General features: G+C 51.5%; 54 protein-coding genes and 8 tRNA genes (2 of these 62 cut by a window edge). 39 read left to right on the top strand and 23 right to left on the bottom strand.

What is annotated here, in order from left to right; all coding sequences use genetic code 11:
- Window positions 1–688 carry the 5' portion of an ammonia-dependent NAD(+) synthetase gene (nadE, locus tag RC73_RS07210; protein ID WP_039034002.1) on the bottom strand. Its footprint begins 143 nt before the window's first position, so 688 of the gene's 831 nt are visible here — the first part of the coding sequence; it begins with the start codon at window positions 686–688; its stop codon lies beyond the left edge, outside the window.
- Between the two features lie 124 nt (window positions 689–812).
- Here nadE and RC73_RS07205 point away from each other — a divergent pair, with 124 nt between their 5' ends.
- The 5 genes from RC73_RS07205 (at window position 813) to RC73_RS07185 (ending at window position 5,216) form a co-directional block, all read left to right on the top strand.
- Window positions 813–1,637, top strand: a complete 825-nt coding sequence (locus tag RC73_RS07205) for an AraC family transcriptional regulator (protein ID WP_039034001.1) — start codon at window positions 813–815, stop codon at window positions 1,635–1,637.
- 89 nt (window positions 1,638–1,726) lie between these two features.
- Complete coding sequence (locus RC73_RS07200; RefSeq protein ID WP_039034000.1) at window positions 1,727–2,479, top strand: LysE family translocator; 753 nt, start codon at window positions 1,727–1,729, stop codon at window positions 2,477–2,479.
- A 151-nt stretch (window positions 2,480–2,630) separates the two neighbouring features.
- Window positions 2,631–2,966, top strand: a complete 336-nt coding sequence (locus RC73_RS07195) for a hypothetical protein (RefSeq protein WP_039033999.1) — start codon at window positions 2,631–2,633, stop codon at window positions 2,964–2,966.
- 235 nt (window positions 2,967–3,201) lie between these two features.
- Window positions 3,202–3,876 carry a response regulator gene (locus RC73_RS07190; protein ID WP_025011466.1) on the top strand — a complete coding sequence of 225 codons (675 nt, stop codon included), beginning with the start codon at window positions 3,202–3,204 and terminating at the stop codon, window positions 3,874–3,876.
- Window positions 3,867–5,216 (top strand): ATP-binding protein, encoded by a 1,350-nt coding sequence (locus RC73_RS07185; protein ID WP_039033998.1) that lies wholly within the window; start codon window positions 3,867–3,869, stop codon window positions 5,214–5,216. The genes RC73_RS07190 and RC73_RS07185 overlap by 10 nt, the downstream gene beginning before the upstream one ends.
- Window positions 5,217–5,219: 3 nt before the next feature.
- On the opposite strand, the gene RC73_RS07180 is transcribed toward RC73_RS07185, so the two are convergent.
- Window positions 5,220–5,918 (bottom strand): 2OG-Fe(II) oxygenase, encoded by a 699-nt coding sequence (locus RC73_RS07180; RefSeq protein WP_039034019.1) that lies wholly within the window; start codon window positions 5,916–5,918, stop codon window positions 5,220–5,222.
- A 115-nt stretch (window positions 5,919–6,033) separates the two neighbouring features.
- Between RC73_RS07180 and RC73_RS07175 the strand changes: the two genes are divergently transcribed.
- Window positions 6,034–7,293, top strand: a complete 1,260-nt coding sequence (locus RC73_RS07175; protein WP_039033997.1) for an HD-GYP domain-containing protein — start codon at window positions 6,034–6,036, stop codon at window positions 7,291–7,293.
- Between the two features lie 123 nt (window positions 7,294–7,416).
- Window positions 7,417–7,728: a DUF3135 domain-containing protein gene (locus RC73_RS07170; RefSeq protein ID WP_039033996.1), complete on the top strand. Its 312-nt coding sequence runs from the start codon at window positions 7,417–7,419 to the stop codon at window positions 7,726–7,728.
- A 27-nt stretch (window positions 7,729–7,755) separates the two neighbouring features.
- On the opposite strand, the gene corA is transcribed toward RC73_RS07170, so the two are convergent.
- The 6 genes from corA to RC73_RS07140 form a co-directional block, all read right to left on the bottom strand.
- On the bottom strand, window positions 7,756–8,703 hold the full coding sequence (gene corA, locus RC73_RS07165) for a magnesium/cobalt transporter CorA (RefSeq protein WP_039033995.1): 948 nt from the start codon (window positions 8,701–8,703) through the stop codon (window positions 7,756–7,758).
- A gap of 98 nt (window positions 8,704–8,801) precedes the next feature.
- Window positions 8,802–9,167, bottom strand: coding sequence for a hypothetical protein (locus tag RC73_RS07160; RefSeq protein ID WP_039033994.1), 366 nt, complete (start codon window positions 9,165–9,167; stop codon window positions 8,802–8,804).
- A gap of 517 nt (window positions 9,168–9,684) precedes the next feature.
- Window positions 9,685–10,566 carry a putative ATP-dependent zinc protease gene (locus RC73_RS07155; protein ID WP_039033993.1) on the bottom strand — a complete coding sequence of 294 codons (882 nt, stop codon included), beginning with the start codon at window positions 10,564–10,566 and terminating at the stop codon, window positions 9,685–9,687.
- 83 nt (window positions 10,567–10,649) lie between these two features.
- Window positions 10,650–11,015, bottom strand: a complete 366-nt coding sequence (locus tag RC73_RS07150) for an STAS/SEC14 domain-containing protein (RefSeq protein ID WP_039033992.1) — start codon at window positions 11,013–11,015, stop codon at window positions 10,650–10,652.
- Window positions 11,016–11,039: 24 nt separating this feature from the next.
- On the bottom strand, window positions 11,040–11,390 hold the full coding sequence (locus tag RC73_RS07145; RefSeq protein WP_039033991.1) for a DUF3802 family protein: 351 nt from the start codon (window positions 11,388–11,390) through the stop codon (window positions 11,040–11,042).
- 141 nt (window positions 11,391–11,531) lie between these two features.
- Window positions 11,532–12,107, bottom strand: a complete 576-nt coding sequence (locus RC73_RS07140) for a YceI family protein (protein WP_039033990.1) — start codon at window positions 12,105–12,107, stop codon at window positions 11,532–11,534.
- Window positions 12,108–12,716: 609 nt separating this feature from the next.
- On the opposite strand from RC73_RS07140, the gene RC73_RS07135 reads away from it, so the two are divergent.
- Entirely contained in the window at window positions 12,717–13,196 is a 480-nt protein-coding gene (locus RC73_RS07135) for a YchJ family protein (RefSeq protein WP_039034018.1), read from the top strand.
- A gap of 63 nt (window positions 13,197–13,259) precedes the next feature.
- Here the strand turns inward: RC73_RS07135 and RC73_RS07130 are convergent, their stop codons facing one another.
- The 3 genes from RC73_RS07130 to RC73_RS07120 all read right to left on the bottom strand — a co-directional run bounded on the left by RC73_RS07130 (window position 13,260) and on the right by RC73_RS07120 (window position 16,485).
- The gene (locus RC73_RS07130) at window positions 13,260–15,434 is read right to left on the bottom strand and encodes a putative bifunctional diguanylate cyclase/phosphodiesterase (RefSeq protein WP_039033989.1); all 2,175 of its coding nucleotides are present in this window, start codon (window positions 15,432–15,434) and stop codon (window positions 13,260–13,262) included.
- 202 nt (window positions 15,435–15,636) lie between these two features.
- Window positions 15,637–15,927 carry a DUF406 family protein gene (locus RC73_RS07125; RefSeq protein WP_039033988.1) on the bottom strand — a complete coding sequence of 97 codons (291 nt, stop codon included), beginning with the start codon at window positions 15,925–15,927 and terminating at the stop codon, window positions 15,637–15,639.
- 69 nt (window positions 15,928–15,996) lie between these two features.
- Window positions 15,997–16,485, bottom strand: coding sequence for a VC2046/SO_2500 family protein (locus RC73_RS07120; protein WP_039033987.1), 489 nt, complete (start codon window positions 16,483–16,485; stop codon window positions 15,997–15,999).
- A gap of 125 nt (window positions 16,486–16,610) precedes the next feature.
- Here RC73_RS07120 and RC73_RS07115 point away from each other — a divergent pair.
- The 4 genes from RC73_RS07115 (at window position 16,611) to RC73_RS07100 (ending at window position 18,182) form a co-directional block, all read left to right on the top strand.
- Window positions 16,611–16,695: transfer RNA gene (locus RC73_RS07115), tRNA-Tyr, on the top strand.
- Between the two features lie 38 nt (window positions 16,696–16,733).
- A tRNA-Tyr gene (locus tag RC73_RS07110) sits at window positions 16,734–16,818 on the top strand.
- A 34-nt stretch (window positions 16,819–16,852) separates the two neighbouring features.
- Window positions 16,853–16,937: transfer RNA gene (locus tag RC73_RS07105), tRNA-Tyr, on the top strand.
- 180 nt (window positions 16,938–17,117) lie between these two features.
- Complete coding sequence (locus RC73_RS07100; protein WP_039033986.1) at window positions 17,118–18,182, top strand: PLP-dependent cysteine synthase family protein; 1,065 nt, start codon at window positions 17,118–17,120, stop codon at window positions 18,180–18,182.
- Window positions 18,183–18,244: 62 nt separating this feature from the next.
- Here RC73_RS07100 and queE read toward each other — a convergent pair whose 3' ends face one another.
- Window positions 18,245–18,913, bottom strand: coding sequence for a 7-carboxy-7-deazaguanine synthase QueE (queE, locus tag RC73_RS07095; RefSeq protein WP_039033985.1), 669 nt, complete (start codon window positions 18,911–18,913; stop codon window positions 18,245–18,247).
- Window positions 18,914–19,093: 180 nt separating this feature from the next.
- Here queE and queC point away from each other — a divergent pair, with 180 nt between their 5' ends.
- Together queC and rrtA are read left to right on the top strand one after the other, a co-directional pair.
- Window positions 19,094–19,840 (top strand): 7-cyano-7-deazaguanine synthase QueC, encoded by a 747-nt coding sequence (gene queC / locus RC73_RS07090; protein ID WP_052248045.1) that lies wholly within the window; start codon window positions 19,094–19,096, stop codon window positions 19,838–19,840.
- Window positions 19,841–19,869: 29 nt separating this feature from the next.
- Entirely contained in the window at window positions 19,870–20,412 is a 543-nt protein-coding gene (rrtA, locus tag RC73_RS07085; RefSeq protein ID WP_235369974.1) for a rhombosortase, read from the top strand.
- A 135-nt stretch (window positions 20,413–20,547) separates the two neighbouring features.
- On the opposite strand, the gene uvrB is transcribed toward rrtA, so the two are convergent.
- A complete protein-coding gene (gene uvrB, locus RC73_RS07080; RefSeq protein WP_039033983.1) occupies window positions 20,548–22,560 on the bottom strand; it encodes an excinuclease ABC subunit UvrB in 2,013 nt (670 codons plus the stop codon).
- An 891-nt stretch (window positions 22,561–23,451) separates the two neighbouring features.
- On the opposite strand from uvrB, the gene RC73_RS07075 reads away from it, so the two are divergent.
- The 14 genes from RC73_RS07075 to gloA all read left to right on the top strand — a co-directional run bounded on the left by RC73_RS07075 (window position 23,452) and on the right by gloA (window position 33,828).
- Window positions 23,452–23,527, top strand: a tRNA-Asn gene (locus tag RC73_RS07075).
- Between the two features lie 52 nt (window positions 23,528–23,579).
- Window positions 23,580–23,655 (top strand) — tRNA-Asn (locus tag RC73_RS07070).
- 21 nt (window positions 23,656–23,676) lie between these two features.
- Window positions 23,677–23,752, top strand: a tRNA-Asn gene (locus tag RC73_RS07065).
- Between the two features lie 28 nt (window positions 23,753–23,780).
- Window positions 23,781–23,856, top strand: a tRNA-Asn gene (locus RC73_RS07060).
- A 28-nt stretch (window positions 23,857–23,884) separates the two neighbouring features.
- Window positions 23,885–23,960 (top strand) — tRNA-Asn (locus RC73_RS07055).
- 90 nt (window positions 23,961–24,050) lie between these two features.
- A complete protein-coding gene (locus RC73_RS07050; protein ID WP_039033982.1) occupies window positions 24,051–25,955 on the top strand; it encodes an EAL domain-containing protein in 1,905 nt (634 codons plus the stop codon).
- 115 nt (window positions 25,956–26,070) lie between these two features.
- Window positions 26,071–26,649, top strand: coding sequence for an electron transport complex subunit RsxA (gene rsxA / locus RC73_RS07045; protein ID WP_039033981.1), 579 nt, complete (start codon window positions 26,071–26,073; stop codon window positions 26,647–26,649).
- Window positions 26,650–26,653: 4 nt separating this feature from the next.
- Window positions 26,654–27,223, top strand: coding sequence for an electron transport complex subunit RsxB (gene rsxB, locus RC73_RS07040; RefSeq protein WP_039033980.1), 570 nt, complete (start codon window positions 26,654–26,656; stop codon window positions 27,221–27,223).
- Entirely contained in the window at window positions 27,217–30,003 is a 2,787-nt protein-coding gene (gene rsxC / locus RC73_RS07035; protein ID WP_039033979.1) for an electron transport complex subunit RsxC, read from the top strand. Before rsxB ends, rsxC begins: the two co-directional genes overlap by 7 nt.
- 1 nt (window position 30,004) lies before the next feature.
- The gene (rsxD, locus tag RC73_RS07030) at window positions 30,005–31,057 is read left to right on the top strand and encodes an electron transport complex subunit RsxD (protein ID WP_039033978.1); all 1,053 of its coding nucleotides are present in this window, start codon (window positions 30,005–30,007) and stop codon (window positions 31,055–31,057) included.
- Window positions 31,058–31,075: 18 nt separating this feature from the next.
- Complete coding sequence (rsxG, locus tag RC73_RS07025) at window positions 31,076–31,711, top strand: electron transport complex subunit RsxG (RefSeq protein WP_200887987.1); 636 nt, start codon at window positions 31,076–31,078, stop codon at window positions 31,709–31,711.
- Window positions 31,708–32,403 carry an electron transport complex subunit E gene (locus RC73_RS07020; RefSeq protein ID WP_039033976.1) on the top strand — a complete coding sequence of 232 codons (696 nt, stop codon included), beginning with the start codon at window positions 31,708–31,710 and terminating at the stop codon, window positions 32,401–32,403. The genes rsxG and RC73_RS07020 overlap by 4 nt, the downstream gene beginning before the upstream one ends.
- 9 nt (window positions 32,404–32,412) lie before the next feature.
- On the top strand, window positions 32,413–33,054 hold the full coding sequence (gene nth, locus RC73_RS07015) for an endonuclease III (protein WP_039033975.1): 642 nt from the start codon (window positions 32,413–32,415) through the stop codon (window positions 33,052–33,054).
- A 363-nt stretch (window positions 33,055–33,417) separates the two neighbouring features.
- Window positions 33,418–33,828, top strand: coding sequence for a lactoylglutathione lyase (gene gloA / locus RC73_RS07010; protein WP_039033974.1), 411 nt, complete (start codon window positions 33,418–33,420; stop codon window positions 33,826–33,828).
- A 319-nt stretch (window positions 33,829–34,147) separates the two neighbouring features.
- Here gloA and RC73_RS07005 read toward each other — a convergent pair whose 3' ends face one another.
- Window positions 34,148–34,483, bottom strand: coding sequence for a Grx4 family monothiol glutaredoxin (locus RC73_RS07005; protein WP_039033973.1), 336 nt, complete (start codon window positions 34,481–34,483; stop codon window positions 34,148–34,150).
- 221 nt (window positions 34,484–34,704) lie between these two features.
- Between RC73_RS07005 and sodB the strand changes: the two genes are divergently transcribed.
- The 4 genes from sodB (at window position 34,705) to RC73_RS06985 (ending at window position 40,344) form a co-directional block, all read left to right on the top strand.
- Window positions 34,705–35,289: a superoxide dismutase [Fe] gene (sodB, locus tag RC73_RS07000; RefSeq protein WP_025011619.1), complete on the top strand. Its 585-nt coding sequence runs from the start codon at window positions 34,705–34,707 to the stop codon at window positions 35,287–35,289.
- Between the two features lie 267 nt (window positions 35,290–35,556).
- Entirely contained in the window at window positions 35,557–37,491 is a 1,935-nt protein-coding gene (locus tag RC73_RS06995; protein ID WP_039033972.1) for a PrkA family serine protein kinase, read from the top strand.
- A 51-nt stretch (window positions 37,492–37,542) separates the two neighbouring features.
- A complete protein-coding gene (locus RC73_RS06990; RefSeq protein WP_039033971.1) occupies window positions 37,543–38,811 on the top strand; it encodes a YeaH/YhbH family protein in 1,269 nt (422 codons plus the stop codon).
- A 12-nt stretch (window positions 38,812–38,823) separates the two neighbouring features.
- Window positions 38,824–40,344 (top strand): SpoVR family protein, encoded by a 1,521-nt coding sequence (locus tag RC73_RS06985; protein WP_039033970.1) that lies wholly within the window; start codon window positions 38,824–38,826, stop codon window positions 40,342–40,344.
- Window positions 40,345–40,446: 102 nt separating this feature from the next.
- On the opposite strand, the gene RC73_RS06980 is transcribed toward RC73_RS06985, so the two are convergent.
- From RC73_RS06980 to apbC, 9 genes are read right to left on the bottom strand one after another with little or no spacing between them, the layout of a single operon-like run.
- Entirely contained in the window at window positions 40,447–41,238 is a 792-nt protein-coding gene (locus RC73_RS06980; protein WP_039034016.1) for a TatD family hydrolase, read from the bottom strand.
- A 44-nt stretch (window positions 41,239–41,282) separates the two neighbouring features.
- Window positions 41,283–41,609, bottom strand: coding sequence for a PilZ domain-containing protein (locus RC73_RS06975; RefSeq protein WP_039033969.1), 327 nt, complete (start codon window positions 41,607–41,609; stop codon window positions 41,283–41,285).
- A 10-nt stretch (window positions 41,610–41,619) separates the two neighbouring features.
- A complete protein-coding gene (gene holB, locus RC73_RS06970) occupies window positions 41,620–42,537 on the bottom strand; it encodes a DNA polymerase III subunit delta' (protein WP_039033968.1) in 918 nt (305 codons plus the stop codon).
- Window positions 42,538–42,556: 19 nt separating this feature from the next.
- Window positions 42,557–43,189, bottom strand: a complete 633-nt coding sequence (gene tmk, locus RC73_RS06965) for a dTMP kinase (RefSeq protein WP_025887713.1) — start codon at window positions 43,187–43,189, stop codon at window positions 42,557–42,559.
- Window positions 43,189–44,196 carry an endolytic transglycosylase MltG gene (gene mltG / locus RC73_RS06960; protein WP_039033967.1) on the bottom strand — a complete coding sequence of 336 codons (1,008 nt, stop codon included), beginning with the start codon at window positions 44,194–44,196 and terminating at the stop codon, window positions 43,189–43,191. Before mltG ends, tmk begins: the two co-directional genes overlap by 1 nt.
- Window positions 44,193–45,026, bottom strand: coding sequence for an aminodeoxychorismate lyase (pabC, locus tag RC73_RS06955; RefSeq protein WP_039033966.1), 834 nt, complete (start codon window positions 45,024–45,026; stop codon window positions 44,193–44,195). The genes mltG and pabC overlap by 4 nt, the downstream gene beginning before the upstream one ends.
- A 14-nt stretch (window positions 45,027–45,040) precedes the next feature.
- Window positions 45,041–45,622, bottom strand: a complete 582-nt coding sequence (gene dcd, locus RC73_RS06950) for a dCTP deaminase (protein WP_039033965.1) — start codon at window positions 45,620–45,622, stop codon at window positions 45,041–45,043.
- Window positions 45,623–45,652: 30 nt separating this feature from the next.
- The gene (gene udk / locus RC73_RS06945) at window positions 45,653–46,291 is read right to left on the bottom strand and encodes a uridine kinase (RefSeq protein ID WP_039033964.1); all 639 of its coding nucleotides are present in this window, start codon (window positions 46,289–46,291) and stop codon (window positions 45,653–45,655) included.
- 12 nt (window positions 46,292–46,303) lie between these two features.
- Window positions 46,304–47,419, bottom strand: coding sequence for an iron-sulfur cluster carrier protein ApbC (gene apbC / locus RC73_RS06940; RefSeq protein ID WP_039033963.1), 1,116 nt, complete (start codon window positions 47,417–47,419; stop codon window positions 46,304–46,306).
- A gap of 159 nt (window positions 47,420–47,578) precedes the next feature.
- Between apbC and metG the strand changes: the two genes are divergently transcribed.
- From metG to RC73_RS06905, 7 genes are all read left to right on the top strand, one after another.
- Complete coding sequence (gene metG / locus RC73_RS06935; protein ID WP_039033962.1) at window positions 47,579–49,609, top strand: methionine--tRNA ligase; 2,031 nt, start codon at window positions 47,579–47,581, stop codon at window positions 49,607–49,609.
- A 151-nt stretch (window positions 49,610–49,760) separates the two neighbouring features.
- Window positions 49,761–50,186, top strand: coding sequence for a DUF7079 family protein (locus RC73_RS19835; RefSeq protein WP_052248044.1), 426 nt, complete (start codon window positions 49,761–49,763; stop codon window positions 50,184–50,186).
- 189 nt (window positions 50,187–50,375) lie between these two features.
- On the top strand, window positions 50,376–51,368 hold the full coding sequence (locus tag RC73_RS06925; RefSeq protein WP_160289563.1) for a hypothetical protein: 993 nt from the start codon (window positions 50,376–50,378) through the stop codon (window positions 51,366–51,368).
- Entirely contained in the window at window positions 51,365–51,898 is a 534-nt protein-coding gene (locus tag RC73_RS06920) for a hypothetical protein (protein ID WP_039033960.1), read from the top strand. Before RC73_RS06925 ends, RC73_RS06920 begins: the two co-directional genes overlap by 4 nt.
- Before the next feature lie 88 nt (window positions 51,899–51,986).
- Window positions 51,987–52,421 (top strand): hypothetical protein, encoded by a 435-nt coding sequence (locus tag RC73_RS06915; RefSeq protein WP_039033959.1) that lies wholly within the window; start codon window positions 51,987–51,989, stop codon window positions 52,419–52,421.
- Between the two features lie 16 nt (window positions 52,422–52,437).
- Entirely contained in the window at window positions 52,438–56,037 is a 3,600-nt protein-coding gene (locus tag RC73_RS19830; RefSeq protein WP_052248043.1) for a DEAD/DEAH box helicase, read from the top strand.
- A 442-nt stretch (window positions 56,038–56,479) separates the two neighbouring features.
- On the top strand, window positions 56,480–57,671 hold the 5' portion of the coding sequence (locus tag RC73_RS06905) for a TonB-dependent receptor (RefSeq protein ID WP_039033958.1). 860 nt of this gene lie beyond the right edge of the window; 1,192 of the gene's 2,052 nt are visible here — the first part of the coding sequence; its start codon is at window positions 56,480–56,482; the stop codon falls past the right edge of the window.

The raw sequence follows: 57,671 nt of genomic DNA, 5'->3' as shown, positions 1-57,671 counted from the left end.
CGTCTTCAAGACCCGGGTTGTCACACTCAAGATCCGCCGTTGGCGCTTTGTATACCAAGGTTTCCGAGGCGCCGAGGAAGGCGGCCAATTGCCGTACCTGACGCTTATTCAGGCCAAAAAGCGGCGCCAAATCGCAGGCTCCATCGCCCCACTTGGTATAGAAACCGGTAACATTTTCGGCGCTGTGATCTGTTCCAACCACCAGGCCACCCAGCAGCCCCGCCACTTCGTATTGGGCCGCCATCCGCATTCTGGCCTTGACATTACCCTTCACAAAATCAACCTTTTTGGCATCCGGTAGCGCCAGCTCGGCGCGGTCAAAGCCACTGAGTACATGCTGATGAATGCCGCTCACCCCCTCATGAATATTCACAGTCACCAGTTTGCTGGGGCGGATAAATGCCAGCGCCTGCTGCGCCTCATGTTCATCACGCTGCTCAAGATAAGGTAAACGCATGGCCACAAAACGGTATTCAGCCTCGGCTTTGCCTTGATTGAGCGAATCTACCGCCAACTGACATAAGCGCCCGGCCAGGGAAGAATCGACCCCGCCACTGATCCCCAGTACCAGCGTCTGGCTGCGAGCCTCCTGCAGTTTGGCCTTAAGAAATGCTACCCGTCTTTCCACCTCATATTCAGGTTCAATAGCACTCAGTACTTTCATTTCTCTTAAGATCTGTCCTTTCACTGTGGGCTCCAATCTGTTATCGGTGTTTATAGGTCTGACTTTGATACCGGCCGTGCAATAATTTACTAGGCGGCCTGGATAACCGACCGCTAAGATAACATAAATTCTTACCCAGGATAGCAAGATGCACGAGGAGAAAATCCATTACTGGCGCGCCCCATCCCATCCCGAACTGGAGATCAGTCGGGCCAGTTTTCAACATTTTCACTTCGAGCCCCATGTTCATCTGGACTTTCATATCGGCGTGGTCAGTCACGGCGGCCAGAACTTTCATTATCGTGGCCAAACCTGGCACCTGAGACCCCATTGGCTGTCGACCCTGGATCCCGACAGCAGCCATGATGGCCAGAGCAGCGAACAGCAGGGCTATTGTGCTCTGGTAATGTCCCTGCCCCATGACTGGCTGCAGCAACTGGCGCGGGATCTCGGCCTGGGATATTTCAGTTTTGCCGCGCCTTTGTTGTATCATCCGGCGCTGTATCGGGAATTTTGCCAGCTGCACCATTTGCTGACCCAACCCATAGCCGCCAATGATCTCCTGGTTTCCGAAACCGCGGTTATCGTCTTTTTGGAAAAGCTGCTGCGCCAGCACGGTCGCCAGCTCAATACCGAGAGACAGCCTCACGCCTTGAGTCAGAGTCAACTCGATAGGTTAAGAGAAGCCTTTCATGCCGATCCCGCTGCGCCATTTCGGTTGCCGCAGCTTGCCAAGGAGCTGGATCTCAGCCAATACCAACTGCTTAGGCAGTTTCGACAGAGAACCGGCATGACGCCACATGCCTACCTAAAGCGGATCCGCCTGGAATATGCCAAGAAAGCTCTGCTCAGGGGAGATAGTGTGATTTCGGTGGCGCAGCAAGTCGGCTTCTTCGATCAGAGCCATCTGAACAAGGCCTTCAAACGTGCCTTCCTGCTTTCTCCGCAGGCATTTCAGCGGCGCATGCTGTGAACGCCATACGCCTCTCTGATGGCTGAGCATTTTCCCCCTATACCCAAATACTTTCAGCCTCGGCTGGCACTATCAGGATAACCTTGACTATGACAGATCTGCATCTTTTGCTGACCCTGGGCACCATTCACCTACTGGCATTGGCGAGCCCGGGACCCGACTTTGCATTGATCCTGAAAATCGCCAGCCGCGAGCAGCGCAACACCGCACTGGCGGCCGCTGTCGGCATCTCTCTGGCGATATTGGTGCACACTGTCCTGAGCCTCACGGGGGTCAGCCTGGCCATTCAAAGCTCGCATACCCTGTTTGTGCTGGTGCAACTCTTTGGCGCCCTTTATCTGGGTTGGATGGGACTGGGAGCTTTTGGTGCTCAGGCCTGGCTTAAACGCGCCTTGGCGGCAAGGTCACTCGCTGAAGCGCAAACCAATGAATTACCAACCGGCCGGGAAGCAATCAATGATGCACAAGTCATGCAGTCCGAGGAGTTAAACAACAGGGTAGACAATAACCTTGGCAAAAGCACCCGCGATAACACTATGTCGGCTACTGCCGGGCTGCTGCTTGGGTTATCGACCAACCTGTTCAACCCCAAGGCGTTGGTGTTCTTTCTAACGCTGTTTTCCACCCTTATCACCCCAGAAGTCAGCAATCAGACCAAGCTGTTGGCCGCTATATTACTGCCGCTGCTCTCGGTTATCTGGTTTGCCATGTTGGCCATGCTGCTGTCTCACGCCCGGGTGCAGCAACGCCTGCTACGCTTTGGTCACTATATAGATTACCTTTGCGGCGCTATCTTCCTGGCTGTCTCGGTTGCCATACTGCTGCGGCTATTAACGGCTTAACCCCATAAAATTAAACAATAAGCTGCATATGAAACCCTAAGCCAGACGGGCTATAACCTTTAACTACAGGGATAAACTGTGAAGCAGCAAATAGAATACACCTTAAATTCAGACTAGAATGACCTCAATTCAATTGATTCAAGGTATCTCTATGTGGTGGCGTGTTGTTTTACTCTGTCTTGCTTATTGGCTACTGGGCGCTCATTTCCTCAGATACTCGCACACAATCGCCGCCGCAATCTGCCTGCTGGCACCGGCATTGCTGTTTGTGAAAAGCGCTGTTGGTGTTCGCATTCTGCAAATCGGTCTCTTGATCGGCGCCGTGCTGGTATGGGCCAAGAGTGGCTTTGAATATGTCGCCATGCGCCAGGCCATGGATGCCCCTTGGCTCAGGCTGGCATTTATTATGGGCGGGGTCACCCTGTTTACTCTGCTGAGCGCCTGGAGCGGTAATAAACTGGCCAGAAATCGTAACCGGGGCTCCTAGTCGTCACACCCGCCAACATTTCCATCTTGGGCCAATGACTCGACAATCCACATCAGAGGTCAGCGTAGGTTAAGTAATAGGGCTATACACTCGAGCCAGTGTATAGCCCTATTTTTTAGCGAGTTAGGTCTTAGGTTTAGCTCTTGTATGACTGATACCTTTGCTTTAGCCTCGGCTTGAGCTGCTCCTGGGAACTGCGTACACTGTTCTGATTTCAGTTAAAGGCGTAAAGAATATGAGAATTTTGGTTGTTGAAGACGATCCCTTACTCTCCCACCACCTCAAGGTACAACTGGGAGAATTGGGAAATCAGGTTCAGGTGGCGGGAACCGCCAAAGAGGGATTTTTCCAGGCAACCAACTACCCCATTGACGTCGCCATTGTGGACTTGGGCTTGCCGGATCAAGACGGCATTGCACTTATCCAACGCCTGCGGGATGAAGATGTCAAAGCCCCTATTCTGATCCTGACCGCCCGGGTCAACTGGCAAGACAAAGTTGAAGGACTCAACGCCGGTGCCGACGACTACTTGGTCAAACCCTTTCAAAAAGAGGAACTGGTGGCCCGCCTCGATGCCTTGGTCCGCCGCAGTGCCGGCTTCGTCAAGCCGGTGATCAACAGCGGCGACCTGTCGTTGGATCTCGCCGCCAAGCAGGTCACCATGAATGGTGAGCCGATGGAGATCACCGCCTTCGAATATCAAATTCTCGAATATCTGATGCGCCACAACCATGAAGTGGTCGCCAAGCAACGTTTACTGGACGTTATTTATGGCGACAAAGAAGGCGATCCCAACACCATTGAGGTGATGGTGAGCCGACTGCGCAAGAAGTTGACCCGTGACGGCATCGAAAATCCAATAGTGACTATCAGAGGCCAGGGGTACAAATTCAACCTGCCATGCAATTGAGAATAAAACCCAAGAAACGCCTGCTGACGCGGATGTTTCTCACTTCGTTGTCTATCATAGCCGTGGTCGGTTTTGGCTTGGCCTGGATGGTCAACATATTGCATGCGCAAAACAGCTACAACGAAGAGACGGCGCAGCTAATCGCCGAAATCCCTCAGGTGGCTGCCGAGCTCAGGGAGCATGACCTGATCCCGGATACCAGCTCCTGGCTTGAGGAGAACAACAAACAGGAGCGCTATGTTATCGCCTCCTGTGACGAGAAGTTCAAACAGGTATGGACCTCTTCTCTGGCAGTGGACAGAGGTCTGTTTGATACCTGTGAACGTTTCAATGAAATCCGCAACGAAGCGCCCCCCTACTACCTGAACATGGCCGACAATCGTGCCTATTTTGCCTATCTGCTGTCGGTCGATATCGCCGGTATTCACTACAACCTGTTGGTGCTCAAGGATGCGGCCAAGCTGGAACAGGAATACAGCCAATTTGCCAAACGCACCTATATTCGTCTGGCGCTGGTGTTGGCACTGGCACTGGTACTGCTGATCAGCGCCGCTTATTGGGGCATGCGGCCACTGGTACAGATGCGAAATGAGTTGAGATCCATCATCAACGGCAAGTCCAAGTCACTCTCCGGCGGTTATCCGGTGGAGCTGGAAGGCGTCACCCAGGCGCTCAACCAACTGCTGCAGCAATCCAGTGCTCAGCAACAGCGCTATCAAAATGCCATGAATGACTTGGCCCACAGTCTCAAAACCCGTCTCGCCGCTGTACATGCCATCACGGATGATGCCAGCCTGGATAAACAGGCCAGCAGCGAAAAAATCATGGAACAGGTGAGCCAGATGGATCAGCTGGTGAAATATCAACTCAAGCGAGCCATGCTGGGACGCAAGGGCCTCAAGCAGGAACAGACTCCGATTGCCCCTCTGGTGGATCAATTGGCACAGATGTTGTTCAAGGTATACCGAGACAAACAGGTGAAGTTCAGCGCCAAAATAGAGGACGAACTGCAGTTTCCCGGTAATCAAGGCGACTTGATGGAGCTGTTCGGCAACCTGATGGAAAATGCGTTCCGCCTATGTATTTCAACCGTTCGGGTCAGTGCCGGTTATCAAGGCAACATACTACAGATACAGGTGGAAGATGACGGCCCTGGTGTTGATGAGAGCCTTAAACAGAAGATCATCCAGCGCGGTGTGCGCGCCGATACCCAGTCACCGGGACAGGGAATTGGCCTTGCAGTGTGTAATGAAATCGTCAGCAGTTACGGCGGCACCCTCAGCATTGAGGATTCAGCACTGGAAGGCGCCTGCTTCCGTATTCAGATTCCCATGCAATAAGCCTCAGCGCCGGGTTGGTCCATAAAGCTGCTCGGCGCGATTAAACATGATCCAGGAAGTGGCAATATACTTGTCACCACTCTTTGGACGGTTGCCCCTGTGACTATGGGTAAATCCCGCCGGCGCTATCACCATAGTGCCCTTCTTCGGCGCAATTTTGCGCTGCTGATAGAAGAATTCCGTCTCCCCGCCTTCGGCCACATCATTGAGATAGAACATATAAAGCACCACTCTGTGCAAGGCGTCGTTGTGACCGGCCTGGGGAAACTGCTCAGAATGCCAATGGGGATAACCGCCGACATCGCGCTGATACCTTTGCAAATTGATGGTACCACTACGATAAAGGTATTGTACCAGCGCCTCAGCTCTGGGGGCTCCCAGGCGAGCATAGTTATCCGGTGTCAGGGTTACTGCATTGCCGGACTCATCAGCCACCTGCACGGCCACGGCTCCCATCAGCGCCATGGCATACTTATCAAAGTATCGTCCGGCATGCTTTAGGGTGTGGCCCAGCAGCTCATTACGCAGTGGCTGCAACTCTGGGTACTGATCCAATGTCAGATCGCGGCTGATTTTCTTTTCCTTGTCGACACCATGGCCTGTGCGGCCCTCGGTAACACCGGGATGAGCTTCAAAGGCGGCAATCAGACGATCGCATAACTCATCAGGGATAGCGTTGGGATATACTTCGATAAAGTCCATAAAAATCTCGATTTGCTTATATTTTTTATCCAAACATGCTTACATGTGAGCTAACTAATTGTAAAGCGTACTCTTTGCGATAAAATGATTCGATTGCTTAAAAAAGATGATTTGAATGAACAAGAGCTGTAGAGTCAGTGTCCAACAACTGCAGGTGGGTAACTTCGTCCGTCTTCCTCTGGCATGGAAAGATCATCCTTTTCTTTTCAGTAGCTTCCGTATCAAACAGCAGGCGCAAATCGAGCTAATCCGTAAGCTGGGCATAGACAGTGTGTTTGTGGTACCGGACCGCAGTGATACTCCGCCGCTGCCTGCCAATCAACAAGCTGCCCCAGTGGAAAATCCACAGGAAGTCACCTCTCTGCAACAACAGATGGAAAGCGACAAGCAACAAAGGATCGAAATTCTCAAGAAAATGCGTCGCGAACTGCATAAGACAGAGGAGCATTTCGACCGTTCACTGGCAAGGATGCGCAATCTGGTCAACAAACTGCGCAGCCGCCCTCTGAATGCTGTTACCGAAGCGCAGGACTTGGTGCGGGACATTGCCGAGCAACTTTTATCCTCCGACAACCTGATCCTGCATCTAATGGCCGATTCGGATAAAAACGAAGGCATCTATTTTCACTCACTCAACGTTGCCATTCTCACCATGTTGGTGGCCAAAGAGTTGCAATGGCCCAGAGAAGATATTGAGGCCGTGGGCCTGGGTTCGCTATTCCACGACATAGGTAAACTCAAACTGCCAAGCCAGATACTGCGCAAACAGGCTCCCTTGACTAAACCCGAGCAAAACCTGCTGAACCAGCACCCGCTGATGGGTGCAAAGTTCACCAAGCTGGCAGCCGAATTTCCAGAAAATGCCAGGGACGTTATCACCAATCACCATGAACTGCTCGATGGCAGTGGTTTCCCAAGAGGCTTGAAAGCCGATGAACTGAGTCAAGCTTCCCAGTTGGTGGCCGTGGTGAACCAATATGACTCTCTTTGCCATCCTGGAGTGCAATCCAAGGCCAAGACGCCTTATGCTGCTCTGGGCTATCTGTATAAATACTCCAAGGGAAAACTGAATCAGGAATATGTCGGCAAAATGATTAAGATGCTCGGGGTCTATCCTCCCGGCAGCGTGGTCGAACTTTCTTCCGGCCAATATGGGCTGGTAATGTCGGTCAACCTGGATAAGCTGCTGCTGCCGCGAATTCTGGTATATGACGCTCTGGTGCCCAAAGATCAGGCGCCGATTATCGACTTGGAAGCCGAAGGCCTTGCTATCGTGCGCTGCCTGCCACCGGCGGCCCTGCCGGAGAAAATCTTCAAGTATCTCAATCCCAGAGAGCGGGTCAGCTATTACTTCGGCAGCGAAAGCAAAGGCTGAGCCCTCGGCTTATATAACCAAAGTCATTATCGCCATCATAGTTAGACTGAACTAATCTTGTTGTTGCAACCTGGATTTGGGTAGCCTGAAACCAGGCTCACCCCTCACAGGCGGAGGCCGGCAATGACAGAACTACCGGATTTTGACACCTTGATGTGGCTGGCTCAAAACCAGCCGGAAGAATTGGACAAGCTACAGGAGCGTTTGAGTAATGAGTTGATTAATGGTTCCGACTCCAACCAGGACCAGCTCAGAACCATTAAACACCACCTGCAGCAGAGACTGGCACGCTGCAATAACCCGTATCACAGATGCCTGGTCAGCATCCGTATTATGCGCCACAAGTTCGCCGCGTTGGCGAGCGTGTTGGAAGCTCCGGACCAATACAGAGATCACAAGGCTCAGGTTATACCATTAAGGCGCAAGCCCCTGTAACCAAGGTACTAAAGTCCTTAACCAGATTTACAACCAACCTTTGCGGCGGAAAAACAGGTAAGTGCCTGCCGCACTGGCCAACATCATCACCACCGCCATAGGGTAACCAAAGTACCACTCAAGCTCAGGCATCTCTTTGAAGTTCATCCCGTAACTACTGGCAATCAGGGTTGGCGGCAGAAAGACCACGGCCGCAACCGAGAAGATTTTAATGATCTTGTTTTGCTGCAAGCCACTGAAACCCATGGCAGCATCCAATAAGAAGTTGAGTTTGTCGAAGATAAACTGACTATGGGGCATCAGGGATTCGATGTCCGACAACATCTCGCGAATTTCCTTGAGTTCGTCTTCAGCCAGTTCCTTACGGTAATACTTCTGTATGTAACGCAGCGATCTCTGGGTATCGAGCAGACTCAAACGTATCTTGCCGTTGGAGTCTTCCTGCAAGGTGATCAGTTTAAACACATCATCGAGTTCATTACTCTCGAACACCTGCTCGCCGACGTTTTCCAGCACAGTGTAAACATCTTCAATCAAGTCAGAGAGGTACTCTACCTTGAGGTTAAAGAGCTCGATAAACAGTGCCTGAGGCGTGGCCACCATGATACGCCCAAGGCGCAAATAGTTGCGCAATAGGCGAATAAGACCAACATCCTCTTCGCGTATGGTGACCAAAAACCGGCTACGCAGGTTGAATGAAACGTTAACCCCGCGTACATCCTGACCAACCCGCTGCGGAAACAGAGAGTTGATATGCAGGCCGTCCTTGTTTTGATAGAAACGTGCCGAGGCCTCAATCTCATTGATATCTTCCTCGTCGGGCACCTCTTCCACCGAATAACGGCTCAACCAATCCCGCTCATCGTCATCCGGCTTGTAAAGATCCAGCCACAGAGTCTGTTCCGGAAGACCGTCTTCTATGGTCAGCTCAATAATTTTAAGCTGCTGATCCTGATAGGTGTATGCAGTAATCATGGGTCCTCCTGAAGATAACAATGCCGTAGAAAGAAATGCCCGGCAAAAAATGTGCCTAGTTTACCTGATAAGCCATCAATGAAAAGCGTTCAGTGGCGTCAGGGGACACTTTTCTCGGCTATCATCAAACGCTCCTCGGTGGAGAGACGGATCCTGAGTCCGTCCACGGTAACCAGTTCATTGGCCGAGATATCTTTCTTACGCACCTGATAGACTTCCCGTCGTTCTTCCTTGGGTGAAACCAAGGTCACGGAGACCACCTGATAACCATCAAACCATTGCCAGGCAAAAAAGCCACAGGCCAGTATCAAGGTAATACCCACGGCTCCAGGAACCAAAAAGCGTTTGAACAAAGGCAAAGGTTCAGCGACCTCTTTCTTTCTTACCTCAGGGCTTGACCTTCGTTTGAGCATGGCCCATGCCAGCGCCAACACCAGGGCTGTCAGCAGGATTTTGGTCAACAAGCTCAACTCCTCATTCTTAGCCAAAAATCTATCAAAGCATCAAATTATTAATTATAAAGGAAAAGCGCATCCTTGACAGTTAGCTGCATCATAAAGCTGCCTGCCAAATCTTAAAGTATTTGAATTAACACTATGATGACCGAACTTACATATCGTCTCGACACCATTCACCGCCAGCTTCAGCAGCCATAAAGCACTAAAGCCTGGCGCCAGCGCATGCAAAGCAACACTGGATTATATTGCAAACGGCAGTGAGCAACTCGCAGAAAGGCTTACTTTGATGGGTTTGAGCTCAATCTATGTTCAAAAACGGGGCTAAGATGTACTAGCTAAGACGGCAACAAGACTCTCCCACCGACCGCCCTTTCAGTAGCAGTAGCCCCATTTATGGCTTGAATCGATAACCAACGGCTTTTAGGCAAGCACCACTGATACAAAAGCCGTTACGATCTCTCGGTATCTGTCTTATGCATCGACATTAAATAACATCAATAATATTGAAGATTGGCAACGCATATCAGTCATTTTCTTTAAGGCTGACATCTACCAGGTAGTGGCCCTGCAACCAGTTTCGCCCAATCAACAGTTTGTGGGTCATCTTGCTTCTGTCTTTAAGGTTAACCTTGACCGGATATTCCCTTCCCGGCTCACCAATATTGAGTTCCACCATATAACGGATTTCACTGCCCTGAGCATTACGAATCAACGAGGTATTGGTAATCATGGCATGCAGACGCTGCTTTTCACCCTTTTCATTTTCTGTCGTAAAACTCAGCTGCTTGCCGATATTCTTTTCCATATCCTCGTCACCATTCTCCACTTTCAGATCTGTGGCATGCAACGAGTTTTCTACCGCGCCGGTATCAATACGGGTTTGAAAAATCAGCCCGGATTCCCGCACACTGATAGGAGCAACTGGTCCTATAATGCGTTTCTCGGCCACATCCACCAGAAAGTCATCAGCCAGCCAATTGCGGCCGATAAGCAGTTTATAATCCATGTGACTGCGGTCTCTGAGATTAACCTTGACCTTACGCTTGTGTTGGCCGAACGCGATATTCAGCTCCACCATGTAACGCGTCTCCCGCCCTTGAGAGTTGCTGACGGTAGATGTCTTGACAATTTTTGCCTTGAGCTGCTTTTTCTCGCCACTTTCATTCTCAGTGGTGAAGCTGAGCATTTTACCCACGTTATCCTGCATCTTTTTGGCGCTGCCGCCTATCACCTTGAGACCGACCGCATGCATAGAAGTATTGGCCGCCCCGGTATCAATTCGGGCCTCAAAACTGAGTCCGGCTTCGGCGACAGTCATAATTTCAGTCTGACCTATAACTGTTTTTTCCTGGGCAAACACGGATGTCGAAAGCAACATAAAACAAAGACCAAGTTTTTTAAGCATGGGACTATTCCATTCATTTCAACTAACGAGATGAAAATCCGGCAGAAATACCGGAACTTAAAGATAAGACAGATGTTAACGCTTCAGGTTCCCGAGAGCCAGGCTCGAGCCTTAGTCAATTCCGTCCTGGGAAACACGAATACCGGGCAAGGGATCATCAGCGCCAAGGTTTGCGCCATCCCTTCAATCACAGAGCTGTCAGTAATAACAGCTATACGGGAAAAGTCTTGCAAATGAAACAGCCCAAGACAGGCATCATCCCATACGGCCTGCAAAGAGATACCCTCGAAGTCGGCGCCGTATTCATACCAGAGTTTAATGAGCACATGTTCCCTAAGTTTGGACTCAACCGCCGGTAGCAAGACAGCATCATAATCTTCACTACTGACAATACCGCTGGCACGAACCGCCACAGTATTGTCATCAAACCCGGAAAGCAGTGTCAGCATCCTGAGCCTCCAGTTTATGCATTATTAAACCTGGAGTTTGGCAATTTCCTGATCGAACAGATTCTTGATCAAACCGGCAAACTCACTGATAAATAAGGTTTGTTTTGCCGTGGCCTTATGGTTGGCCACCTTGGCCAAGATCTCTTCCAGATCATACACTATGGCATCGATTTCACGGATGACTGTGTTGCGTTGGACGAAAGATAGTTGTGGGTTTTGGCCACAGACCATAATAATCTGTGCCGACAGCTGCTCTTCGAACTCCTCCATAACGCTGCTGTCGCTCAAAGATCCCCCCTCAGGGGTCTCAAACAATCCAAGGTGTTCAGTCAGGAATTGAATGAGGTGCATATAGCCGTCTTTGTCTGTAACCATCTTTCTTCCCGCGTGCAACGTCTCAGGCCAACCCATAAGGGGCACACTCTCCGGTCTAATTGCCTATTAAGCCGCGACCGGAAAGTCACATTATGAAACAAATTCCACCTTGAGTCTTGCCTCAAATCAAGCTGTCGTTCGTTACTTGTTTAATCTTAGAACAAATGAAACAGGAACAGCCTTGCTGATGCTGGATAGACCGGCAATTTCACGTAATTTTTCAACCCCATCGGTCAGACCAAACTCTTCGGCATTCACTATGACGGCTTTCTGTGAAGTGACCAAAAGGCTCGACGGCCCAAGCCTGGCCACAACCAGTTCAAAACGTTTGTTCTGGGTCTTACCATGCAGTGACAATACGCCATCTATCTCAGTACTCAACAACTCACCTGGCTTGAGCTTATCCACCAACTCAGCGGGTACTTGAGCCGTCAGCGTAAGGGTCGGGAAATTGGCCACTTCAAACAACATGGTTTGCATCCGTTTATCCCGTATCTCTATGCCGGTATTGACCCCGCTTAGCGGAATTTCCAGCTTGAATTCGCCATTATCAGCAAGCGTGCCACTCAACTGGTTAAACTCATGTACCTCGGCAATGTCACCTTTTTTAACCGATATAAAACTGACCTTGGAATCGGCATTATCCAACTGCCAGTCAGCCGCCAGCGCCAGATTACTGAAGGCGCCGAGCGCCAATAAAGGGATCCATTTCTGCATATTCTTTTCCTTGTAGGGCATAAAGTGAACTGAGCCTGGATTTAAGATGTTTAAAAACAGACACTTCGCCAGAGAAAGGGCAATTAAGCCCATCTGTGATCTGCATCGGCTTACTGGCCTGAATGCAAGGCGTGGCTTGCAGCAGATAGCCTTACTCCTTTGCAAGAACAACACAGCAGATAGGCCGATAAGCCACGCCCTTCGGGGCTCTTACGGCAATAGTGCCACGAGAACTTACTCGCACCTTCCCTAGATTACTCATTACTAAAGCATATTGTTCAATTCAATAAAACAGGTTCGCTATTTTTTAACCGAAATGACTGTCGTTTCATCCTGAAGTAGCCTGTACGCGGCTTTCACCCAGACGCACTTCTGCAAGCCATTCCAGCCCCGAATATCGATACATGCTCCCGCTTACCCTATCCTTCAAATCTGTTTACTTATCCTTCGAATAAAGTGACTCCGTTCCTGCCTACACTTGCGGAAAACTGCGAAATTCACCCGAATAAATTGATTGTTTCAATGCAAGCCAGGCCTCAAAGCGCTATGATCTCCGGCAATGCAAACCCAAGCCGTTTAACCGGCCCCAAATTGAAACTGAAAACCTCGATGACAGCGAACCTCCTTTGCCCCTGCAACTCCAAGCTCCCTTATAGTGAATGTTGTCAGCCGCTTCACACCAAACAACACAGCGCCGCCAATCCAGAGCAATTGATGCGCTCCCGCTATGCCGCCTTTGTTAAAGCAGAGTTTGATTATCTTATCGATACCCATCACCGGGATTATCGCCAGGGACTGAGCGCACAAACCCTGGCCCAGATGCCAAAGACCCAGTGGTTGGGCCTGCAAATTGTCGCGCGGGAGCCTTTGACAGCTGGACAAACCAAGGCCAGAGTCACTTTCAAGGCCTGGTATCTGGCCAATGGCCAGTTGGACGCTATTTTTGAAGAATCTGAATTTATATTTGAGGGCGGCCGCTGGTTTTACACCGAGGGCAAGCAGTTTGCGGTCAGCTATCCCAAGCGCAACGACACTTGCATTTGCAATAGCGGCAACAAGTTCAAACACTGCTGCCTGAAACGAATTTAACTTAGGCTGGATTTAACTTAGGCCGGATTTAAGTGTGGAACCTAAAAAACTTAAACTAGCTGATCAATGCAGCAATGCAGGTTGACTCTGTTGCAGAAAAGCATTGAATTCGGCCTCTCTGAGCGCCGGGCTGTACAGGAACCCCTGGGCCTGATGACACATGCATGAAGTAAGGAAGCTTTCCTGTTCAGCGGTTTCAACCCCTTCTGCTGTCAGGGAAATATTCAACGCCTTGGCCATGGCGATAATCGCACTGACGATTTCGCGGCTCTCGCGGCTAATGCTGAGATCAGAGATAAAGGATCTGTCGATCTTGAGCTTACTGATGGGAAACTGTTTCAAATAGCGCATTGAACTGTAACCCGTACCGAAATCATCAATGGCAAGCCCTACCCCCAAGTCAGCCAGTTCCTGGCATAAATTGGTGGCATAACGTATATCCTCCATCAATTCGGTTTCGGTGATCTCCAAAATAAGAGTGCCGGGTTTCAAGCGGTAACGGTTGAGCAACTGCCAAACCTGTTCATAAAGATTACTACCGAAAAACTGCCGCGCCGACACGTTCACATGCATGGCAATATTGATATTGTGGTGCTGCCACAAATTAAGCTGGCGACAGGCAGCCTCCAGTACCCAGGTGCCTATGGCATTGATGAGCCCCGACTGTTCGGCAATATCGATAAAGGCGCCGGGATAAAGTACTCCCCGCTTGGGATGATGCCAGCGGATCAGCGCTTCCGCGCCTATGTAACTGCAGCTTTGCAGATCTTTAAGCGGTTGATAATAAAGTTCAAACTGCCTACCCCGAATGGCAGCGTGCAGATCTCTTTCTATCTGGGCATCATCCTTGAACGCCTTGAGCAGTGCACTGTTGAAAAACTGAATGGCCGTGCCCTGCTTCTTTTTGGCGTATTGCAGCGCAATATCGGCGCAAGTCAGCGGCGCGACCAACTCGGCGACTTCGGCAATGTCTACCGCAGCCAGTGCCGGCTTGGGATCCACTTGCTCACGGCCGATATTGATAGGATTTCGCAGTTGTTGATAGAGGCGATGACAGCAGGCATCGATATCGAGATCGCCGCTATCATCAAGCAACAATGCAAATTCATCGCTGCCTACTCTGGCAATACTGCAGTCGGGATAAAGAGAAGCAAAATGTTTCAGACGACGGGCGACTTCAATCAACAGGGCGTCGCCCTGTTCATGTCCATAGGTATCATTGAAGCGTTTAAAACCAATCAAATCGATCAGCAGCAACTGCCCGCTAAAGGTTCTATCGAGTAAACGATTAAAATGGGTACGGTTGTATAGCCCGGTCAGGCTGCAACGCCAAGCCAAGCGCTCAAGTTCGGCCTGATAGTTATGCTGCTCGGTACAATCTTCGCAGGATACCAACACATAGTGATTACCACGCTGGGTAATAAATTGACTGGCATGGTATCTGAGCCAGTATTCCTGGCCAGACTCCCGATTAAGCATCACTTCACCCGTCGCTACTTCGCCACGCAACACCTTGGCCAGGGTCATTTCAGCCTGTTTGGGTTGCTGCTTAAAGAAGGACAACTGCTTTAGACTGGCACCCAGCATTTTCTCTTTTGGGATGCCGGTGATCTGTTCATGGGCGCTGTTGATGTATTCAATCGCTTCTGTGTGCAAATTGATCAGCATACTGACCTGGGCCGATTGTTCAGCCGCCGACTGAAACAGCGTCAGCAACTCGTCTTTGCGGTAGGCGTCATGGGTCGCCAGAGTCAGCGCAAGCTGGTCAGCCACTTGCGATGCCAAATGGATTTCCAAATCACTCCAGTGATGCCCGGTAGAGGTTCGCTCCAGGCTCAAAACCCCTTCAATATGACCATTGATCCTGATAGCAACATCCAGAGAACTGGCAATACCGTTGACGCTAAAATAGATCTCGGCAAGTTCGCTCATGCGCCAATCAACCACCGCATCATTGGCGTCAATATGGCGTTTTTGCTTGAGTTGGTCGATATAAGATGGGATTTGATTGAGGTGTAATGGACGCGGCGTTTTAAGAGGCTTTCCCGAGCCAAAGCGGGCAACTTCAAACTGTACATGCTGATCCCTGGACCAGGACCAGACACTGGCATGTTGCACATCGAGATATTGACACAGGAGTTCTGTAGCCAGTTCAGCCGTCTTGGCGAAGTCGCCCTGTTGCTTGGCAACCGAGTTGGTCAACAACTCCAGCAATCGCTGATAACTACGTCGCTTCACACATATCCTCAGGTTCCCTTTCGGGCTCAAAGAAACCCGCGCCGAATGCGCGGGCCTGCCATCATATCTCTGCGCGAGATTACACTTTTACATAATACCCAGCAAGACAACTCATACTTTGTTACATTTACCTTGTTATGTCTTGCTTTGTGGCTTTGGTTTACGAACAGAACACTACTGACCATTTGGCTAAAAGCGCAGCTTATGCCAAAGCGTTTTCCAACTGAAAAATCATTTTCTCGGCACTGCAGGAAAAAGTCAGCGCCAGGGTCACAGTCTGCTCTGAGTTGCTGAGTTCTACCTTGACATCGGCGAAGCGGTCTGTGGCCAATTGCTTGAGAGCCTCGGCATCAACCATTGCCGACTCACCTTGAAAAGTCAACGAAAGCAAGGTGTCTCCTTCTTCGACCACTGTTCCTATATCCACATAGCTGCCACATTCGGCACAAGTGTCCTGCACATTGGCGGCCTGAGCCTGTTCAATACTCTTCATCTCTTATCTCCGATAGTGAGAGTCACGCAACAGTATAAACCATGGACGACACCTGGACTGAGGCAAGCCTCACGCCGTTTGATATAGACCGGCCAGTTTACGTTGTTCCGATAGTTGATCAACAAACTCCATCAATGCCACCTTGGGTTGGTTCAAGACACCTTCCGTGCGCAGCCTTGTGTGCCAATCACAATTATTCAGCGCTTCCTGCATCCCGCTGTCTCTCTTCCCTCGAATAACCACAGGTTCAGGCATCAAGGCCTGGGCCAACTGAAAGCTACGTTCACCGTCACTGAGAAAATGATAACTGTTATCTACCGGCAAAGGCTCCTGACTCAAGTCGCCAAGCAAAGCTTGAGGCGCAGGCAAGTCAAATTGCTGCCGCAGGACAGTGTCCAGTTCAATATCGTCGTGCAGGTGAAACTGAGGCCAATCGCGCACATCTTGAGACAGCAATGCCAAAAGCAGGGCAAACTCACCCCGGCGATGGGACTCAACAGCCAGATTCAACCGTTCGCCCAATTGCAGCTCATTGATTAAGGAAACATCAGCACGCATAAAAAAACACCAACAAAACAACTCGTTGTTAGTTAATCGACCAAATGACCACGAACTTTAGCCCTTTTTTTAAAATCGGGCTTTACATGAAAAAGGTTTCTGACTACTATGGCGGCCGCAATTGAGGAGGGGTTCCCGAGTGGCCAAAGGGATCAGACTGTAAATCTGACGGCTCCGCCTTCGAAGGTTCGAATCCTTCTCCCTCCACCATTTGCCTACAATTTAAAAAGACACGAAAGTGAAATCGTGGAGGGGTTCCCGAGTGGCCAAAGGGATCAGACTGTAAATCTGACGGCTCCGCCTTCGAAGGTTCGAATCCTTCTCCCTCCACCATCTTTCACTCCAATGTCTGGCTCCAAAAATATGTGGAGGGGTTCCCGAGTGGCCAAAGGGATCAGACTGTAAATCTGACGGCTCCGCCTTCGAAGGTTCGAATCCTTCTCCCTCCACCATTTCTTTTTTATCCTTTAATAAAACTCGCAAACGTTTTATCTGCGCCTAAACTATCCAATTCCACAATAATCAATAGCCTAGCCTGTGTCTGTGCCTCAATGCACCTGAGTTTTCGCTATCCATTGTCATTACCTTTGGTTATGATTAAGACCATCCTGTTATAAGAAAGAACAACAACAATGGCCGATCTCTGGGTAAACGAAGCAATTGCCAAAATCGAAGCCGATTTTCAGCGCAGCGCCGACACACATTTGATTAAACTGGAATTGCCGGCGGTAGCCGGAGTGGATATCTATCTTAAAGACGAAAGCACCCATCCAACCGGAAGCCTCAAACACCGTTTGGCAAGATCACTGTTTCTGTACGCCCTGTGTAACGGCTGGATCAAACAGGATACTCCTGTCATTGAATCCTCCTCCGGCAGTACAGCTGTCTCCGAGGCCTACTTTGCCCGACTGCTGGGACTCCCCTTTATTGCCGTTATGCCGGCGTCCACCGCCCGCAAGAAGATACAGCAGATAGAGTTTTATGGTGGCCGTTGTCACTTTGTCAATCACTCCAGCGAAATATACGCCGAGTCTGAACGGCTGGCGCGGGAGCTGAATGGCCATTATATGGATCAGTTCACCTATGCCGAGCGAGCCACCGACTGGCGCGGCAACAATAACATTGCCAATGCCATTTTCGATCAGATGCAGCGCGAGCCCTTCCCTATTCCCGAGTGGATTGTGATGAGCCCGGGTACCGGCGGCACTTCGGCCACCATAGGCCGTTATATCCGCTATCAACGGCTTTGCACCAAGCTGTGTGTGGTCGACCCGGATAACTCAGTATTCTATGACTATTTTCAACAAAGAGATGCGGCCATCACCTGTGAGCAAGGCAGCAAGATTGAAGGTATAGGCCGGCCCAGAGTCGAGCCCTCCTTTATCCCTGGGGTGGTCGACTCCATGTTGAAGATCCCCGATGCCGCCTCAGTGGCGACAATCCATTGGCTGGAACAGATCATCGGCCGCAAGACCGGGGCCTCGACCGGCACCAACCTCTATGGCGCCCTGATGCTGGCGGCCGAAATGAAACGCGACAATCGCCAGGGCTCAATAGTGACCCTGATCTGCGATCCCGGTGAGCGCTATCTGGACACTTATTACAACCCCGCGTGGATAGCCGCCAACATAGGGGATATCAGCCAGTATCAAAACAAACTGAAGCTGTTTGAAACCACAGGTGAACTCTGCTGCTAAGAGCGCGCTTCAGATAACAAAAAGCCGCATCAATGCGGCTTTTTGTCAATTACCACTACAGATTAATCGATATCCAGATACTTGTGAGTCTGGATAGACAAACGCCAGTTGCGTTCGATACAGACTTTCATCGCCAGCGCCGTCGCCCGGCTCTTCTGGCTGATGGGCTGCAGGCAGATAGTCTTGTCTTTGAGATCCAATCCCTGCAGCAGTTGATCCAGTTCCTCAATATGAGCCTCGGTCGCCACCGGATGCTTAATCTCATTTGCCCGCTCCAGCGCCTGACGCAGTACCGGCATCCCCCCCTTCATACCGACCTTGGGCGAGACTGTGACCCAGGTATCTGCGCTGCAATTCACCTCAAAGGTGCCACTGGTTTCAATTTGAGTGCGAAAGCCTGCGGCATTAAATGCTTCTGTCATTTCAGTGAGCGGATAGAGGCAAGGCTCACCCCCTGTGATCACTATATGCCTGGCATTGAATCCCTGCAGTTTAAACGCCTCCAGTAACGACTTGGCATCATGCTCGGCCCAGCGGCCGATACTGCCATCGGTGCGGATCACATCGGCAGGTTTCACCTGATTGTGCTCAAGCTTGTCCCAGGTCTGGCGGGTATCACACCAAGGACACCCCACAGGGCAACCCTGCAAACGCACAAAAATGGCCGGAACGCCGGTAAATACACCTTCCCCCTGCAGGGTTTCAAAGACTTCGTTGACGGGGTAGTACATCGGGGTTCCTCATATTTGCCGGGGCGGCATTTATAGAGGAATTTAGCCCCAAGCGCAAGGATGAGCGAATTTTCCGTTTTTTATCCAGTCGGCGCTGACAGTCGGCCAAATTAGGGTAAACTGTGGCGATTGAGTCATCCCTTTGAATAGACGCTTATGTCTTCATCCAATCAATCGCTTATGTCATCAGAATCAAACGCACCGCAAACCACAGAGCCGCCCCAAAGCACTAAACCAACTATTTCCAAGGCGATAGTCGTTTTCAGCGGCGGTCAGGACTCCACCACCTGCCTTATTCAGGCCTTGGCCCAGTATGATGAAGTACATGCCATCACCTTCGACTATGGCCAGCGCCACAGCCAGGAGATTGAAGTTGCCAAGCAACTGGCACAAAAGCTCGGCAGTGCCAGTCACAAGGTGCTGGATGTCACTCTGCTCAATGAGTTGGCCATCTCGGCCCTGACCCGCGACAATATTCCGGTATCAAACGACTTGATGGACAATGGTCTGCCCAATACTTTTGTTCCCGGACGCAATATTCTGTTTCTGACCCTGGCGGGGATCTATGCCTATCAAATAGGCGCCGATGCCGTCATCACAGGCGTCTGCGAGACTGACTTCTCCGGCTACCCGGACTGCCGTAATGACTTTATCAAGGCAATGGAATCTGCGCTGGTACAAGGCATGGACAGACAGCTGCGTTTGGTTACGCCACTCATGTGGCTCAACAAGGCCGAAACCTGGGCACTGGCAGATAAATACCAGCAACTGCCACTGGTAAGAGATGAAACCCTTACCTGCTATAACGGCATTCTTGGCAAAGGCTGTGGCACCTGCCCCGCCTGTTTACTGCGCCAAAAAGGGCTGGATGAGTATCTGGCAACACCGGACAGCATCCAGGCAATACTGGCGGCCAAGACAGCGTGAAGCCGAGCTCCGCTTATTTTTCAGGTGTTGTGTTAACAGCCCTGGCGCTGCTGCTGTATTTTCTGCCGCTCACTGAGCTATTGGCCTTTCGCCGCAGCGCCATAGAACAAGGTGAGCTTTGGCGGCTTGTCAGCGGCAATCTGCTACACACTAACTTCTGGCACCTGCTGATGAACCTCGCCGGGTTTTGGGTGATCCTTTATCTGCATAAGGAACACTATAACGCCCTGGGCGTATTGATATTGACCCTGGCACTGTGTCTGTTTGAAGGCTTAGGGCTTTATCTTTGCTACCCTGAGCTTATGGGGTATGTGGGCCTAAGTGGCATACTGCACGGCCTGTTTGCCTTCGGCGCCCTGGCCGATATTCGCAGCGGTCGAAACTCGGGTTACCTGCTGCTTGCTGGCGTTATTGCCAAAGTCGGCTGGGAGCAATGGCAAGGCGCGGCTTCAGAAGTCAGCGCCCTGATTGGTGCCAGAGTCGCGGTTGAAGCGCATCTTGTTGGCCTGATTGGCGGTATCGCACTGTTTGGTTTATGGCGACAGAGTACCTATAAAGCACTAAAACTTTGATACCAAGCTCAAGCATTTCAATAGGTTTTTTTAAATTAGGCTTTTAAATCAGGCTTTTTAAAGCCGTTGATAGATAAACAGCACAAAGAACCCGGCTTTTGCCGGGTTCTTTGTCAATGGGTCAATTTTAGGGATTTAGGCCTTGATAAGCTCCTCTCTGAGCCTTGCCACTTCATCACGCAGTGCAGCGGCCTGCTCAAACTCCAGATCCCTGGCATGCTGGTGCATCTGTTTTTCCAGCCTGTCGATTTCATGCGCCAGATTGGCAGCGTCCACCTGATAAGCCGACCTGCGCTCTGCCACCTTACGGGCACCCGGCTGCGGCGCTGCCGATGAAGGGGAATCTCCCACATCCATAACATCTGTTATCTTCTTCACCAAGCCTTTGGGCACTATGCCATTGGCCAGGTTGAAGGCGTGCTGTTTCTCGCGGCGACGATTGGTTTCATCCATGGCCTTGGCCATTGAAGGGGTCACCTTATCGGCGTAGAGGATCACCTTGCCATTAATGTTACGGGCGGCGCGGCCTATGGTCTGGATAAGTGAGCGCTCGGAGCGCAGGAAACCCTCTTTATCGGCATCGAGAATACACACCAGAGACACTTCCGGCATGTCCAGCCCTTCCCTGAGCAAGTTGATGCCGACCAACACGTCGAAGACCCCCTTACGTAAATCGCGAATGATCTCCACCCGCTCCACGGTATCCACATCCGAGTGCAAGTAACGCACCTTAACCCCGTGTTCATCGAGATATTCGGTAAGATCTTCCGCCATCCGCTTGGTCAGCGTGGTCACCAGCACACGTTCATTGACGGCAATGCGTTTATTGGCCTCAGAGAGCAGATCATCCACCTGAATCGCCACCGGCCGCACTTCCAGCTCAGGATCCAACAAACCTGTGGGCCTGACCACTTGCTCGGCCACATCGCCGCCGCTGCGTTCGAGTTCATAACTGCCCGGTGTGGCCGACACATAAATCGTCTGCGGCATCAAGGACTCGAACTCTTCAAACTTGAGCGGTCTGTTATCCAGTGCCGATGGCAGGCGAAAACCGTACTCCACCAGGGTGGTTTTCCTCGAACGGTCGCCCTTGTACATGGCACCTATCTGCGGCACTGTTACATGGGACTCGTCGATGATCAGCAGACCATCCGGCGGCAGATAATCCAGCAAAGTCGGCGGCCCTTCTCCCGGTGCACGCCCGGAGAGATAACGGGAGTAGTTTTCGATACCGGAGCAATAACCCAGCTCTGTCATCATCTCCACATCGTACTGCACCCGCTCACTGATCCTTTGTGCCTCAATCAGCTTGTTGGCGTCCAGTAACTGCTGGCGCCGTTCTCTGAGCTCGGCCTTTATCTGCTCTGTGGCCGCCAATATTTTTTCTCTCGGGGTCACGTAGTGAGTCTTGGGGTAAACCGTGGCCCGGGCAATGCGTTTACGCACCTGACCGGTCAAAGGGTCGAATAGCGACAGCTGCTCTATCTCATCATCGAACAACTCGATCCGAATAGCATCCCGGTCCGATTCGGCCGGGAAGATATCTATTACTTCACCGCGCACCCTGAAGGTACCGCGCTGCAGTTCAATATCGTTGCGGCTGTATTGCAACTCGCTGAGCCGCTGCAGTATATCCCGCTGGCCCATGATGTCGCCCTGGCGCAGGTGCAGCAGCATCTTCATGTAAGAGTCGGGGTCGCCAAGACCATAGATGGCTGAGACCGAGGCCACCAACACCACATCACGCCGCTCCAGCAAGGCCTTGGTGGCAGAGAGTCGCATCTGCTCAATATGAGCGTTGACCGAAGCGTCCTTCTCAATAAAGGTGTTGGTCGAAGGCACATAGGCTTCCGGTTGGTAGTAGTCATAGTAAGAAACAAAGTATTCCACCGCATTATGGGGGAAAAACTCTTTCATCTCGCCGTAGAGTTGCGCCGCCAAAGTCTTGTTGGGTGCCATAATGATGGTTGGCCGCCCCTGATTGGCAATCACATTGGCAATAGTGAAAGTTTTTCCTGAACCGGTTACCCCCAGCAAAGTCTGATTAGCGAGCCCGGATTCCAGTCCATCAATCAATTTGGCAATGGCGGTGGGCTGATCTCCTGCAGGGGAATACTGAGACTCCAAGCGAAACGGCGTAGCTGACACTTTAATGCTCCTTCGGTTAAGCCGTTTATTTTACCCATTGAGCCAGATAAGGCCAAGCCAAAAGCCACAAGACTCCTGCCAACATGATGTCAGTAGCAGCTTGTGCTGAAACTCAGCAACAAGACGACAGATGTGGCGGTCGAAGGCGGGAATTCCACCCAAATAAGTCAAACAGGTAGATTTAATGCACAAGGATCGGCAGATACTTCCTTACAGCTTTGTTACAAAAAACACCAAGCAAACCAAAGCAGCTTGACTTTCACATCTAATTGTTTTGATTGAATTTATTTTTTAACCATTCAAACTGACCAATTTAAGTTCAATGCAGATGCCACAAGGGTTTGCAGCCCATAAAGTCGGGAAGCTCACAGGTTTATCCACAGATTTAGTGGATAAGTCAGTCTAACCCTGTAACCATGAGGGATTGCGGCAAGCAGTGTAAGCCAATGCATGTTGCTGGATCTTTTGTAATAAAAGAACATATGAAAGTGTGGCACTCACCTTGAAAGGTAAGATGCACCAAAATGAACTCAAAGCAGCTGAATTGCACCTTTATTGCGCTGCTTTCATGACGAGTTAGACTCCAGGTAAATTGCTCAAAAACCTCCTGCTTGTCAGATTTCAGCCCTGTGGACAGGCAAAAGCCGCCGAAACTCACGCACCTTGGCCTTCCAATGAAACCCGCTTTGATTGAAATGACACGGAATATCTGTGTTTAGCCGTTATTTTTTAAGCAAAAAATCTCCCCAAAGCAGTTTTATCCATCACTATGAGCATTAGATAAGCAATTAACAGCTTAATGACACTTTTTTTGGGGCTGCGAGTTGACTCTACCCACAGAGCGATTTACTATGCGCTCCGTTCTCAGCGAGACAAGCAATAAATAACGATTCCCCTGTAGTTCAGTCGGTAGAACGGCGGACTGTTAATCCGTATGTCACTGGTTCGAATCCAGTCAGGGGAGCCAATTTACGCAAGTCACCTGAAAACAATAGGTTAATCCTAGCTAAATAATCTATTCCCCTGTAGTTCAGTCGGTAGAACGGCGGACTGTTAATCCGTATGTCACTGGTTCGAATCCAGTCAGGGGAGCCAATTTAATTAGTTGAAATCTGTTCCCCTGTAGTTCAGTCGGTAGAACGGCGGACTGTTAATCCGTATGTCACTGGTTCGAATCCAGTCAGGGGAGCCACTTCAAGATTAACCTGAGCGAAATCTGTTCCCCTGTAGTTCAGTCGGTAGAACGGCGGACTGTTAATCCGTATGTCACTGGTTCGAATCCAGTCAGGGGAGCCACTTCGATTTTGCCCCTGAAAATTTCAATTCCCCTGTAGTTCAGTCGGTAGAACGGCGGACTGTTAATCCGTATGTCACTGGTTCGAATCCAGTCAGGGGAGCCACCTTATCTTATCTCTTCCTGCGTTTTGTATTTATAACAAATACGTATACAATTCTGACATCCCTTTAACCTGGTCTGAATTCTGGAAAAGATGGGCATTTCGCGCTTTTTTCAACTGTTACTGTTATTGAGCTTTCTGGCAACCGGCTTGGTCTTGTTGCAACAGGAACGACAGGTGTTGCAGCAGCAAGCTGATGTCCTGTTACAGCGATTACAACAAGCGCAGGAGCAAGCCCAGGGCGCAGATGATGCCGCTATCTTTTACCGGCAATTACAAGACAAAGTGTCATTGCAGTTTTTTCAATATACTGATGACGTCGATGGTCAGAATAATCTCACTCGAGGACATTTCCTGCCGGAGATGAACTGGCAATATTATCTACTGCCATTGCAACTCGAATCCCAATACCGCTTCGCTTCCGGGCGAGTGTTACTTAAGCCCGACCTCAGCCCTCTTCGAGAACAAGGGATCCATACCCTCTGGCTTGACGGATTGCGCTTATTACCCCTTTATTTGGTATTGGCGTTAATCTTTGCCTTGATGATGAAACGCCACAATAGTGTCCTTAAATATGCAGCCGAATATCTGACAAAAATGTCTCAAGGTGAATTCAATGCGCTGGCGCAGAGCCGCTTTCGGGGTGAGCTCAGGCCCTTGGGGCAAGCATTGGAACAAAGTCGGCAGCTGATAAAACAGCGGTTTGAGAAACTTGAGTCAGAAAACCTATCGCTGAAAAAACTCGCCTACGAAGATCCGATAACCGGCTTTGGCACCCGCCAACACTTCACCGAAAAACTGCAACAGTTATCACTTTCCGGCAAATCCCAGATTGGGGTGCTAATCCTGGTAAAAGCCACCGAGCTTGCCCATATCAATCAACTGCGCGGCCGTCAGGGCGGCGATGACTATCTTGCCCGCGTCGCGGTTTGTATTCGCCGGGCACTCCAGGGTTACAACAACAGCGAAAGCTTTCGCATTGCCAGTACTGACTTTGCCATCTTTGTCCCCTCAATTGTGCTGAAAGACGCGCAAACCTTTGCCACCCAGCTCAAGCGTGAGCTGGAAGAATACCAAGCAGAACTGCAAACCGACTCCATCGCCCATAGCGGCATAGTGGCCTACGCCAGCGACAAAGATCCCATAAGCACTCTTGCCATGGCCGATACCGCCGCCAATGTGGCGCAAACCTTGGGTCCGAATGCAGTGCAATTCCAGGATAAAAATTTGCTGAATGAAACACTCGGCGATAACCGCTGGAAACTGGCCATTGAAGACTTGCTGAAGCGCCGGGCACTCAAATTTTACCAACAGCCCATTCAACCCTGTCGCAGCGAGGTAGATGGCTACCGTGAGCTGTTGGCACGCTTTTACAACGGTGAAGGCAAGTTTCTACCGACAGCCACAGTGATTGCCATGGCCGAACGTCACGGCATGAGCCAAGAGCTGGATAAACTGGTGCTACTCAGCGCCTTGAAACTACTGCAGAGCCTGCCAAACCTCAGCGGTAATATCGGCGTCAATCTGAGCCCGGGCTCAGCCTCCAAAGAAAGCTTTATTGCCTGGGCCAAAGATCTGCTCTCCAAACATCCGAGATTAGCCTCAAGACTGGTGTTCGAAATCAACGAAGCAGGCATGCAAGGTAACCTGGCCGCCAGTCACAAGTTTGTTCGCGCCATGCATAGCGTCGGTTGCCGGGTATCGGTAGAGCGTTTCGGCATGAGTTTTACCTCATTCAAATTCTTCCGTGAGGTGCGCCCCGACTATATCAAACTGGATCCCAGCTATACCCAGGCAATAGATGAAGATACCAATAACCAGTTCTTTGTCCGCATGCTGGTCGATGTGGCCCGCCGCAGTGGTGTCAAGGTGATAGCCTGCGGCATAGAGCGCCAGGAAGAGAAAATGGTCGTCGAAAAACTGTTGGTTGATGGTATGCAAGGCTTCTACATTGCCAGGCCCCAACAGCTGGACCTCGCCGAAATGAACAGAAATTAATGCCGTTTATGACTCATTAAGGGCGCAAAGAAGGTAAACCCTGCTTTCTATATGTTGTTTATGACCACTGAAACACTGATAATAACCGCCAAGAAGTCACAACACCTGTAATGAGATGAGTGAGTATCTCCTGTTGTTGATTGGCACTGTGCTGGTCAACAATTTTGTATTAGTGAAATTCCTTGGGCTGTGCCCATTTATGGGGGTATCCAGCAAGCTGGAATCAGCCATAGGCATGTCCATGGCAACTACCTTTGTCATGACCTTGGCCGCCATTCTCAGCTACCTGGTTAACCGGTATCTGCTGCTGCCCTTCGAGCTCGGCTACCTGCGTACCATGAGCTTTATTCTGGTTATCGCAGTGGTGGTACAGTTCACCGAAATGGTGGTGCAGAAAACCAGTGCGACTCTGCATAGGGCGCTGGGGATCTATCTGCCACTTATCACCACCAACTGTGCCGTGTTGGGCGTAGCCTTACTGAATATCAATGAAAACCACGATTTTATGCAGAGTGCTGTCTATGGATTCGGCGCTGCCGCGGGCTTTTCATTGGTGCTTATCCTGTTTTCGGCAATGCGCGAACGTTTGGCGGCGGCTGATGTGCCCGCACCTTTCAAAGGCAGCGCCATCGCCATGATCACCGCCGGCCTGATGTCGCTGGCCTTCATGGGCTTTACCGGTTTAGTCAAATAGAGTTATGTCTTCCATGCTAATTGCAGTCATTTTATTGTCTCTGCTGGCGCTGGTATTCGGCGTTTTACTCGGCTTCGCCGCCGAGAAGTTTAAAGTTCAGGGCAATCCGATAGTGGATCAGGTCGAAGCCCTGTTGCCACAAACCCAATGTGGTCAATGCGGCTACCCTGGTTGCCGCCCCTACGCCGAGGCCATAGCCAACGGCGAGAAGATCAATCGCTGCCCGCCGGGTGGTACCGCCACTATGGAGAAACTGGCCGATCTTATGGGGGTCGATCCCGAGCCTCTCGATGCCAGTGTTGAAACCCAGGTCAAAAAGGTCGCCTATATTCGCGAAGATGAGTGTATCGGCTGTACCAAGTGCATTCAGGCCTGTCCGGTAGATGCCATCATAGGCACGGGCAAGCTGATGCACACAGTCCTGACCAGCAACTGCACCGGCTGCGATCTCTGTGTTGAACCCTGCCCTGTGGATTGTATCGATATGATCCCGGTGAAACAGGATCTGAAAACCTGGGACTGGCAGCTTAACGCAATTCCAGTGAAGTTGGTGGAAGAGGATAAGCCGTGCTGACATTACTCGAACAGTTGGATAAAGGAACTCAGTGGCGCCTGACCGGCGGAATTCATCCGCCGCAGATGAAAGACCTCTCCAACGGCAGTCCTATTGGGCGTCTACCACTTGCCAGCGAATTCTTATTGCCTGTGCCCCAGGTTGGTGACAGCGCCGTGCTCGAAGTCAAAGTGGGCGACAGAGTGCTCAAGGGCCAGGCGCTGACCCGCGGACTGAGCGCCATGTATCTGGCGGTGCATGCCCCCACCTCAGGCATCATTCGCGCCATAGAGCAAAGACCGAGCAACCACCCTTCTGCCCTGCCGGTCTTGACCTGTGTGCTGGAAGCCGACGGCCAGGATCAAGCCATAGATTTTGAGCAGCAAGAGGTCTCAGCACTGAGCCGCGAGCAGATCCTCAGCCGCATTCGCCAAGCCGGGATAGCCGGATTGGGCGGTGCCATGTTTCCGGCTCACATCAAACTCAACCCCGCCAGTGAAATTGAACTGCTGTTGATCAACGGCGTGGAATGCGAGCCTTATATCAGTGCCGATGACAGATTGATGCGCGAACACGCCAGCGAAATTCTGGACGGCATTGAAATTGTTCACGGGCTGCTAAATCCCAAACGGGTGATTATCGCCATTGAGGATAACAAGCCCGAAGCCGTTCAGGCGATGCAGCAGGCGCTGGATAGCTGCCATCTGCCTAAGGGCAGCATCAGGATCACTGTGATCCCGACCAAATACCCTTCCGGCGGCGAAAAGCAGCTGATCCAGATCATTACCGGACAAGAAGTGCCTTCCGGCGCCATTCCGGCGCAACTGGGAATAGTAGTGCACAACGTAGGCACCGCCTTCGCCATTCGCGAAGCCGTTTGCCAGGGCAAGCCTCTCATAGAGCGGGTTGTCACTGTGACCGGCGGCAATATTCCCAAGCCGGGTAATTACTGGGTGCCACTGGGCACGCCCATAGCCCATATACTGGAGCAAAGCGGTTTTACCGCCAGCGGTCAGGATACCGTCATCATAGGCGGCCCCATGATGGGCTACACCCTGCCCCTTATCAAAGTACCGCTGCTCAAGGGCAGTAACTGTGTCTTGGTGCCATCGGCCAGCGAAATCAGCCCACCGGCCGAGGAAAAGGCCTGCATTCGCTGCGGAGAATGTGCTCAGGTATGCCCGGCGTCGCTATTGCCCCAGCAACTCTATTGGCACAGTAAAGCCGAAGAATACGACAAGGCCAGCGCCTACAACCTCAGAGACTGTATCGAGTGCGGTTGTTGCAGCTATGTTTGCCCATCGGATATTCCTCTGGTGGAGTATTATCGCATTGCCAAGGCGGCCATTAAGCGTAATCACGAAGAGAAACAGCTGGCCGAGCAGGCCAAGCAGAGATTCGATGCCAGGCTCAAACGGCTGGAGGCCGAGAAACAGGCGCGGGAAGCCAAGGCCAAAGCCGCAGCCGATAAGCGCCGCGCCGCCATGGGCAGTGGTGAGAAAGATGCCGTAGCCGAGGCTATGGCCAGGATCAAGGCGAAAAAAGCCGCCGAAGCCTCTGTGGCGACCGCTGCTAAACCGGTAGAAAAAGCGGCCGAAACCGCCGAACCGGCAGTTATCCAGCCAAAGGAAGACAAGAGAAAGAGCGATGTCGCCGCAGCGATTGCCAGGGCCAAGGCCAAAAAGGCCGCAGCACAAGGCACTGCTGCTGCCAAAGAAGTTGCTGATGTGACGACAGATAATGCAGCTGAAGGCACAACACCTGGCGCGGACAAAAAAGCTCAAGTAGCAGCGGCTATCGCCCGTGCCAAGGCGAAAAAGGCCGCTGCAGCCTCAGGCCAGGCAGATACTGACTCTCGCGAAGCTCAAGCTACTGCCACCGAAACAAGTCAAACCGCAGGCGACGACAGCAAACAGGCCCGTATCGCGGCAGCGGTTGCCAAAGCCAAGGCCAAAAAAGCTGCGGCGGCATCTGAATCAACTGCGACCGATAATAATGTGGGAGCAGCGCAAGGCGCCGAAGTAAACCAAGTCGCAAGCCAAGCGACAAAACAAACCGCAAGCGATGACAGCAAACAGGCCCGTATCGCGGCAGCGGTTGCCAAGGCCAAAGCCAAAAAAGCTGCGGCGGCATCTGAATCAACTGCGACCGATAATAATGACGTGGGATCAGCGCAAGGCGCCGAAGTAAACCAAGTCGCAAAAGCTACAAAACAAACCGGCGACGACAGCAAACAGGCCCGTATCGCGGCAGCGGTTGCCAAAGCCAAGGCCAAAAAAGCTGCGGCGGCATCTGAATCAACTGCGACCGATAATAATGTGGGAGCAGCGCAAGGCGCCGAAGTAAACCAAGTCGCAAGCCAAGCGACAAAACAAACCGCAAGCGATGACAGCAAACAGGCCCGTATCGCGGCAGCGGTTGCCAAGGCCAAAGCCAAAAAAGCTGCGGCGGCATCTGAATCAACTGCGACCGATAATAATGACGTGGGATCAGCGCAAGGCGCCGAAGTAAACCAAGTCGCAAAAGCTACAAAACAAACCGCAGACGACAGCAAACAGGCCCGTATCGCGGCAGCGGTTGCCAAAGCCAAGGCCAAAAAAGCTGCGGCGGCATCTGAATCAACTGCGACCGATAATAATGACGTGGGATCAGCGCAAGGCGCCAAAGTAAACCAAGTCGCAAGCCAAGCGACAAAACAAACCGCAGACGACGACAGCAAACAGGCGCGTATTGCCAGGGCTGTAGCCAAAGCCAAACAAAAGGCCAAAGAGAAGGCGCTCAGCGCACAGGAGAAAGATTGATATGGCGTTTAAAATAGCCTCCTCCCCCCATGTCAGCCGGCCGCTGCAAACCAGCACTGTGATGCAAAGGGTGCTGCTCTGCGCCCTGCCCGGCTTGGTAGTCCAGTGTGTATTTTTTGGCTGGGGCAGCCTTATTCAGGTACTGCTGGCGGTGATGGTCGCTTTGATTTCAGAGGCCGCCATCCTCAAGTTGCGCAAACGCAAGGTACTTTCGACGCTGTCGGATAACAGCGCGGCTCTAACAGCGGTTCTTATCGGTATTGCCATACCGCCGCTCGCCCCTTGGTGGATGGTGGTGATAGGCACAAGTTTTGCCATCATCATGGTAAAACAGCTGTATGGCGGTTTGGGGAACAACCTGTTCAACCCGGCCATGGCCGCCTATGTGCTGCTGTTGGTAGCCTTCCCGGTACAGATGACCAGTTGGGTTGCTCCGGCGACGGTTGCCCAGCACTCTCCGGATTTTCTCACCAGCTTGCAGGTGATTTTCGGCGCCAGCCAAGGCAGCGTTGCCGAATACTTCCAGCTCGGTATCGATGGTGTCACCATGGCGACACCGCTCGATACGCTGAAGACGGATCTCTCTATGGGAATGACCACCACCGAGAGCCTGCAAAAACCGATTTTTGCCGGCACTATCAACAGTGGCTGGTTCTGGGTCAACCTGGCCTACCTGTGCGGCGGCCTGGCGCTGTTGAAGATGAAGCTTATCCGCTGGCATATCAGTGTTGGTGTATTGGCATCGCTGTTTATCTGTAGCGGCTTTGCCTATGCGCTTGGGCCAGATACCCATGTCAGCCCGCTTATTCACCTGTTCAGTGGCGCCACCATGCTGGCGGCTTTCTTTATTGCCACAGATCCTGTAACCGCGCCCGCCAGTAACCGGGGCCGATTGATCTTCGGCGCCCTTATCGGCCTGGTGGTTTACCTTATCCGAAGCTTTGGCGGGTACCCTGACGCCTTTGCTTTTGCGGTGCTGCTGGCCAACCTGTGCGCCCCTTTGATCGACTACTATGTCAAACCCCGAGCCTATGGCCATCGTGCCGGACATTGATAGCAAGAGAGATAGACAGTGCAAAAATCCATGTTGAAAAATGGCCTGCTTTTGGGCCTGTTTGCCCTGATATGCACCGCTGTGGTGGCGGTTGTCAATGACAGTACCCGGGATGCGATTATGGCTCAGCAAAAGTTGGAGCTCAAACGCACCCTGGAGCAGATCATCCCCAATGAACTGCACGACAATCCGCTCGAGGAAAGCTGCATTCTATTGCAGGACAGAGACGCCCAGGGCACGACTCAGCCCATGCCGGCCTATATCGCTACCCAAGATGCCCAGCCAGTCGCCATTGCCATCGAAACCATAGCCCCAGATGGCTACAATGGTGAAATACGCTTGATCATAGGTATCAAGACTGACGGCACTGTGCTTGGGGTTCGTACCCTGTCGCATCAGGAAACCCCTGGGCTGGGTGACAAGATTGAGCGCAAAAAATCTGATTGGGTGGACAGCTTTATCGGCAGAAAGCTTCAGGGCAGTGATGACAAGGCCTGGCATGTGAAAAAAGACGGTGGTGAAATCGATCAGTTTACCGGGGCGACCATTACCCCCAGGGCTTACGTCAAGTCGATAAGAAATACCCTGGCCTTCTTTGAAGCCAATAAGCAGGCCCTCTTTTCGCAATCACAGACATGTGAGGCAAGCCAATGAGTTTATATCGTGATATCGCCTGGCAAGGCTTGTGGAAAAATAACCCCGGACTGGTGCAGATGTTGGGACTCTGTCCCCTGTTGGCGGTGACCTCTACCTTTACCAACGCCCTGGGGCTTGGACTCGCTACCGCAGTAGTGTTAATTGGTTCCAACACCACAGTATCCCTGGTGCGCAACTTTGTCCCCAAAGAGATCCGCATCCCCATCTTTGTGATGATCATTGCCGCACTGGTAACCGCTGTGCAGTTGCTAATCAATGCCTACGCCTACGGCCTCTACCTGTCTCTCGGTATTTTCCTGCCGCTTATCGTAACAAACTGCGTCATTATAGGCCGCGCCGAAGCCTTTGCCTCGCGTAATTCACCTATGGATGCCGCCTTTGACGGCTTGATGATGGGTATTGGCTTTACCTTGGTATTGATGGTGCTCGGTGGCGGCAGGGAAATACTGGGGCAAGGCACCCTATTTGACGGCGCCGATCTGCTTCTTGGGCCTTGGGCTGCGAGCCTGCGTATTGAAGTTTGGCAAGTCGATACCCCCTTCCTGCTGGCGATGTTGCCGCCCGGTGCCTTTTTGGGTATGGGGCTGCTGATTGCCCTGAAAAACGCAATCGACAAGAAACTCGCCGATCGTCAACCCAGAGAGCAAACTGCGCCAGTGGAACGCGCCAGGATCACCAAAGTCAACTGAGGTCATTGAGTGAACAAAGACAAGAGACGGGCGATACTCGAACGCCTGCGGGACAATAATCCTCATCCCCAGACAGAGCTGAATTATTCCAGCCCTTTTGAATTACTGGTGGCGGTAACGCTTTCGGCGCAGGCAACCGACGTCAGTGTCAACAAGGCCACTGACAAGCTGTTTCCGGTGGCCAATACCCCACAGGCTATCGCAGACCTTGGGGTTGATGGGCTGAAGGAGTATATCAAGACCATAGGGCTCTATAACAATAAGGCCATCAATGTGGTGGCACTGTCCAAGATCCTTGTCGAGCAGTACAACGGTGAAGTCCCTGAAAACCGCGAGGCGCTGGAGTCACTGCCCGGGGTCGGCCGTAAGACGGCCAATGTGGTGCTCAACACCGCCTTTGGTTGGCCAACCATAGCGGTCGACACTCATATTTTCCGGGTCAGCAATCGCACCCGCTTTGCGCCGGGGAAAAATGTTCAGGAAGTAGAAGATAAACTGCTCAAAGTGGTGCCGGCCGAGTTCAAGGTTGACGTCCACCACTGGCTTATTCTTCACGGGCGCTATACCTGCATTGCCAGAAAGCCCCGCTGCGGCAGTTGTCTGATTGAAGATCTGTGTGAATTCAAAGAAAAAATCTATCCGGATGACTGATCCGGAAACGACAATGCCGCCCGAAGGCGGCATTGTCTTACGTATTCTTGCTCAACGCCAATCAGAACATCTGTACAATCATAGCGGCGAAAACGATTGCAATTACCAAGGTAGATCCAATAGCCATTTTCAATTCTGTAGTCATGCTTGTCTCCTGCATCCAGCTAAGATAGGGTTGACACCATTATTAATGAAGCAGACACAAATACCATGTTTATTTCATGGATTTGTGAACTGGCTATCAAGTTCGCAGCGGTCAGAGCCAATCCATTTGGGAGAGATTCTCAGTTCGCTGAATATTGCTTGATTATCCACGCTACGGAAACTCATTCAGTTTCCGCTATAGAACCAAAAGAGGTAGTAATGTCACAAGTTCTGCATACCATGCTTAGAGTGGGAAACCTTGAACGCAGCATCCATTTCTATACTGAAATCATGGGGATGAAGCTATTGCGTCAATCGGAAAATCCTGAATATAAATACACTCTGGCCTTTGTCGGCTACGGCGAAGAATCAAGCGGTCAGGCCGTCATCGAACTGACCTACAACTGGGGTACAGAGCAATATGATATGGGTAATGCCTTTGGTCATATCGCCATAGGTGAAGAAGATATCTATGCTCGCTGTGAAGCTATCAGCGCAGCCGGTGGCAAAGTTATCCGTGCACCGGGCCCAGTGGCCGGTGGTAGCACTGAAATCGCTTTTGTGGAAGATCCTGACGGTTACAAAATCGAGCTCATTCAAATGAGTTCGGCTGAAAACGGCTTGGGCTAACAACGCAAATGTAAAGAAGCCATCGGCAAAGCCGGTGGCTTTTGACCTACTTCCTAAGACGGCATTGAGCTAGCTGCGCCCAACCAGGGTTATAGCCTGCTTGCAGCTGATATTTCTGGGCAGTTCTCATACAAACCGCTTTATTGTTGCCCCCCTCTCATAAAATCAGCTAATGGGTGGCAGTATTTAACATAAGCGCGACGGTAAAGCCGAGAAAAACGCTCACCTCCATAGCAGGTGAATTCAGTGTGACAAAAGAAAAGGCCGGAACATCTCCGGCCTCTTGCACTCATGCGCTTATAAAGCGCTGAGATTAATCTCAGGCTTCATCCTGCTTGTACTTGGCAGCAGTTTCCTTGATCAAGGTCTGTAGCTCCCCTTTTTGGTACATCTCGGTCAGGATATCGCAACCGCCGATCAGCTCACCTTCTACCCATAGCTGAGGAAAAGTCGGCCAATTGGCATACTTGGGCAATTCAGCACGGATATCAGGATGCTGCAGAATATCAACAAACGCGAACTGCTCGCCGATATTGATCATGATCTGAGCCACCTGAGAGGAAAAACCGCAGCTGGGTAATTTGGGCGAACCTTTCATGTAAAGGATGATGGGGTTTTCAGCAATTTGCTGCTTAATTTTTTCAACAGTTTCCATTTACGTTCCTGAGTACGACACTATATTTGATTCGCTATTGTACGCGAGAGAAACGCAGAACAAAATCACACTATTTGTAAGGTTATTTAGCCATTTGATTTTTCAATGATGTCAATCTGCTCAATCACTCAAACAATGATTCACTTCACAAATTTTATCGGTACAATAGGTGGCAGTGAGCAAGTCTGAAAATGATAAACCAAGTCCATGGAGAGATACTAATGGCTTTCGAATTACCCGCATTACCATATGCCAAGAACGCACTGGAACCCCACATTTCTCAGGAAACCATCGAATACCACTACGGTAAGCACCACAACACTTACGTGGTTAAGCTGAACGGTCTGATCGAAGGCACTGAATTCGCCGGCAAGACCCTGGAAGAGATAGTAAAAACCTCCAGCGGCGGTATTTTCAACAACGCAGCTCAGGTTTGGAACCACACTTTTTACTGGAATTGTCTGGCGCCTAACGGCGGCGGCGAAGCCACTGGTGCTGTAGCCGAAGCCATCAATGCTGCTTTCGGTTCTTTTGAAGCCTTCAAGACTCAGTTCACCGAGTCCGCGGTCAACAACTTTGGTAGCGGCTGGACCTGGCTGGTGAAAAAGGCGGATGGCACTGTCGCTATCGTTAACACCAGCAACGCAGCTACTCCGCTGACTGATGCTTCAGTAACCCCACTGCTGACCGTTGACGTTTGGGAACACGCTTACTACATCGACTACCGTAACGTTCGCCCTGACTACATGGCGCACTTCTGGCAGTTGCTTAACTGGGATTTTGTTAACCAAAACTTCGCCGGTTAATTCTTATCAAACTGAGTCACTAAAAAGGAGCCTGATGGCTCCTTTTTTATGGTTCACAAACACTTCCTCACCGACAAATCCAACCATCGTAAGCTCATAACGCTCCTTTACGCCACAAGTGCAACTATTGCTTTTGCAACTATTTGCCTTTGTTTTTATTTATGTTTTTTTTGACATGCAACACAAATTAGTGTCTAAGATTAATGATAGGTGACTGCCAAAGACAGTTCCCTTCCCAGACATATTTGGCGTTTCAGGGGGTTTAACATGGGCATATTTGAGCACTACCAACAGCGCTATGAGAAGAAACTCGATGAAGAATACACATTACAGGAGTTTCTCGAAATCTGTAAGCAAGATCGCAGCGCCTACGCTTCGGCAGCAGAAAGACTGCTAATCGCCATCGGTGAGCCGGAAGTGATCGACACTTCCAAAAATCAGGTTCTGAGCCGGATATTTTCCAACCGCTTAATCTCTCGCTATCCAGCGTTTAAAGACTTCTACGGCATGGAAGATGCCATAGAGCAGATAGTCTCTTACCTTAAACACTCGGCCCAAGGGCTGGAAGAATCCAAGCAGATCCTTTACCTGCTGGGACCTGTCGGTGGCGGTAAATCTTCGCTGGCAGAGAAGCTCAAGGCCTTGATGCAACAAGTGCCCATCTATATTCTCAGCGCCGATGGAGTCAGAAGTCCGGTCAACGACCACCCTTTCTGCCTGTTTGATGCCGAGGAAGATGGCAAGTTGCTGCAGGAAGAGTACCAGATCCCGACCCGTTATCTGCGCAGTATCATGTCGCCTTGGGCGGTCAAACGCCTGCATGAATTTGGCGGCGATATCTCTCGCTTCCGAGTCGTCAAAGTGTTTCCTTCGGTGCTGGATCAAATTGCCATCGCCAAAACTGAGCCAGGAGATGACAACAACCAGGACATCTCTTCTCTGGTGGGCAAGGTCGACATTCGCCAACTGGAGCACTTTGCCCAGAATGATGCTGATGCTTATTCCTATTCAGGAGCATTGTGCCGTGCCAACCAAGGCTTGATGGAGTTTGTGGAGATGTTCAAGGCACCGATCAAGGTGCTGCACCCACTGCTGACCGCCACTCAGGAAGGAAACTATAACGGCACTGAAGGTTTATCGGCCCTGCCCTTTAACGGCATTATTCTGGCTCACTCCAACGAGTCTGAATGGAGCAGCTTTAAAAATAATAAAAACAATGAAGCCTTTCTCGACCGTGTTTATATCGTTAAGGTGCCCTACTGCCTGCGGGTGTCGGAAGAGATGCAGATTTACCGCAAGCTTATCGCCAATTCAGAACTGACCAAGGCGCCCTGTGCCCCAGGCACACTGGAGACCTTGGCTCAATTCAGCGTGCTCTCAAGGATCAAGACCCCGGAGAACTCCTCCGTCTACTCCAAGATGCGGGTCTATGACGGTGAAAGCCTCAAGGATACCGACCCCAAGGCCAAGTCTTACCAGGAATATCGTGACTATGCCGGGGTCGATGAGGGTATGCACGGACTATCGACCCGCTTCGCGTTCAAGATCCTCTCCAAGGTCTTTAACTTCGACCATTCTGAAATTGCCGCCAACCCAGTGCACCTCTTCTATGTGCTGGAGCGGCAGATAGAGCAGGAGCAGTTCCCTTCCGATACCGCAGAAAGGTATATGGAGTTTCTGAAGGGCTATCTGATCCCTAAATATGTTGAGTTTATCGGCAAGGAGATCCAGACCGCTTATCTGGAATCTTACTCGGAATATGGTCAGAACATCTTCGACCGTTATGTCACCTATGCCGACTTCTGGATCCAGGATCAGGAGTACAGAGATCCGGAAACCGGCCAACTGTTTGACCGGGCCGCACTCAACGCCGAATTGGAGAAAATAGAAAAGCCGGCCGGGATAAGTAATCCCAAAGACTTCCGCAATGAGATAGTCAACTTTGTGCTCAGGGCCAGGGCCAATAACGATGGCAACAACCCGCAATGGACCAGCTATGAGAAACTCAGAACCGTGATCGAGAAAAAGATGTTCTCAAATACGGAAGATCTCCTGCCAGTCATATCTTTCAACGCCAAGACCTCCACAGACGATCAGCGCAAACATGATGATTTCGTCAATCGTATGATGGAGAAAGGCTACACCAAGAAACAGGTGCGCCTGTTGTCCGAGTGGTACTTACGGGTACGTAAGTCTTCATAGCTGTGCCCTTTCGGGGCCTTCGGGCCCCGGTATTTGCTTTGGGAGGTGCGTATGGCGAACTTTATCGACAGGCGGTTGAATGCCAAAGGAAAGAGCACGGTTAACCGTCAGCGGTTTATTAACCGCTATAAACAACAAATTAAAAAAGCGGTCAGTGATGCCGTCACTCACCGCAGCGTCACAGATGTCGACAAGGGAGAAAAGATCAGTATCCCCACCAAGGACATCAGCGAGCCCGTGTTCCATCAAGGCCCTGGCGGCGTGCGTGAGCGAGTGCATCCGGGCAACGACCAATTTACCCGCGGCGACAAGATAGACAGGCCTCAAGGGGGCGGCGGTGGTGGCAGCGGCAAGGGCGATGCCTCGAACTCAGGCGAGGGTCAGGATGACTTTGTATTTCAAATCTCCAAAGATGAATACCTCGAGCTCTTGTTTGAAGATCTTGAGTTGCCCAACCTGCAGAAAAACCGCCTGAACAAACTGGTGGAATATCAAACTTACCGAGCCGGTTACACCAATGATGGTGTGCCCTCCAATATCAATATCGTCCGTTCTTTGAGATCGTCTCTGGCGCGGCGCACCGCCATGTCTGCAGACAAGAAGCGGCGACTGCTGGAGCTGGAAAACGAACTGGCAGAGCTGGAAAACACCCCGGGAGCCAGTGCCGAGCGGATTTTGCAACTCAAAGAGGAGATTGAGGAGCTTAAACAGCGCATCGCCAAGGTGCCCTTTATTGACACTTTCGATCTGCGCTACAACAACTTTGCCAAACGGGAAGTGCCCACCAGTCAAGCGGTGATGTTCTGTCTTATGGATGTCTCCGGCTCTATGGATCAGGCCACCAAGGATATGGCCAAACGCTTTTATATATTGTTGTACCTGTTTCTAACCCGCACTTACAAGAATCTAGAGGTCGTCTATATCCGTCATCACACCCAGGCCAAAGAAGTGGATGAACATGAGTTTTTCTACTCTCAGGAGACAGGCGGCACCATAGTTTCCAGTGCGCTGAAACTGATGCACGAAATTCAACAGGAACGCTATCCGGCCAATGAATGGAATATCTATGCCGCCCAGGCATCCGATGGCGACAACTGGGCAGATGACTCGCCCACCTGTTATCAGATCCTCGAAACACAACTGCTACCCGTAGTACGCTATTTCAGTTACATAGAAATCACCAACAGGGCGCACCAGACGCTCTGGCGTGAATATGAAACCCTGCAAAAACAATTCGATAATATGGCGGTACAACATATTCGCCAGGCGGAGGATATTTATCCCGTCTTCCGCGAATTGTTCAAGAAGCAGGCGGTTTAAGGGGAAGCGATTATGAGCAAAATGAAAACACGCCAGCCACTGAGCGACGGGCCTGAATGGACTTTTGAGCTGCTGGAAACCTATGAAAAGGAAATCGCCCGGGTCGCGGAGCATTATCGTCTTGGGACCTATCCCAATCAGATAGAGGTGATCACCGCCGAGCAGATGATGGACGCCTACGCCAGCATTGGGATGCCCATAGGGTACACTCACTGGTCCTTCGGTAAGCGTTTTATTGAAACCGAGCAGGGTTATAAGCGCGGCCAGATGGGGCTGGCTTATGAGATAGTCATCAACTCCAACCCCTGTATCGCCTATCTGATGGAAGAAAACACCCTCACCATGCAGGCCTTGGTGATAGCTCACGCCAGCTTTGGCCACAACAGTTTCTTCAAAAACAACTACCTGTTCCGCACCTGGACAGATGCCGGTTCCATCATTGATTATCTTGTCTTTGCCAAGCAATACATCAGTGAATGCGAGCGTAAATATGGCATAGATGAGGTGGAAAACTTGTTGGACTCCTGCCACGCCTTAATGAATTATGGCGTCGACCGCTACAAGCGCCCAACAGAAATCTCGTTTCGTGAAGAGCAGGCGCGCCAGAAAGAGCGCGAGGCCTATCTGCAAACCCAGGTCAACGACTTGTGGCGCACCATCCCTTCACAGCAGACCAAGGAGGAAGCCAAACAGCAAAAACGTTTTCCGTCAGAGCCACAGGAAAACATTCTCTACTTTATCGAAAAACATGCTCCATTGCTGGAGCCCTGGCAACGGGAGCTGGTGCGTATCGTACGCAAGATGGGGCAGTATTTTTACCCGCAACGTCAAACCCAGGTAATGAACGAGGGCTGGGCCACCTTCTGGCATTACACCCTGCTCAATCATCTCTATGACGAAGGCTTGGTCACCGACAGATTTATGTTGGAGTTTTTACAAAGTCACACCAATGTGGTGGCTCAGCCCGCCTACAACAGCCCTTATTACAACGGCATAAACCCCTATGCCCTGGGGTTCAATATGTTCTGCGACATTCGCCGCATCTGCGAACAGCCAACTGAAGAAGATAGATATTGGTTCCCGGATATCGCCGGCAGCGATTGGCTGAAAACGCTGCATTTTGCCATGGAAAACTTCAAGGATGAGAGCTTCATCAGCCAGTATCTATCCCCCACCATGATCCGCAAATTCAAGTTGTTTGGCGTACTCGATGATGAAAGCAAAAACTATCTGTCGGTATCTGCCATCCATGATGAACAGGGATACCGGGAGATCAGGCAAATTTTGTCTTCACAATATAATCTGTCCAACAATGAGCCCAATATTCAGGTTCATAATGTCATGGTCAATGGCGATCGCTCGCTGACACTGAGGTATATCCCCAGTAACGGCATTCCTCTGGCAGACAGTTGCCGGGAAGTACTCAAACACCTGCATAGATTGTGGGGATTTGATGTAACCCTGGAGCAGAAAGAGGATGACGGCGAGATCAGAGTACTGGCCTCTTGTCCTGACAAAGGCGAATATATCTGACCGTCATCTGAGTAGGTTGTCCCTCCTTGCCTCACAGGCCATTTACTCACAACGCAAAACAGAAGCTCCTGCTATACGCAAGAGCCTTTCTGTTTCATTGAGTTAGCTTCTACCTGTTAGTTTAGCGGCATCCTTAAACAGGGTAAAAAAGTTATCTGTGGTGTATTGGGCCAACTCTTCAAAGGACTCACCTCTGAGCTCGGCAACAAACTCGGCGACATCACGAACAAAGGCCGGCTGATTCTCTTTTCCTCGATGAGGCACGGGTGCCAGATAAGGCGAATCGGTTTCTACCAGCAGCCTGTCTTTGGGGATTTTACGGATAACACTTCTTAGCTCACCGGCATTTTTAAAGCTGACGATACCGGAAACCGAAATATAAAAGCCCAGATCCATCGCCGCCTTGGCCATTTCCCAGTTCTCGGTAAAGCAGTGCAATACCCCGCCGCACTGTTCGGCGCCACCGTTCTTCAATATGGCTATGGTGTCTTCTCTGGCATCCCGGGTATGAACAATCAAAGGCTTGGCCACTTCTCTGGCCAGTGCCACTTGTTGCTCAAAGCATTGTTGCTGCAAGGCCTTGGTATCATCGGCATAGAAATAATCCAGCCCTGTCTCGCCAATGGCCACAACTTTCGGGTCGGCGGCATAACGCTTGAGTTCATTGAGATCCAATCCCTCTTTCACATCCAGAGGATGCACCCCGGAAGACAGGAACACCTGCTCAAACCCGGCGACTTTGGCCTTCATCTCTGCAAAACCTTTTTGCCGGACATTGACGCAAAGAAAATAGTCTACCCCCCGAGCCTTGGCGGCATCGAGCAACTGACTGAGACTGTCGGGATCCGGCGCGGCTTTGAGGCGATCGAGATGGCAATGGGAATCAACTAACACTTGAACATCCACCCAAAATAGAAAAGGACGGCAAGGATAGCGCCCTACATAGTGCAGGTCAAATCGCCCGAGGCCAGCTCTCTGGAGAGGAGTTTTTCGATATGATACTTGTGTGATTCGGGATCCGAGAGAATTTTAACCCCTATTCCGGCCGGCCGTCCTCCGGAAGCGCCGAGCGGGTTGATCCACACCACGACCCCCTGAAACTCATTGACATGAGTCGAGCCCGGCAAACGATAACCTATCTGGATCTCCTGACCGAGGAAATGCCCCTCGGTCGTTGCCACAAACAGGCCCGCCGGCTGAATAAAAGGCATGTAAGCACGATACAACTGGTGCAGGGTGTCAAAATTCACTGTCAGATCGACCATAGGATACTTTTTAAGTTTTCAGTCTCTTATATTCTAAGACATAATTCTGGCAAAGCGCCAAGTAGTTGACACTCGGCATCTGGCTCAGACGATTACAGGTATCCATCACCTTGGCAGCCAGGGTCGCTATTCGCGTCCGTAGCAAGGGGTCCTCCCCTTCGGTGGTTAACAGCTCTCTATGCAACACCAAGTATAAAACTCTAAGTACATCAGAGATTTGTTCCTCACCTACTGTTAACAAACTAGCACACAGATGGCCCGTTAACAAACTGGCGCGCCAATCGCGGCGATAATCCAATAAGGTCTGGTATCTGTCAGATTGCAAAACCTCTGCCAATTTTAGCGGCCCGCCGACGACGGGCAAACACCAGGTAACATCGGCCGGCAGCGGCAATTGCTGCGCCAACCAGGACTGAATGGCACTCTTGTCCGGCAGTTTTACCTGCACTCTCTGACAACGACTGGATATGGTCGGCAGCAGCCCGGCGGTGCTGTCGGTCTGTAGAATAATCAGCGTCCCCTGCCCCGGCTCTTCCAGGGTTTTCAACAGTGCATTAGCCGCAGCTTGATTGAGGCGCTCGCTTTGGGCGATAAGCGCCACACGCCGCCCTCCTTGCTGGGCCGTGGAGGTCAGATCCTGACAAAGCGTCCGCACCTGATCCACTTTAATCTGTTTACCATCGGCTTCGAGAAGATGAAAATCGGGATGATTGCCGGCGAGCAGCAGTTGGCAGCTCTTGCAATGACCGCACTCTCCCCAAGCTGTGGGTTCGCTGCACAAGGCCGCCGCGGCTATCTCTTCGGCAAGCTTCAGGCCGCCATAGCCCTGGGAAAGCCCCAGCAGCAAGGCATGAGGCATCTGAGCCGAGTGCAGTTGCTGCATAAAACGGGCTTTGGCGTCACTCAACCAGGGCATGTCCACTTTCATCACTCCTTATACCGCGTGCTTACCAATCTTTGGTTTGCAACACAGCCAGAATATCTTTATGTACTTCGGCCATGCTCTGACTGGCGTCGATAACCGCTATGCTGTCGTCCTGTTGTGCCAGACTCAGATAGGTGGCACGGGTGCGTTCAAAGAAGGCCAGTTCCTGCTGCTCAATTCGATCCAGCTCACCACGGTTGGCGGCGCGGGTTAGCCCAAGGCTTGGCTCTATGTCGAGATATAGGGTCAAGTCTGGTTTAAAATCCCCAAGGGTGGCGGCGCTGACTGCGCTGACCAATGGCATCAAACCTCGACCACCGCCCTGATAAGCCAGGGACGACAGGTTGTGTCTGTCGCCGAGCACCCAACTGCCCTCGGCCAGTGCCGGCTTGATCACTCGGGCCACCAGTTGCGCCCTGGCGGCATACAGCAGCAGACATTCAGATTCATCACACAGAGGGTCGCTTGCATCGGCCACCTTCACCAAGTCGCGGATCTTCTCCGCCAACGGGGTACCGCCCGGCTCACGGGTACAGACAGGTGCCTTACCGGTATGTTTTTCGATAAAGTCTCGCACCAATGCGATGGCGCTGGACTTACCGGCGCCTTCCAGGCCCTCGATAACGATAAATTTTGCAGTGGCTTTTTGTGGCATTATCTCTTTCTCTGATACTGGTTCACGGCGCGGTTATGTTCGGCCAGTGTACGGGAAAATACATGACTGCCGTCATTGCGGGAAACGAAGTAGAGGTACTCTACGGCTTCCGGGTGTGCGGCCGCCAGCAAGGCTTCCCGCCCGGGCGCGGCAATAGGCGTTGGCGGCAGCCCAAAAATACGATAGGTGTTAAATGGCGTTTCTTCACGCAGATCTTTACGGGTGATATTGCCATCAAAGCGCTCACCCATGCCGTAAATTACGGTGGGATCTGTCTGCAAACGCATGCCTTTTTTCAAGCGATTGACAAATACCGCCGCTATTTTGCCGCGCTCCTCTGCCAGGCCAGTTTCCTTTTCTATAATGGAAGCCAGGATCAAGAGTTCATAGGGACTCTTGAGCGGAATACTCTGATCCCGCTGCTGCCAGATACTCTCCAACTGTTGCTGCATCTTGATAAAGCTTTGGGTCAACAGGGTATTGAGCTCAGTACCGGCACGATACTGATAGGTATCCGGGAAAAACTTGCCTTCCGGCAAGCCGCTGCTATCCCCTTGGGCTTCGAGCACATCGATAAACGGCTCGTCGCTGACTTTTAGATGCACCAGGGTCTGTAGATACGTTTGCCACTCACGAATAGTCTTGCCCTCTACCAGCGTCAGGGTAAAGGTCTTCTCATCACCGGCCACCAGCCGCTCCAGCAAAGACACAGGTGTGTCGCCGGGTTCAATCTGGTAAAGACCGCTGCGAATGGCGGTCGTCTGCGGGTATAGCTTACCCCAAAGCTTCCAGTGCCAGTCAAACTCCAACAGCTGCTGATTTTGCAACTCTTGCCCCAACTGGTAAAAGGAGGTGCCTCGTTTCAGTAGCAGCTCTCTGGGTTCATCCAGCTTAAGCTCGGTGGCCGCAAAGCGGTTGAGTTCGCTATAACCCCAAAAACCGACGCCCAGTGCCAAAGTCATCAGGGTAAACACAAAGGCTAGGGCCGCAACTAAGCATTTTTTCATAATTGGATAGCAAGTGCCTTGCGAAGAGGTGTGCTGCCGGGCCAGAGTTCAAAGCTTTGCTGATCCACAGCAATAACATCGACCAAACCCAACAGACTGTTACTGATAAAGAGGTGCCGCGCCCGTTGCAGCATCTCTGTGTTGATAGGACACAACTGCACATCAATACCCTGGTCGAGCAAGGCCACAATCAACTGCTGTCGCATCACTCCGGAGACACCAGAGTAATTCATGGCCGGTGAATATGCCGTCAGTTTACCTTGCTCATTAGGTAGTAGCAGAAACAGATTGGCCATCGAGGATTCGAGCAGTAAATCGTCGCAGTCCAGTACCAGCCAATCATCAAAACCTTCAGGCAATAACTGCGCCTTGATAAGCACCTGTTCCAGACGGTTGAGGTGTTTAATGCCGGCAAGCCTAGGCTGTTTGCCAAGCCTGATGGATGAGGTCTTGAGGGCAATCCCTTTTTGCTGCCAATCTGGGTAATGCGCCGGCAATGGCGCCAGGCTGATGACTTCGGTGACTAAAGCGTCTGCCGGCGGCGTATAACCACGTCCCCCCTCTCCCCGGGTGAGCTGCAACTTAAGGCAGCTATGGGGATTGGCGGCGGCGATACGCTTGAGGCTTGAGCGCAAGGCATCCGATGCCTGCCAGACAAAACCCAAACGCAGCGCCCCCTGAGTCAAGCGGGTAAGATGTTCATTCAGAAAGGCTATCTGTCCCTTACCATCTACCGCCATGGTTGCAAACAGGCCATCACCATAGGTAAAGCCCCGATCGCGAACGCAGACGCTATCCTGCTCTTTTCCCTGAACCCAGACACCACTCATGCGCAATCCAGGGTTCAGTCCTGGCTGATCCGACTGGCGACCGCATCCTGCTGATCGCGATACTTGGCGTTCTTGCGGGTATTGTAGGGTCTGGCCACAGGACGAGACAGGCGCTCAAAGTTCAGTGCCCCTATGGTCATCATGGGACGAAGTGCCAGCGGTAATTTACCGCTGTTGTAAAACTCAAGCACAATCCGCCCCTGCCAGCCCGGATCGATACGGTGCGCCGTCACGTGCACCATCAAGCCCAGACGCGCCAGTGATGAACGACCATCAAGCCAGCCGACTATGTCGGAAGGCAGGTGAACACTCTCATAGGTCACCGCCAATGCCAGCTCGCCCGGATGCAAAAAGAAAGCATCGCCGTCGGCAATATCTATCTGCTCGCTCATCACCCTATCCAGCGCGGCCTGCACTTCGGCCTTGGGACCACTGAGATCTATATAAGGCGCAGTGTGATCCTTGAACACCCGAAACTGGTTACCCAGACGCACATCAACACTCACGCCACTGATGGCCTCTATGCCGGGACGGGGATCTATGACTATGCTGCCCTCGTCCAGACATTGTTCAATTTCGATATCAGTTAATCGCATCTCGCCTTCTAGCTCCCTGGATACTTGTGGTTATTTCGCCAGCAAATGCTGGATTCTGGCCTTGAGAATATCGGTGGCAATCCGGTTCTTGCCGCCCTTTGGCACTATGATGTCGGCATACTGCTTTGAGGGTTCGATAAACTGCAGAAACATGGGTCTTACCGTTTTCTGGTACTGGCTGATAACAGACTCCATGGTGCGGCCTCGCTCGGCCACATCACGGGTCAGACGTCGCAGCAGACAGATATCCAGCGGTGTATCCATAAACACGCTGGCATCCATCAGTTCACGCAGCTTAGGGTCGGTCAGCAGCAAAATACCTTCGAGAATGATGACCTTTTTAGGGGTCATCTTCAAGGTATCGCTGGTGCGGGTATGCTCGGCGTAGCTATAGCAGGGAATATCCACTGCTTGCCCCTGCTTGAGCGCTACCAGGTGAGTGCTGAGCAGTTCATGGTCCAACGCCTTGGGATGGTCGTAGTTGGTCTTGACCCTCTCCTCCATGGACATATGGCTCTGATCCCGATAGTAGGCATCCTCATTGATAACCCCTATCTGATCTGTCCCTAAGTCTCGGCATAGCTCTTCAAATATGGTCTTGGCGATCAAACTTTTACCTGACGCCGAAGCCCCTGCTATCCCGATAACGACACACTGTGGCGAATTCATGCTGCGAAAACCTTACTCATCATCTGCTATTGCGATTGAAATACCGCTGTGATTCTTTTGTTTTGCCAGTTGGGCACCCACACGGCGGGCGATATCCCGGTAAATGCCGGCAACTTCACCCTCAGGCGCGGCCACCACAGTCGGCTCACCGTTATCCATATCCTCACGGATATTGATATGCAGAGGTAAGGCACCCAGCAAAGGCACTTGATAACGCTCGGCTATCTTGCTGCCACCATGAGTACCGAAAGGATGCTCTTTATGACCACAGGCAGGACACAGATGGAAACTCATATTTTCCACAATACCGACGACGGGGATGTTCACCTTCTGGAACATGGTGATACCTTTCTTGGCATCGGCCAGGGCGATATCCTGAGGCGTTGTGACTATCACAGCGCCGCTGACCGGCACTTTCTGCGACAGGGTAAGTTGGATATCCCCTGTGCCCGGAGGCATGTCAATCATCAGATAATCCAGCTCAGGCCATTGGGTTTCATTGAGCAGTTGCGCCAAAGCGCCGGCGGCCATAGGGCCACGCCATACCGCGGCCTGATCATCGGTCAGCATGAAACCTATACTCTGGGCGCTGATACCGTGAGCCGTGGCGGCTGTCATATGCACGCCATCGGGGGATACAGGTCTGAATGTCGGGATCCCCAGCATCAATGGAATGGAGGGACCATAGATATCGGCATCCAAAATACCCACCCGGGCGCCTTCTGCCGCCAGGGCCAAGGCCAGGTTAACCGCAGTGGTAGACTTACCCACACCACCCTTACCGGAAGCAACGGCAATCACCTGCTTCACGTTGGGAATAGGGGCAATATTGCCAAGGGCCGAGTAGCTGAAAGGCTCAAAGCCAATCTCGCACTCCACCTCGTCGATGGCATCGAGCTTGGACAACTCATTGGTCAGCGCAATCACAGTATCGCGATATTGGGTCTGACAAGGATATGGATACAAGATGGTCAGCAGCAGCCTTTTACCATCCAAATCCAACTTACGAATACAACCGGCATCGACTAAACCCTGGGCCAGGTATGGATCCTGAAACGCATTGAGAATGGCAAGAACCGGACCGAGCAGATCGTCACTGAGACGATAGTCCTGAGAAGCAGAAGACAAAACGCAATCCCCTTTTGATAAATTTCGCCAAGTGTACCAGATAATGACGCGATTATTAGAGTAGAATTAACCCACTCATGTCAGGTTTTGATGAAAAAGCCGGATTAATCGGTTAGTATCTATGCCATTCTTTCAGGGCCTAGATTTAACAGAGAAAAGATGGCAACTACACAACGTAAAATCCTTGTTACCAGCGCGCTTCCATATGCCAACGGTCCCATTCACCTGGGCCACATGCTCGAGTACATACAGACAGATATCTGGTCCCGCTTTCAAAAACTTCGTGGCCATGAGTGTCATTATATCTGTGCCGATGATGCCCACGGTACACCTATCATGCTCAAGGCCCAGCAGATGGGGATCCAACCCGAAGAGATGATCGCCAAGGTCAATCAAGAGCATCAGCAGGATTTTGCCGAGTTCAATATTGCCTTTGACAATTATCACAGCACCCACAGCGAAGAGAACCGCCAGCTGGCCAACGAGATCTACCTCAAACTGCGCGATAACGGCTATATCAAGAGCAAGACTATTTCCCAGCTGTTCGATCCGGAAAAGTCCATGTTCCTGCCGGACAGATTCGTCAAGGGCACCTGCCCCAAGTGTAAGTCTGAAGACCAATACGGCGACAACTGCGACGCCTGTGGCGCCACCTACAGCCCAACCGAGCTGATCAATCCGCGCTCTGCGGTATCCGGTGCCACCCCGGTCATGAAAGAGACAGAGCACTTCTTCTTCGATCTGCCTGCCTTTGAAACCATGCTCAAAGAGTGGACCCATTCAGGGTCATTGCAGAGTGAAATGGCCAACAAGCTGGATGAATGGTTCGAGCAAGGCCTGCAGCAGTGGGATATCACCCGTGATGCGCCTTACTTTGGCTTTGAGATCCCCGATGCGCCGGGCAAATACTTCTACGTTTGGCTCGATGCGCCTGTGGGCTACATGGGTTCATTCAAGAACCTCTGCGACAAGCGCCCGGAGCTGGACTTTGACGAGTTCTGGAATGCCGACTCAAAAGCTGAGGTGTATCACTTCATCGGCAAAGACATAGTCTATTTCCATAGTCTATTCTGGCCGGCCATGCTCAAAGGCGCCGGCTACCGTCAGCCAAGCAGTGTCTATGCCCACGGCTATGTCACGGTCAACGGCGCCAAGATGTCCAAGTCCAAGGGCACCTTTATCAAGGCCCGTACTTACCTGGATCACCTGGATCCTGAATATCTGCGCTACTACTATGCCGCCAAGCTCTCCAGCCGCATTGACGATCTGGACCTGAACCTGGAAGACTTTGCCGCCAGAGTCAACTCGGATCTGGTCGGTAAGCTGGTTAACCTGGCAAGCCGCACCGCCGGCTTTATCGTCAAGCGTTTTGACGCCAAACTGGCCAAAGTGGAAGACAACAGCCTGGCCGAGTCCTTCCTGGCCAAACAGGAGCTGATCGCCGAGCTTTATGAAGGTCGCGAATACGGCAAGGCGATGCGTGAAATCATGGCGCTGGCCGATGTCGCCAACGCTTACGTTGCCGATGAAGCTCCTTGGCAATTGGTGAAAAACGAAGAAACCTTGGCCCGCGCCCATCAGGTATGCTCAGTGGCGCTGAATTTGTTCCGTATTCTGGTGACTTATCTTAAGCCGGTACTGCCGCGCTTGGCCGCCGATGTTGAAGCCTTCCTCAAGCTGGAACTCAGCTGGAGCGGCTTGGCAATGGATATGGCCGGTCACCAAATCAATCCATTCAAGCCTATGATGCAACGTATCGAGCTCGATAAGGTGAGCGCCATGGTGGAAGCCTCCAAGGAAAGCCTCAAAGCAACCGAAGACACCCCCAAGGCCAGTGGTCCATTAGCGGATGACCCTATCAGCCCAACCATAGAGTTTGACGACTTTGCCAAGCTGGATCTGCGGATTGCGCTTATCAAGAAGGCCGAGCATGTCCCTGAAGCCAACAAGCTGCTCAAATTACAGCTGGATCTCGGCGGCGAAACCCGTCAGGTATTTGCCGGTATCAAGTCGGCTTATGCGCCGGAAGATCTCGAAGGCAAACTGACAGTAATGGTGGCCAACCTGGCTCCTCGCAAGATGCGCTTCGGCCTGTCTGAGGGCATGGTGCTGGCCGCGGGCCCTGGTGGTAAAGAACTGTGGATCCTTGAGCCCCATGAAGGTGCTCAGCCGGGCATGAGAGTCAAATAAACTCACATCCATAAATCCCCCTAAGGCCACTTCCGTGGCCTTTTTATTGGATCTGCCCAGCTAAATTAGCAATTAGAGCTTGATAACTTGATGTCTCTGATGCCTTTGGTTACCCTCTGTGCATAAATAACAGCCCTAAAGGAAGGATCCTATGGCTGAATCCCCCTTCCATATCATGCTGGAGGAAACCGCAAAACTCCCCATCCGCCAAGCGGTATGGAGCGCAATGTCGGATTTGTTTCTCGATACCGATGTCACTCTGCACTACCCCGGCATTATCCGGGTATGTGCTCTTTCTCCTTATTCCCTAAAAGAACTGGAGCATATTCTGTATCGGGAAGTTGCGCCTGTTTGTGGCCCCAATTTATTCGACGTCTGTGGTGAATGGGCGGGCTTTGATGAACAATGGCTCAAGGAGCAAATCTTACTGCGACTCAACAATTCTCCCAGTCTTTGGCAAAGAGTAAAGCTGCACTTGGCAGAACGAATGTTCAATGATTACTTAACACCTCACTGGCAACTGCTATCGACACAGATTCATGGTAGGCGCAATAACACACTCGCTGACAAGCTTTGAAATAATATTGAATCAATTTTATGCAAGCTGTTGCATATATTAATATTTTTTTCAAAAAAACACTCAATGTCTGGTTTTTTATCTCACCTTTCGTGTTAAGGTTTGCGCCGTCTTTCACGACATAAACCTCCAGCCTAAACAGATAAGTAAGATCCAACCGTGGCCCATACAAATAGCCTTCCAGCCCCTTTGAATATTCTGCTGCCCATGCGTCGTTATCGGTTGAGCTTTCGTCATCAGCAGTTGGAGATCCTGGGTAAGGTCTCACGCTTTTTACTGCAGTCTTTTACCTTATACGGCGTAACTCAGGAACAGATCCAGCAAGTTACCGCACTGACAAGCTCACAACTAACGCCACTGCTGGAACGTTTATGTGCGCTCGGCTGGCTGGAAGATGACCTGCGCCAATTAACCCCACAAGGGAGTCAGATGGCGCTGGCTTGTGAACTGACTGAGCTGAGCTTTGTGCTGTGGCTTGATGTGATGGATCCACAACTCAATCCCGTTTGGTGCCACGATGAACAGCTGTTATTGAAAAACAACCCCTCCGAACCCTGGATGACCTTGAGAGAGTACGAAACAGACTGGAATATTCAGCAGGTGCTGCAACAGCAAAGACTGAACCGCCGACTGGCCTCCAGCCTGGAAAATCAAGGGGAGCTAACCGAGCTGATGCAACAGCTTTGTCCGGCCAAGTATCACAGGATGTTGCAGGAGCAGCGTACTGCCTGGCAGCCACAGCTTGAGATTATCGGCGATGAAACAGAGCTTCGTTATGCCTGGGTCGAGCTTGATAGCGAAACATCATTAACTTCGGAAAAACGCGGCACACTGCTATTAAAAGCACCGGTGCTCGAATATCAGGCCAATTACACAGTGCCGCCCCTGCTCGACTCAGCACTGGCAAGTCCCCCAACCAGTCGACTCCACTTGTGCCAGTTGAGCGGCGCCGTTATCAACACCAGCGAGCGAGTCGAGGGCAACGCTAGTTGGCCCAAGAGCGCTGAAAAGCCCATAAGCGAACTGTTGCAAGTCATCGCCGCGAAAGAGCAGCCCCTTGATACCGGCATTAGTCGTCACATCACTCTGAACCAGAACCTGCGCCCGCTGCGACTCGACAAGCCGCAGTTGATGACGGCACTCAAGGCACAATTTGAAACCTCGTTGGAGCCAAACCAATGAAAACTGTTTCACTGTTTGCCAGTAAGACCCTGGAAGTCGGCAGTGCCCGGCAAGCGAGGCTCTACCAGGCTGGCCGAATAGGTTATCAACTGATGCGCGGCGCCAAAGGGGTTAACCCTGTCTTGGTGTGGGTCGATGCCGCCATTTCTGTACTGGACTGCCTCAACTCCTATTTTAAGCTGCAGCGTGCCAAAGAAGTCACCGAGCAGTTGCAAGCTCAAAAACGTACGTTGCAGCATCAACTCAAAAACCTCAGCAAACAGATGGCACTGGAGCAAACGCTCTGGCAAATGGAGGCCGAGGAACGCATGACACTGCTGCAACACAGATTACAGCACGACAATCAACTGACGACTCAACTTGTCACAGAGCTGCAGAGTCGCCGCCAGAGTCTGGAGATCTTTCTTGGACAGTTGCAACACCTGAGAAGTACCGCGCGCCGTGAGTGCCCAGAGCTCAGACGACTCAGCAGACTGACCGATGAGTTAATGAAGGCACAACTCTTGTGCTTGGTCGGCGCTTTTGAGTAACACCAAGCTTAGTTAAAGATTTGCGATTCACTATCATCAACCCTATTCACCTAAATCAGGGCTATTGAAGTTCAGAGGGCATACACAAATGAAAACTCCCAGCCGTATTGGCACCAAGTCCCCAGCCAAAGCACAAAGCAAAACCCCGGAGCTAAGCGGCGCAGAAGTCGTTGCACTAGCCAAAGAAGCGGTCAGTGCTTATCAGAGTTACAACCAACTGGAAACTGCCAGAGCGGAAACTGAAAGAGTAAAAGCCGAAGCATTAAAAGAGATAGAGCTGTCCGACAACGAATTACGTCAGGCACAACTCAAACATCAGGAGCGCTGTCAGGAAATCGCCCTCGACAGGCTCAAGGCCGACAATGAACATCAACTCAATGAACAGGCCCACCAACGCTGGCAGCAGGATCATCAAAGTCGCGAGCAGACGATTGAGATTTTGCGCCGTAAGGTGAGTTTGGGTGAAGCCAGCGATGAAGAATATCAGCTGCTGCAACTGCTGCATAAATTGCCAAACCTTTAATCCAGGAGTTTATTGAGTGCTGCCAGCCATCATCATAGGCATAGGGGTTACTGTCACAGCAACTGCGACCGCTTGGTTGTTCGATAGAGCCACAGCTAAAGAGCATCAGCGCCACGACGAGTTGCGCGGAGACATAGACGCTCTCAATCGGCGTTATAACAGCATGGCGGCAGAGCACGACAGGCAGCAAGCTCTACAGTTGAGTCAGTCGCTGCAGCAACTCTGCTCCAAAATGGAAGCTCAATATCATGAGCTGCTGAATAAGGTCAGTCTGATAGACGCCGAACTCCAACTGTTACCCGAGCAAATAGCCACAGAGCTCAATGATGAGGGGCTCAGCCCCTATCGGCGCCGGGCACTGCAGCAAAGTTATTGTCAGGTAGAAGATGCCCGCAGCCGCCTGGTTGCCTACAAAGACTATCTCGACTGGTATCTGGCACAACTCAAAGCCGTGCGGGATACGCTCGACACCGAGCCTTCAGTATCTGAACTCAAAAAACGCCTGGATGAGCTTACGCCACCGAGCCCGACCTTACCCGCAGAATGGCTCTATGTCGGAAAAGTGGTGCTGGTAGAGCAAGATGAACTGGATAGAGACCTGCCCTTCAACAGCAGGCTGCATCTTGGCAATAACCTGGGCTTGCAGGGCTGGAGCAACGACCTGCAGCGCAAGCTGTTTTTCAGCTATGACGATCCACAAGCCATTCCATTGCAAATAACTCACCAACGCAGCGGCAAGAATGGCACCCGGTTATTCTATGCCTGTGTCGCCAGAGGTGTCGCCTGGGTAGAGGCGATAATGGCGGCCAGGCCAATGGCATTTGAAATTGAACGCCGGGTAGCCAAAGGCTATCTGGCCCATACCCAAGGCAAGGCCATATCCGCCTTTCTGCCAAGGCAAATGACTCCCAACCCCTTGTTGGAACTGTTGCCGGGCCAACAGATACAGGCTTGGCCTGAGCTTTACAACCTGACGCTGGATGCCAGTCCCGGCCAGCAGCAATCCCGGGGAAGAATTCAACTCAATATGCTGGACACGGCCGAACTCGGCGGCACAGATGAAGGCTCACTCTATCTTTACCTGCCTTCGGAGCTGTTTTCTGAGCAAGAGCTCATGGCGCTGCGGGCGGATGATCCAACTCCCTGGCGCTTGCTCCATTCAGATATGGAACAGGACAGTGGTGACTTGCGACTGGCCCGCCACACTCTGGCGCTAAACTGCCAAATTGATACCAAGCAAGCCTGTTTGCGGGTCAGCGATGTCGAAGACTTTGAAGACAGAGGTCAGGGGTATGAACTGCCCTTTATGTTGATCCCTGCAGACAGTGCTCTTGAGTCCAGTGTGCTGGCCAATCCGGATGGTATCAGTGCCCTTGTCGCCTTTATCAATCACTTGAGCAGCAGTGAAGCCGACAGCCAGGCGCGGATGGCACAACTGAAGATGCTGGGTCAGTGGCAAAGCGTGCTCGATTATCAGCAGGCGCAGTTGGATATCACCTTGCTGGGACGGGCCGACAAACTGCAGGAGCAAGATCAGGACTTACTGCTGCACTTTATAGTCGATGACAGTCAGCACCAGCTGCTGACAAATTTCAAAGCCGGGTTCAAAGCGCAGCAAAGCAGTGGTTTTTCGCCTCGTTGCACCCTCGAATACTGGGGCGAAACCGCTGCAGGCGAATTTGTCTGGCTCAATCCCCTTCCCGCCCGGCAACAAAACCGCCTGGAAGTGACTATCGATTCCGGTAGTTTGCAGCTGAGGCTACCGCAAAAATGGGCACAAGAGCTGCAATCCACTCAAGTCGGTGCAACAAAAACCAGCCTGCGGCTCAGTCTCAAGTTATTTGACGAAGCGCTGCAGCGACAACAAGCGGCTTTGGATGCATTTCGTAACGATGCCTTGGTTGAGCCCAGGCTGAAGCAGATACTTCTGGCACCGGGCAGCTATACGCCGCAACAGGACCCATTCTGGCAACACAGATTGCGTGAAGATCTTTGCTGGCAAAATACCCAACTGACCGAACGCCAGAAACAGGTTATCCGCACAGCACTCAGTGAGCAGCATCTTGCTCTGATCCAGGGGCCGCCGGGTACCGCCAAGACCACTTGCATAGTGGAGATGCTGCATCAGATTTTCCACCATCGTCCAGAGACCCGGGTATTATTGGTATCGCAGCAACATGCGGCGGTAGACAACGCCCTGGCACGCTTTATTGATTTACACCAAGCCTTGCTGGAAAAGCAAGAGGTGCGGCTATTGAGAATTGGGGCCGATGACAAGGTCAGTGGCAAGCTCAGTGACTACACCATTAAACAAAAACTGAATGACTTTGAACAGCGAAGTCGCCGCAGTGCCCTGGCCTGTACAACCGAAGCCGAACCTTTGCCTGAGCTGGCTCACCGTTGGCTGTACGGCGTTTTGGGCACAGAGCAGGAACAACAAAGGCTTGATAAAGAGCTCAACTGGATGTTACTGGCAGATCATAATCTGGTTGGCGCAACTTGCGTTGGGCTCGCCTCCAGACGTCAAAGCATAGATCAGCTCAGGTTCGACCTCGTCATCATTGATGAAGCAGGTCGCTCCACTGTACCCGAACTCATGATCCCTCTGCTCAGAGCCCGCAAGGTGATACTGATAGGCGATCATTTCCAACTGCCTCCCAGCGTTGCGCCGCTACTGCAGACAGATGAAGCCAATGACGAATTGCCCTTTTTGAACGAATGTTTCCTGGAAACCAGTTTCTTTGAAGGCCTCTATGATCAATTGCCGCCCACAAGCAAAAGCTTTTTGGCTGAACAGTTCCGAATGCCGGAAAAGATAGGCGATCTGGTCGCCGAGCTCTTTTACAGCCCCAATGGTGAGCGACAACTGTTCAACGGCCGACAACTGAATGAACAAGACTTCGTCCTGCCGCACACCTTGATTTGGAAAGATGTCGCCGGTCAACAGCAACAAGAAGGCACCAGTAAGTACAATCGCGAAGAAGCCGAGGCGATAGTCACCTTTATCAAGAACCTGGCAGACAAAAATAACCACCGGGGGAACACCACTGAGAGCCGGGTGACTCATCAGCCTGCCACGCCTCTGGGCATCGCCGTCATCACCCCCTATGGCGCCCAGAAACGACTGATCCGTGCCCTGATGAGCGAGTTATCATCGCCCGCGGCAAGTGGCGAATATCGGTTGGGTCAGTTCAATATCCGCATCAATACGGTGGACAGCTTTCAAGGCAGCGAAGATGAGATAGTCTGTTATTCTACGGTGCGAACCCAGGGCAACCTGCGTTTTATTCTCGACTGGAAACGACTCAATGTGGCCTGCTCCCGCGCCAAGCAAAGCTTGCTCTTCTTCGGCGATCTCGAGTTTCTGAGTCGCCCGGGCGCCGCCGGGAAACACAGAAACCTGTTTGCCGAAGTGATAGCCAGAATTCCCAAACATTGCCGATTACGAAGAAAACCGGATGCCGACGGCAAAAGCCCAAGACAAGCTACGGGCAAAAAAGCGACACATTCACCCAAAAGACCAATGGGAAAACCGTTAAAGAACCGGCCTCCCAATGATAAACAATCAAGGCATAAACGGCACAAACTCGCGCCCAAGACCGAGCAGACGGTTTAATAACTGTCTGTTTTCCTTGGGCTTGGCCGGAAATGGAGTTCGGGCGCCAAACGACTATAACCCCTCAGGTAAGCCATGCTCACTTATCCGGAGTGTGGCTTTCAAGTAGCCGTAAACTTCAACTGCGCCCGAACAATTGCAAAGGCCTGATTATCAAAGCGACAGCAAGCCTTTTGTTCGTATTTTCCCTCCAAGAGCAAACTTAACTCTGACAACTCACCTTGTGAGCGCTCAGATACTTGCTCCATCTATCCTTTCGTCTGCAACAGCTCATTTGGTGTATCCATTTTGTCCCGGTTACAAAAGGTATTCCGGCATTCGATCACATTTTATCAAATGATAACAATTATCACTTGCGATCGTATTTATAGGTCTATAACTTTGTCCCCCACTTAACGCTTATTTGCTCATTCGCTTCATTTGTTAATCAGGACAGATACTCATGCCTAGCTATAAATTTAAGCTCAATGCCCTGCTGCTCGCTATGCTGGCATCACCGGCCTTTGCCGACGATGCTGTCGAGCGCGGAAATCAATCAATCGAAAAAATTGTCGTTTTGGGGGAAAAGACAGAGAAATCATTGAAAGACGTGAGTTCATCTGTATCTGTCATCACCGAGGAGCAGCTTAAGACGCTGCAATACCTGTCGGTGCATGACGCCATCTCAGAAATACCCAACCTGGTAGTGCTGTCAGGGCAGATGCCCAATATCCGCGGGATTTCCGGTAACGGCGCCGCCACCGGCTTTAGTGGGGTTTCCGGCGGCGCCAAGACCCGGGTATCAACCATAACCGATGGTGTGGCAGAACCTTTTATGGCGGATTTGACCGGCGATACCGGCATGTGGGACATAGAGCAAATTGAAGTGTTTCGCGGTCCCCAATCCACCAGTAATGGCCGCAACAGCATAGGTGGCGCCATGTTTATCAAGACCAAGGATCCGACTTTTGACTGGCAGGGTGCCGCTCGGGTGGGTTACCGCAGTGAGAGCCAATATATAGACTCGGCCGCCGCCATCTCCGGCCCTTTGATTGAGGATGAACTGGCCTTTCGCCTATCGGCGCAGCATACCGATGGTGAAACTTACGCCAACCCGATTATCCATGAAGCTAACCCGCCGGGCTTTGATCTGAATAAGCTCAACACAGACAGAATAAGAGCCAAACTCCTGTGGGAGCCCGCAGCCATTGACGGCCTCAAGGCCATGCTCAGCTATGCCAAAAACCATGAGCGCGGCAACACGGGACGGCAATACTTCAGTGGTGACGATCCCTTTAAGTATCAGCCCATCAACCCCAGAAACATGGACACTGAATCAGATACCGGCAGCATCAAGCTGGACTACAGGATCGGTGACAATTTTTCGGTCGACTTCTTGCTGGCCAGAATGAACTACCACTGGGTGATGGATACCTATGACAAGGATCCTGCTACCGAGCAAGTGGTGAGTATGGAGGAGTCCAACACCACGGCTGAAACCAAGCTGCATTTTGGCCTTAACAGCGAGCTTTACAGCGGCTTTATCGGCCTCTACTATTTCAAGCGCGATCAAGACTTCAACAGTAGCGGCGGTACGGTTTATCGCGGCGACGACAATAGTGACTCCAAGGCGGTTTTCGGCGAATTTACCTATA

The sequence above is a fragment of the Shewanella sp. ECSMB14102 genome (assembly GCF_000813075.1).
GTDB classification, from domain to species: Bacteria; Pseudomonadota; Gammaproteobacteria; order Enterobacterales; family Shewanellaceae; genus Shewanella; species Shewanella indica.
This window is presented reverse-complemented; position numbering and strand designations above follow the sequence as displayed.

Bases quoted from the DNA above. Each gene is read 5' to 3' on its own strand.
- RC73_RS07205 (WP_039034001.1), top strand. From the start codon at position 813: ATGCACGAGGAGAAAATCCATTACTGGCGCGCCCCATCCCATCCCGAA.
- RC73_RS07200 (WP_039034000.1), top strand. From the start codon at position 1,727: ATGACAGATCTGCATCTTTTGCTGACCCTGGGCACCATTCACCTACTG.
- RC73_RS07195 (WP_039033999.1), top strand. From the start codon at position 2,631: ATGTGGTGGCGTGTTGTTTTACTCTGTCTTGCTTATTGGCTACTGGGC.
- RC73_RS07190 (WP_025011466.1), top strand. From the start codon at position 3,202: ATGAGAATTTTGGTTGTTGAAGACGATCCCTTACTCTCCCACCACCTC.
- RC73_RS07185 (WP_039033998.1), top strand. From the start codon at position 3,867: ATGCAATTGAGAATAAAACCCAAGAAACGCCTGCTGACGCGGATGTTT.
- RC73_RS07180 (WP_039034019.1), bottom strand. From the start codon at position 5,918: ATGGACTTTATCGAAGTATATCCCAACGCTATCCCTGATGAGTTATGC.
- RC73_RS07175 (WP_039033997.1), top strand. From the start codon at position 6,034: ATGAACAAGAGCTGTAGAGTCAGTGTCCAACAACTGCAGGTGGGTAAC.
- RC73_RS07170 (WP_039033996.1), top strand. From the start codon at position 7,417: ATGACAGAACTACCGGATTTTGACACCTTGATGTGGCTGGCTCAAAAC.
- corA (WP_039033995.1), bottom strand. From the start codon at position 8,703: ATGATTACTGCATACACCTATCAGGATCAGCAGCTTAAAATTATTGAG.
- RC73_RS07155 (WP_039033993.1), bottom strand. From the start codon at position 10,566: ATGCTTAAAAAACTTGGTCTTTGTTTTATGTTGCTTTCGACATCCGTG.
- RC73_RS07150 (WP_039033992.1), bottom strand. From the start codon at position 11,015: ATGCTGACACTGCTTTCCGGGTTTGATGACAATACTGTGGCGGTTCGT.
- RC73_RS07145 (WP_039033991.1), bottom strand. From the start codon at position 11,390: ATGGTTACAGACAAAGACGGCTATATGCACCTCATTCAATTCCTGACT.
- RC73_RS07140 (WP_039033990.1), bottom strand. From the start codon at position 12,107: ATGCAGAAATGGATCCCTTTATTGGCGCTCGGCGCCTTCAGTAATCTG.
- RC73_RS07135 (WP_039034018.1), top strand. From the start codon at position 12,717: ATGACAGCGAACCTCCTTTGCCCCTGCAACTCCAAGCTCCCTTATAGT.
- RC73_RS07125 (WP_039033988.1), bottom strand. From the start codon at position 15,927: ATGAAGAGTATTGAACAGGCTCAGGCCGCCAATGTGCAGGACACTTGT.
- RC73_RS07120 (WP_039033987.1), bottom strand. From the start codon at position 16,485: ATGCGTGCTGATGTTTCCTTAATCAATGAGCTGCAATTGGGCGAACGG.
- RC73_RS07100 (WP_039033986.1), top strand. From the start codon at position 17,118: ATGGCCGATCTCTGGGTAAACGAAGCAATTGCCAAAATCGAAGCCGAT.
- queE (WP_039033985.1), bottom strand. From the start codon at position 18,913: ATGTACTACCCCGTCAACGAAGTCTTTGAAACCCTGCAGGGGGAAGGT.
- queC (WP_052248045.1), top strand. From the start codon at position 19,094: ATGTCATCAGAATCAAACGCACCGCAAACCACAGAGCCGCCCCAAAGC.
- RC73_RS07050 (WP_039033982.1), top strand. From the start codon at position 24,051: ATGGGCATTTCGCGCTTTTTTCAACTGTTACTGTTATTGAGCTTTCTG.
- rsxA (WP_039033981.1), top strand. From the start codon at position 26,071: ATGAGTGAGTATCTCCTGTTGTTGATTGGCACTGTGCTGGTCAACAAT.
- rsxB (WP_039033980.1), top strand. From the start codon at position 26,654: ATGTCTTCCATGCTAATTGCAGTCATTTTATTGTCTCTGCTGGCGCTG.
- rsxD (WP_039033978.1), top strand. From the start codon at position 30,005: ATGGCGTTTAAAATAGCCTCCTCCCCCCATGTCAGCCGGCCGCTGCAA.
- RC73_RS07020 (WP_039033976.1), top strand. From the start codon at position 31,708: ATGAGTTTATATCGTGATATCGCCTGGCAAGGCTTGTGGAAAAATAAC.
- gloA (WP_039033974.1), top strand. From the start codon at position 33,418: ATGTCACAAGTTCTGCATACCATGCTTAGAGTGGGAAACCTTGAACGC.
- RC73_RS07005 (WP_039033973.1), bottom strand. From the start codon at position 34,483: ATGGAAACTGTTGAAAAAATTAAGCAGCAAATTGCTGAAAACCCCATC.
- sodB (WP_025011619.1), top strand. From the start codon at position 34,705: ATGGCTTTCGAATTACCCGCATTACCATATGCCAAGAACGCACTGGAA.
- RC73_RS06995 (WP_039033972.1), top strand. From the start codon at position 35,557: ATGGGCATATTTGAGCACTACCAACAGCGCTATGAGAAGAAACTCGAT.
- RC73_RS06990 (WP_039033971.1), top strand. From the start codon at position 37,543: ATGGCGAACTTTATCGACAGGCGGTTGAATGCCAAAGGAAAGAGCACG.
- RC73_RS06985 (WP_039033970.1), top strand. From the start codon at position 38,824: ATGAGCAAAATGAAAACACGCCAGCCACTGAGCGACGGGCCTGAATGG.
- RC73_RS06975 (WP_039033969.1), bottom strand. From the start codon at position 41,609: ATGGTCGATCTGACAGTGAATTTTGACACCCTGCACCAGTTGTATCGT.
- holB (WP_039033968.1), bottom strand. From the start codon at position 42,537: ATGAAAGTGGACATGCCCTGGTTGAGTGACGCCAAAGCCCGTTTTATG.
- tmk (WP_025887713.1), bottom strand. From the start codon at position 43,189: ATGCCACAAAAAGCCACTGCAAAATTTATCGTTATCGAGGGCCTGGAA.
- mltG (WP_039033967.1), bottom strand. From the start codon at position 44,196: ATGAAAAAATGCTTAGTTGCGGCCCTAGCCTTTGTGTTTACCCTGATG.
- pabC (WP_039033966.1), bottom strand. From the start codon at position 45,026: ATGAGTGGTGTCTGGGTTCAGGGAAAAGAGCAGGATAGCGTCTGCGTT.
- dcd (WP_039033965.1), bottom strand. From the start codon at position 45,622: ATGCGATTAACTGATATCGAAATTGAACAATGTCTGGACGAGGGCAGC.
- udk (WP_039033964.1), bottom strand. From the start codon at position 46,291: ATGAATTCGCCACAGTGTGTCGTTATCGGGATAGCAGGGGCTTCGGCG.
- metG (WP_039033962.1), top strand. From the start codon at position 47,579: ATGGCAACTACACAACGTAAAATCCTTGTTACCAGCGCGCTTCCATAT.
- RC73_RS19835 (WP_052248044.1), top strand. From the start codon at position 49,761: ATGGCTGAATCCCCCTTCCATATCATGCTGGAGGAAACCGCAAAACTC.
- RC73_RS06920 (WP_039033960.1), top strand. From the start codon at position 51,365: ATGAAAACTGTTTCACTGTTTGCCAGTAAGACCCTGGAAGTCGGCAGT.
- RC73_RS06915 (WP_039033959.1), top strand. From the start codon at position 51,987: ATGAAAACTCCCAGCCGTATTGGCACCAAGTCCCCAGCCAAAGCACAA.